The sequence below is a fragment of the Pseudomonas sp. SIMBA_068 genome, from assembly GCF_046534705.1.
Taxonomy (GTDB): domain Bacteria; phylum Pseudomonadota; class Gammaproteobacteria; order Pseudomonadales; family Pseudomonadaceae; genus Aquipseudomonas; species Aquipseudomonas putida.
On sequence record NZ_JAWRYI010000009.1, the window covers coordinates 113,247 to 170,917 of the forward strand.

48 protein-coding genes and 3 pseudogenes (2 of these 51 cut by a window edge) are annotated in these 57,671 nt (G+C 58.8%); 33 read left to right on the forward strand and 18 right to left on the reverse strand.

Annotation, left to right across the window (positions count from 1 at the left end):
• Nucleotides 1-2,582: the 5' portion of an aconitate hydratase AcnA gene (acnA, locus tag SB756_RS20385; protein ID WP_410911607.1), read on the reverse strand. Its footprint begins 46 nt before the window's first position; only the first 2,582 of its 2,628 coding nucleotides appear in the window; the start codon lies at nucleotides 2,580-2,582; its stop codon lies beyond the left edge, outside the window.
• Nucleotides 2,583-2,877: 295 nt separating this feature from the next.
• On the opposite strand from acnA, the gene SB756_RS20390 reads away from it, so the two are divergent.
• The 4 genes from SB756_RS20390 to SB756_RS20405 all read left to right on the forward strand — a co-directional run bounded on the left by SB756_RS20390 (nucleotide 2,878) and on the right by SB756_RS20405 (nucleotide 7,770).
• Nucleotides 2,878-4,197 carry a CitMHS family transporter gene (locus SB756_RS20390; protein ID WP_027609230.1) on the forward strand — a complete coding sequence of 440 codons (1,320 nt, stop codon included), beginning with the start codon at nucleotides 2,878-2,880 and terminating at the stop codon, nucleotides 4,195-4,197.
• Between the two features lie 255 nt (nucleotides 4,198-4,452).
• A complete protein-coding gene (locus SB756_RS20395; RefSeq protein ID WP_155951524.1) occupies nucleotides 4,453-4,620 on the forward strand; it encodes a hypothetical protein in 168 nt (55 codons plus the stop codon).
• Nucleotides 4,621-5,026: 406 nt separating this feature from the next.
• Entirely contained in the window at nucleotides 5,027-5,953 is a 927-nt protein-coding gene (locus SB756_RS20400; RefSeq protein WP_027915682.1) for a GntR family transcriptional regulator, read from the forward strand.
• 1,448 nt (nucleotides 5,954-7,401) lie between these two features.
• On the forward strand, nucleotides 7,402-7,770 hold the full coding sequence (locus tag SB756_RS20405; RefSeq protein ID WP_161774806.1) for a histone-like nucleoid-structuring protein, MvaT/MvaU family: 369 nt from the start codon (nucleotides 7,402-7,404) through the stop codon (nucleotides 7,768-7,770).
• 235 nt (nucleotides 7,771-8,005) lie between these two features.
• Here SB756_RS20405 and SB756_RS20410 read toward each other — a convergent pair whose 3' ends face one another.
• Nucleotides 8,006-8,947 (reverse strand): tyrosine-type recombinase/integrase, encoded by a 942-nt coding sequence (locus SB756_RS20410; protein WP_027915684.1) that lies wholly within the window; start codon nucleotides 8,945-8,947, stop codon nucleotides 8,006-8,008.
• 206 nt (nucleotides 8,948-9,153) lie between these two features.
• Here SB756_RS20410 and SB756_RS20415 point away from each other — a divergent pair, with 206 nt between their 5' ends.
• The 5 genes from SB756_RS20415 to SB756_RS20435 all read left to right on the forward strand — a co-directional run bounded on the left by SB756_RS20415 (nucleotide 9,154) and on the right by SB756_RS20435 (nucleotide 20,590).
• The gene (locus SB756_RS20415; RefSeq protein WP_033693255.1) at nucleotides 9,154-10,146 is read left to right on the forward strand and encodes a DNA-binding protein; all 993 of its coding nucleotides are present in this window, start codon (nucleotides 9,154-9,156) and stop codon (nucleotides 10,144-10,146) included.
• 329 nt (nucleotides 10,147-10,475) lie between these two features.
• Nucleotides 10,476-17,102 (forward strand): DUF3320 domain-containing protein, encoded by a 6,627-nt coding sequence (locus tag SB756_RS20420; protein WP_410911609.1) that lies wholly within the window; start codon nucleotides 10,476-10,478, stop codon nucleotides 17,100-17,102.
• Between the two features lie 532 nt (nucleotides 17,103-17,634).
• The gene (locus tag SB756_RS20425) at nucleotides 17,635-18,639 is read left to right on the forward strand and encodes a hypothetical protein (RefSeq protein WP_027609235.1); all 1,005 of its coding nucleotides are present in this window, start codon (nucleotides 17,635-17,637) and stop codon (nucleotides 18,637-18,639) included.
• Nucleotides 18,640-18,905: 266 nt separating this feature from the next.
• Entirely contained in the window at nucleotides 18,906-19,289 is a 384-nt protein-coding gene (locus SB756_RS20430; protein WP_027609236.1) for a Pycsar system effector family protein, read from the forward strand.
• Nucleotides 19,277-20,590: an adenylate/guanylate cyclase domain-containing protein gene (locus SB756_RS20435; protein WP_027609237.1), complete on the forward strand. Its 1,314-nt coding sequence runs from the start codon at nucleotides 19,277-19,279 to the stop codon at nucleotides 20,588-20,590. Before SB756_RS20430 ends, SB756_RS20435 begins: the two co-directional genes overlap by 13 nt.
• 478 nt (nucleotides 20,591-21,068) lie before the next feature.
• On the opposite strand, the pseudogene SB756_RS20440 reads toward SB756_RS20435, so the two are convergent.
• From SB756_RS20440 to SB756_RS20450, 3 genes and pseudogenes are all read right to left on the reverse strand, one after another.
• Nucleotides 21,069-22,251: pseudogene (locus SB756_RS20440) on the reverse strand (Fic family protein).
• Between the two features lie 78 nt (nucleotides 22,252-22,329).
• Entirely contained in the window at nucleotides 22,330-23,088 is a 759-nt protein-coding gene (locus SB756_RS20445; protein WP_410911611.1) for an SIR2 family NAD-dependent protein deacylase, read from the reverse strand.
• Nucleotides 23,089-23,239: 151 nt separating this feature from the next.
• Nucleotides 23,240-23,701: a hypothetical protein gene (locus SB756_RS20450; protein ID WP_176431015.1), complete on the reverse strand. Its 462-nt coding sequence runs from the start codon at nucleotides 23,699-23,701 to the stop codon at nucleotides 23,240-23,242.
• A 142-nt stretch (nucleotides 23,702-23,843) separates the two neighbouring features.
• On the opposite strand from SB756_RS20450, the gene SB756_RS20455 reads away from it, so the two are divergent.
• A complete protein-coding gene (locus SB756_RS20455) occupies nucleotides 23,844-24,119 on the forward strand; it encodes a helix-turn-helix domain-containing protein (RefSeq protein WP_027609240.1) in 276 nt (91 codons plus the stop codon).
• Between the two features lie 350 nt (nucleotides 24,120-24,469).
• Here SB756_RS20455 and SB756_RS20460 read toward each other — a convergent pair whose 3' ends face one another.
• From SB756_RS20460 to SB756_RS20475, 4 genes are all read right to left on the reverse strand, one after another.
• Nucleotides 24,470-24,910: a hypothetical protein gene (locus tag SB756_RS20460; RefSeq protein WP_033693257.1), complete on the reverse strand. Its 441-nt coding sequence runs from the start codon at nucleotides 24,908-24,910 to the stop codon at nucleotides 24,470-24,472.
• Nucleotides 24,911-25,028: 118 nt separating this feature from the next.
• Nucleotides 25,029-25,340: a hypothetical protein gene (locus SB756_RS20465; RefSeq protein ID WP_027609242.1), complete on the reverse strand. Its 312-nt coding sequence runs from the start codon at nucleotides 25,338-25,340 to the stop codon at nucleotides 25,029-25,031.
• Between the two features lie 73 nt (nucleotides 25,341-25,413).
• Nucleotides 25,414-26,694 carry a tyrosine-type recombinase/integrase gene (locus SB756_RS20470; protein ID WP_027609243.1) on the reverse strand — a complete coding sequence of 427 codons (1,281 nt, stop codon included), beginning with the start codon at nucleotides 26,692-26,694 and terminating at the stop codon, nucleotides 25,414-25,416.
• A 284-nt stretch (nucleotides 26,695-26,978) separates the two neighbouring features.
• The gene (locus SB756_RS20475; RefSeq protein ID WP_410911613.1) at nucleotides 26,979-28,106 is read right to left on the reverse strand and encodes a hypothetical protein; all 1,128 of its coding nucleotides are present in this window, start codon (nucleotides 28,104-28,106) and stop codon (nucleotides 26,979-26,981) included.
• Nucleotides 28,107-28,749: 643 nt separating this feature from the next.
• On the opposite strand from SB756_RS20475, the gene rfaD reads away from it, so the two are divergent.
• A complete protein-coding gene (gene rfaD, locus SB756_RS20480) occupies nucleotides 28,750-29,781 on the forward strand; it encodes an ADP-glyceromanno-heptose 6-epimerase (protein WP_410911773.1) in 1,032 nt (343 codons plus the stop codon).
• Between the two features lie 239 nt (nucleotides 29,782-30,020).
• On the opposite strand, the gene SB756_RS20485 is transcribed toward rfaD, so the two are convergent.
• The gene (locus SB756_RS20485) at nucleotides 30,021-30,908 is read right to left on the reverse strand and encodes a MerR family transcriptional regulator (RefSeq protein ID WP_410911615.1); all 888 of its coding nucleotides are present in this window, start codon (nucleotides 30,906-30,908) and stop codon (nucleotides 30,021-30,023) included.
• Between the two features lie 154 nt (nucleotides 30,909-31,062).
• Here SB756_RS20485 and SB756_RS20490 point away from each other — a divergent pair, with 154 nt between their 5' ends.
• From SB756_RS20490 to SB756_RS20515, 6 genes and pseudogenes are all read left to right on the forward strand, one after another.
• Nucleotides 31,063-31,509 carry a PAS domain S-box protein gene (locus tag SB756_RS20490; RefSeq protein ID WP_197897503.1) on the forward strand — a complete coding sequence of 149 codons (447 nt, stop codon included), beginning with the start codon at nucleotides 31,063-31,065 and terminating at the stop codon, nucleotides 31,507-31,509.
• Nucleotides 31,510-31,759: 250 nt separating this feature from the next.
• Nucleotides 31,760-31,958, forward strand: a pseudogene (locus SB756_RS20495) (short-chain dehydrogenase); the annotation flags it as partial.
• Between the two features lie 6 nt (nucleotides 31,959-31,964).
• The gene (locus SB756_RS20500) at nucleotides 31,965-33,212 is read left to right on the forward strand and encodes an NAD(P)/FAD-dependent oxidoreductase (RefSeq protein WP_410911617.1); all 1,248 of its coding nucleotides are present in this window, start codon (nucleotides 31,965-31,967) and stop codon (nucleotides 33,210-33,212) included.
• A complete protein-coding gene (locus SB756_RS20505; RefSeq protein ID WP_341795572.1) occupies nucleotides 33,209-34,018 on the forward strand; it encodes a DUF1365 domain-containing protein in 810 nt (269 codons plus the stop codon). The genes SB756_RS20500 and SB756_RS20505 overlap by 4 nt, the downstream gene beginning before the upstream one ends.
• Nucleotides 33,993-35,255: a class I SAM-dependent methyltransferase gene (locus tag SB756_RS20510; RefSeq protein ID WP_410911619.1), complete on the forward strand. Its 1,263-nt coding sequence runs from the start codon at nucleotides 33,993-33,995 to the stop codon at nucleotides 35,253-35,255. Before SB756_RS20505 ends, SB756_RS20510 begins: the two co-directional genes overlap by 26 nt.
• A complete protein-coding gene (locus SB756_RS20515) occupies nucleotides 35,255-35,743 on the forward strand; it encodes a DUF2878 domain-containing protein (RefSeq protein ID WP_341795570.1) in 489 nt (162 codons plus the stop codon). Before SB756_RS20510 ends, SB756_RS20515 begins: the two co-directional genes overlap by 1 nt.
• Here the strand turns inward: SB756_RS20515 and SB756_RS20520 are convergent.
• The 6 genes from SB756_RS20520 to SB756_RS20545 form a co-directional block, all read right to left on the reverse strand.
• Complete coding sequence (locus SB756_RS20520; protein ID WP_082421981.1) at nucleotides 35,681-35,863, reverse strand: DUF2256 domain-containing protein; 183 nt, start codon at nucleotides 35,861-35,863, stop codon at nucleotides 35,681-35,683. The genes SB756_RS20515 and SB756_RS20520 overlap by 63 nt on opposite strands.
• The gene (locus SB756_RS20525; protein WP_410911620.1) at nucleotides 35,860-37,386 is read right to left on the reverse strand and encodes a cryptochrome/photolyase family protein; all 1,527 of its coding nucleotides are present in this window, start codon (nucleotides 37,384-37,386) and stop codon (nucleotides 35,860-35,862) included. The genes SB756_RS20520 and SB756_RS20525 overlap by 4 nt, the downstream gene beginning before the upstream one ends.
• An 8-nt stretch (nucleotides 37,387-37,394) precedes the next feature.
• Nucleotides 37,395-37,700, reverse strand: a complete 306-nt coding sequence (locus SB756_RS20530) for a DUF6482 family protein (RefSeq protein ID WP_016499695.1) — start codon at nucleotides 37,698-37,700, stop codon at nucleotides 37,395-37,397.
• A complete protein-coding gene (locus SB756_RS20535; RefSeq protein ID WP_341798883.1) occupies nucleotides 37,697-38,233 on the reverse strand; it encodes a DUF3833 domain-containing protein in 537 nt (178 codons plus the stop codon). Before SB756_RS20535 ends, SB756_RS20530 begins: the two co-directional genes overlap by 4 nt.
• 11 nt (nucleotides 38,234-38,244) lie before the next feature.
• Nucleotides 38,245-38,772: a chalcone isomerase family protein gene (locus tag SB756_RS20540; RefSeq protein WP_410911621.1), complete on the reverse strand. Its 528-nt coding sequence runs from the start codon at nucleotides 38,770-38,772 to the stop codon at nucleotides 38,245-38,247.
• 100 nt (nucleotides 38,773-38,872) lie between these two features.
• Nucleotides 38,873-39,043: a hypothetical protein gene (locus SB756_RS20545; protein ID WP_341798942.1), complete on the reverse strand. Its 171-nt coding sequence runs from the start codon at nucleotides 39,041-39,043 to the stop codon at nucleotides 38,873-38,875.
• A gap of 217 nt (nucleotides 39,044-39,260) precedes the next feature.
• On the opposite strand from SB756_RS20545, the gene chrA reads away from it, so the two are divergent.
• Nucleotides 39,261-40,478: a chromate efflux transporter gene (gene chrA / locus SB756_RS20550; RefSeq protein ID WP_410911623.1), complete on the forward strand. Its 1,218-nt coding sequence runs from the start codon at nucleotides 39,261-39,263 to the stop codon at nucleotides 40,476-40,478.
• A gap of 102 nt (nucleotides 40,479-40,580) precedes the next feature.
• Here the strand turns inward: chrA and paaX are convergent, their stop codons facing one another.
• Both paaX and paaY read right to left on the reverse strand, forming a co-directional pair.
• Entirely contained in the window at nucleotides 40,581-41,504 is a 924-nt protein-coding gene (paaX, locus tag SB756_RS20555; protein WP_410911625.1) for a phenylacetic acid degradation operon negative regulatory protein PaaX, read from the reverse strand.
• A gap of 77 nt (nucleotides 41,505-41,581) precedes the next feature.
• Nucleotides 41,582-42,181, reverse strand: a complete 600-nt coding sequence (gene paaY / locus SB756_RS20560) for a phenylacetic acid degradation protein PaaY (protein WP_016499682.1) — start codon at nucleotides 42,179-42,181, stop codon at nucleotides 41,582-41,584.
• Between the two features lie 353 nt (nucleotides 42,182-42,534).
• Here paaY and paaF point away from each other — a divergent pair, with 353 nt between their 5' ends.
• The 15 genes and pseudogenes from paaF to paaZ form a co-directional block, all read left to right on the forward strand.
• Nucleotides 42,535-43,308 (forward strand): 2,3-dehydroadipyl-CoA hydratase PaaF, encoded by a 774-nt coding sequence (paaF, locus tag SB756_RS20565; RefSeq protein ID WP_410911626.1) that lies wholly within the window; start codon nucleotides 42,535-42,537, stop codon nucleotides 43,306-43,308.
• Between the two features lie 34 nt (nucleotides 43,309-43,342).
• Nucleotides 43,343-44,134 carry a 2-(1,2-epoxy-1,2-dihydrophenyl)acetyl-CoA isomerase PaaG gene (paaG, locus tag SB756_RS20570; protein ID WP_410911628.1) on the forward strand — a complete coding sequence of 264 codons (792 nt, stop codon included), beginning with the start codon at nucleotides 43,343-43,345 and terminating at the stop codon, nucleotides 44,132-44,134.
• A 2-nt stretch (nucleotides 44,135-44,136) separates the two neighbouring features.
• Nucleotides 44,137-45,654, forward strand: coding sequence for a 3-hydroxyacyl-CoA dehydrogenase PaaH (gene paaH / locus SB756_RS20575; protein WP_410911630.1), 1,518 nt, complete (start codon nucleotides 44,137-44,139; stop codon nucleotides 45,652-45,654).
• Nucleotides 45,647-46,087 carry a hydroxyphenylacetyl-CoA thioesterase PaaI gene (paaI, locus tag SB756_RS20580; RefSeq protein WP_264363306.1) on the forward strand — a complete coding sequence of 147 codons (441 nt, stop codon included), beginning with the start codon at nucleotides 45,647-45,649 and terminating at the stop codon, nucleotides 46,085-46,087. Before paaH ends, paaI begins: the two co-directional genes overlap by 8 nt.
• Nucleotides 46,080-47,300 carry a 3-oxoadipyl-CoA thiolase gene (gene pcaF, locus SB756_RS20585; RefSeq protein WP_410911632.1) on the forward strand — a complete coding sequence of 407 codons (1,221 nt, stop codon included), beginning with the start codon at nucleotides 46,080-46,082 and terminating at the stop codon, nucleotides 47,298-47,300. Before paaI ends, pcaF begins: the two co-directional genes overlap by 8 nt.
• Nucleotides 47,301-47,421: 121 nt before the next feature.
• On the forward strand, nucleotides 47,422-48,741 hold the full coding sequence (gene paaK / locus SB756_RS20590; protein WP_410911634.1) for a phenylacetate--CoA ligase PaaK: 1,320 nt from the start codon (nucleotides 47,422-47,424) through the stop codon (nucleotides 48,739-48,741).
• 215 nt (nucleotides 48,742-48,956) lie between these two features.
• Nucleotides 48,957-49,946, forward strand: a complete 990-nt coding sequence (gene paaA / locus SB756_RS20595; RefSeq protein ID WP_049276226.1) for a 1,2-phenylacetyl-CoA epoxidase subunit PaaA — start codon at nucleotides 48,957-48,959, stop codon at nucleotides 49,944-49,946.
• A 25-nt stretch (nucleotides 49,947-49,971) separates the two neighbouring features.
• Nucleotides 49,972-50,253 (forward strand): 1,2-phenylacetyl-CoA epoxidase subunit PaaB, encoded by a 282-nt coding sequence (gene paaB / locus SB756_RS20600; RefSeq protein WP_004374528.1) that lies wholly within the window; start codon nucleotides 49,972-49,974, stop codon nucleotides 50,251-50,253.
• Between the two features lie 8 nt (nucleotides 50,254-50,261).
• Nucleotides 50,262-51,020 carry a 1,2-phenylacetyl-CoA epoxidase subunit PaaC gene (gene paaC / locus SB756_RS20605; protein WP_341795560.1) on the forward strand — a complete coding sequence of 253 codons (759 nt, stop codon included), beginning with the start codon at nucleotides 50,262-50,264 and terminating at the stop codon, nucleotides 51,018-51,020.
• A complete protein-coding gene (gene paaD / locus SB756_RS20610) occupies nucleotides 51,007-51,540 on the forward strand; it encodes a 1,2-phenylacetyl-CoA epoxidase subunit PaaD (RefSeq protein ID WP_132845513.1) in 534 nt (177 codons plus the stop codon). Before paaC ends, paaD begins: the two co-directional genes overlap by 14 nt.
• A 15-nt stretch (nucleotides 51,541-51,555) precedes the next feature.
• Nucleotides 51,556-52,632: a 1,2-phenylacetyl-CoA epoxidase subunit PaaE gene (paaE, locus tag SB756_RS20615; protein ID WP_410911636.1), complete on the forward strand. Its 1,077-nt coding sequence runs from the start codon at nucleotides 51,556-51,558 to the stop codon at nucleotides 52,630-52,632.
• A 102-nt stretch (nucleotides 52,633-52,734) separates the two neighbouring features.
• Entirely contained in the window at nucleotides 52,735-53,043 is a 309-nt protein-coding gene (locus tag SB756_RS20620) for a DUF485 domain-containing protein (RefSeq protein ID WP_016499671.1), read from the forward strand.
• Nucleotides 53,034-54,602: pseudogene (locus tag SB756_RS20625) on the forward strand (cation acetate symporter); the annotation flags it as partial. The gene SB756_RS20620 and the pseudogene SB756_RS20625, both read left to right, overlap by 10 nt.
• Before the next feature lie 39 nt (nucleotides 54,603-54,641).
• Nucleotides 54,642-55,874 (forward strand): OprD family porin, encoded by a 1,233-nt coding sequence (locus SB756_RS20630; protein ID WP_410911637.1) that lies wholly within the window; start codon nucleotides 54,642-54,644, stop codon nucleotides 55,872-55,874.
• 37 nt (nucleotides 55,875-55,911) lie between these two features.
• Nucleotides 55,912-57,671, forward strand: the 5' portion of a protein-coding gene (gene paaZ / locus SB756_RS20635) for a phenylacetic acid degradation bifunctional protein PaaZ (protein ID WP_341795557.1). The gene runs 295 nt beyond the window's last position; only the first 1,760 of its 2,055 coding nucleotides appear in the window; its start codon is at nucleotides 55,912-55,914; its stop codon lies off the right edge, out of view.

Below are 57,671 nucleotides of genomic sequence, written 5' to 3' on the forward strand. Positions count from 1 at the left end.
CTCTCCACCAGCAGCTGCGGCAGCAGGCCGCCGCGGCGGAAGTAGCGCACGTCTTCATGCGTATCCAGGCGGCTGGTGACGGTTACGTTTTCAGTGGTGCCATCTGCACGCTCAATGACGAGTTGCAGCTTGTCGCCAGGCGCGAAGGTGTCGTTTATGCCTTCCACCGAGAACTTCTCGTGACCGGTCAGGCCCAGCGTCTTGCGAGTTACACCTTCTGGGAACTGCAGCGGGAGGATGCCCAGGCCAGCCAGGTTGGTGCGGTGGATGCGCTCGAAGCTCTCGGCCACGACAACGCGCACGCCCAGCAGGCGAGGGCCTTTGGCTGCCCAGTCACGCGACGAACCGCTGCCGTACTCCTTGCCTGCCACTACGATCAGAGGCTGCTTGCGATCGGCGTAGGCTTGGGCGGCTTCGAACACGGTGCTCACGCGGTTTTCCGGCAGCAGCAGCGTCCAAGGGCCTTCGCGGCCGTCACTCATCAGCTCGTTCTTCAGGCGGGGGCTTGCGAAGGTGGCGCGCTGCGCGGCTTCGTGGTTGCCGCGACGAGTGCCGTAGGAGTTGAAGTCATCAACACCAATGCCGTGGCCTTTGAGGTACGAACCGGCGTCGCTGTCCGGCAGGATGGCGCCCGACGGCGAGATGTGGTCGGTAGTAATGTTGTCCGACAGCATCACCAGAACGCGCATGTCTTTCAGGTCGCGTTGAGGGTCGGTAGCAGTCAGCTCATCGCTCCAGTACGGCGGCTTGCGGATGTAAGTGCTGCTCTGGTCCCAGGCGTACTGATCGGTGACGCCGGCGCGCAGGTCAGAGGCGATGACGCCCGCTTCGCGAGGTACCGAGCTGTAGGCCTTGTCGAACAGGTCGGCCGACAGTGCTTTCTTCTCGATCTCGTCCAGCTCTTGATCCGAAGGCCACAGCTCGCTGAGGTAAACCGGCTTGCCTTCGGCGTCGGTGCCGAGCGCATCCACTTGCGGGTCGATGCGGTAGGTGCCAGCGATCGCGTACGCCACGATCAGGGGAGGGGACATGATGAACACTTCACGAGCCAGCGGGTGTACGCGACCTTCGAAGTTGCGGTTACCGGAGGTCGCTGCAACGGTTTCCAGCTTGCGAGTGCGAATTTCGTCCTCGATCTCTTTGCTGAGCAGAGGGCCGGACATGCCGTTGCAGGTCGTGCAGCCGTAACCAACAACGTTGAAGCCCATGTTGTCGAGGTCCACGTTCAGACCTGCACGGTCCAGGTAGTCGGCGACCACCTTGGAGCCGGGTGCGAAGGAAGTCTTGACCCATGGAGCACTACGCAGACCGCGCTTGAGTGCATTGCGGGCGACCAGGGCCGCAGCGATCACGCCACGGGGGTTGGAGGTGTTGGTGCAGCTGGTGATGGCGGCAATCACGACCGAGCCGTTATCCAGGCCGGTAGGGACGTCTTTTGCTGCTTCGCCTTTACCCAGCAGGATGCGCTGGTGAGGTTGTTTCGGGCCGGCAATCGCACGACCAACGGTGCTCAGGTCGAGGGTGACGACACGGTCGTATTCGACCGATTCCAGGCTGTCATGCCACAGACCTTGATGTTTGGCATAAGCCTCGGTCAGCTCGGCAATCTCACCGCCGCGACCGCTGAGTCGCAGGTAGTGCAGGGTGCGATCGTCGATCGCGAACATTGCTGCGGTAGCGCCGAACTCAGGAGCCATGTTGGACAGGGTGCCACGGTCCGCCAAGGACAGGGCGGCAACGCCTGGTCCATGGAATTCCAACACGCTGCCGATTACGCCGGCTTTGCGCAGGCTTTCGGTCAAGGCAAGCGCGATGTCGGTAGCAACGTAGCCCGATGGCGGGACGCCTTCCAGTCGGACGCCGACGATTTCTGGAACCCGCATCATCAGGGCTTTGCCCAGCATTGCGGCTTCTGCCTCGATACCACCAACACCCCAGCCCAGCACGCCGATGCCATTGATCATGGTGGTGTGGCTGTCAGTGCCGACTAGCGTATCTGGGAAGGCCCACAGATCACCTTCGGATTCGCGCGTACCGATGACGGTGGTCAGGCGCTCCAGGTTGATCTGGTGAAGGATGCCGTTACCGGAAGGCACGATCGACAGGTTGTTGAAGGCCTTGTTGCACCAGCCCAGGAAGGCAAAGCGCTCGGCATTGCGCTCGCGCTCGATAGCTTCGTTATCGGCCAATGCGCTGGCATCACCCCAACGCTCTACGTTCAGCGAGTGGTCCACGACGAGGTGAGTAGGGGTGACCGGGTTTACCTGACGTGGATCACCGCCTGCTTTTGCTACTGCGTCACGCAGGCCGGCCAGGTCGACCAAGGCAGGGGTGCCGAGCAGGTCCTGAAGTACTACGCGAGCGGGGCGGAAGGGGATGTCGCTGTTTTTAGAGCGAGTGCAAATTACTTTCAGCGCCTCGTTCGGCTCTGCCTCGGTACGCAGGACGTTCTCAGCGAGGATCCGGAGGCTCATTGGCAGGCGGGCGAAGTCGCCGCCTATCGCTTTTACGGCTTCAGATACGTTGCAGACGCGGTAGTTGCGACCGTTTACGGCCAGGGTTTGGCCAATGTGCTTGCTCATGCCGGGGACCTCACAGGCGTGTTTTTTGTGAGGTGATATTGCGCTTTGTCTAAACTTGAGTCAATTTACTTCCAGCAGAAAAACTTCGGTCGAGCGCCGAATGGTCACCTTGAAGCCTGAAGACCGGCCATTGATCTGCCTGCCAGCCTTTCCCGCACAAAGACAAAAACGAGGAAATTCAAGATGAAATGCAATCAGACCTACCGTAAATCCGTCCGGCCTCAGTCCGCTCCTTCCGCTTCGTACCGCTAAAAGCCTGGCTTCGCGGCACTAATAAAATAAGGAGAGAGCCATGCTGCTGACCGTGCTCGGTTTTTCGATGGTCACCTGTTTCATGTACCTGATCATGACCAAGCGGCTGACTGCCCTGGTCGCCCTGATTGTGGTACCGATCGTGTTTGCCCTGATTGGCGGTTTCTATGCCGGCCTGGGCACGATGATGCTCGACGGCATCAAGACTCTGGCGCCGACTGGCGTCATGCTGACCTTCTCGATTCTTTACTTCGGCATCATGATCGACGCGGGACTGTTCGATTCATTGGTGCGCTGCATCCTGAAGATCGTGAAGGGTGACCCGCTGAAGGTCTTGGTCGGAACCACGATCTTGACCATGCTTGTATCCCTGGATGGCGACAGTTCCACTACTTACATGATCGTGGTCGCCGCATTCCTGCCGCTTTATCAGCGCCTGGGAATGAGCGTTCTGGGCCTGACCTGCGTGGTCAACATCGCAAACGGCATCATGAACATTTCCCCGTGGGGTGGTCCTACTGCCCGTGCTGCGGCTGCGCTGCATGTCGATGCAATGGACATCTTCCTGCCGATGGTGCCGTCGATGCTGCTGGGCTGCGCCTGCTTGCTCTTCATCGCAATTCTGCTGGGTCGACGTGAGCGTGCTCGCCTGGGCGTGGTTGCCGTGGATGATTTCCACAACGGCTCTATCGCGTTGGGTAATGGTTCGCATGAGGAGTGCGATCGCAATCGCCGTCCGCACATGTTCTGGCCCAACCTGTTACTCACTGCAACGATGATTGGCGTGTTGATGGCAGGTATCGTGCCGATTCAAGTGCTGTTCATGGTCTGCTTCGCCATCGCGGTGATGATCAACTACCCACATCTGGAGCAGCAGAAAGAGCGTATCTCCGCTCACGCGGGCAACGTTCTCGCGGTGACTTCGGTCATTTTCGCCGCAGGCATCTTCACCGGCATCCTTTCGGGTACCGGCATGGTCGATGCGATGGCGAAGGGGCTGTTGGCAGTCATTCCTGATGCGTTTGGCCCATACCTGGCGGTGTTCACTGCCTTGGTCAGCATTCCGTTCACCTTCTTCATGTCGAACGATGCCTTCTACTTCGGCATCTTGCCAGTGATCGCCCAGACCGCCGCTACGTACGGAATCTCGCATCTGGAGATCGCCCGGGCATCGGTGGTTGGTCAGCCTGTTCACTTGCTCAGCCCATTGGTGCCTTCGCTATATCTGCTGGTGGCGTTGGCAAAAGTCGACCTGGGTGACCACCAGCGCTTTGCGTTGAAATGGGCGCTCCTGGTGAGCATGGCCATGTTGGTAGGTGGCGTGATGTTCGGAGCATTCCCGGTCTATCACTCAGCTTCGTAAGTTGATGGCTGGCCGTCGGCTCTGCTGGCGGTTGGCTGTTGGCTGGGTTTCTGTTCTTCGGCAAGCCTGAAGACATGCGGTGGCTGTGCAGCCAAGAGAGCAAAACTATCTTGGATTCGCGTTCCGGTGGCGGCAAAAAGGGGGTACTGCAGCCTCTGCGCAAGGCTGCAACGTCTACACCCAGCATCCCCTCCTGACCTGGCTGCCGAGCTACCTTCAGCAAGAGCGGCATCTATTGCTGGAGAAATCGGTCTAGTGACTGCCATCCTGTATGCTGCTGCAGTCGTGCTATACATGGGGCTGGGCAACCTCATCGGCTGGTATCTGACTCGCGGTGGCGGGTTTAACTCAGGCAAGCGCCGTAACGTGATTGCGATCTCGATGCTGATTGATAACTGCATTTTTTCTTGTGCCGTTTGCTGAATCTACTGCATCGCTGGTTTTGATTACGTCGCTCACTTTGGCTGGCATCGCGTCGACTACTTCGCTGAACTTCTCTTTGCTCAAGGACCTGCTGCCAAGTACCGGTGACGTTGTCGGGCAGTTGCGTTCATTGTCGTTGGCGGAAACCTTTTCGGTGTGGCCGCTCCGAGCGCCACTGGGACGCTGTTCAAGCCACGAGTTCGTACAACTGGTCCTCATGATCGCAGGCATCCTCCTGGTGGCTGGTGCGTTTATTGCACTGCTATGACCCGTAAGCCAATGGTCTCGACATCTGTTAACGCCGAACTCCATTTGGAAATGAACCCGCAAAAGGCATAATGTGGGAGCTGTGGGGTTCGTCTGATGGGAGGAGCCCCACAATCCAACGCCCCAACTCGGAAAAGATATGAATTTGACGCCTCTTCAAGCCCGCGTGGCTCGCGATATCGTTGCCTATGTTCGCCAAGAGCAACTGGCTGCGGGGCATCATGTCTCGGAGCTAGGACTGGCTAAGGCTTTGAAGACGTCACGAACTCCTATCAAGATTGCTCTCAACTACCTTGCCGAGCGAGGATTGCTGAGTCAGGACCGCAATCGCGGTTTTTTCCTGGCCAAGCCCTATGATGATCTGGCTGAAATTGCCCAAGATTTGTCGGTCTCCATCGACGACCCGGTCTATCAGCAGATCGCGGTGATGCGACTGAACGGCCAGATTCCTGAGCAGTTTGCTGAAACGGACCTGATGCGTTTATTCAACATTTCACGCTATATGCTGCGAGGGGTTTTGAGCCGCATTCAACAAGAAGGCTGGATTGAGCAGCGTGCCGGCCAAGGCTGGCAATTCCTGCCGATGATCGACTCGGTCGAAGCCTACGAAGAAAGCTATTCCTTCCGAGCGATCATCGAGCCGGCGGGACTGCTTGCCCCAACGTTTATGATCGATACCGAAGCTTTGGCTCGCTGTAAAAAGCAGCAGCAATTCATTGCTGATGGCGGCTACCTGACCATGACTCCGCAGGAACTGTTCGAATCAAATGCTCAGTTTCACGAGACGCTTGCCAGCTTTTCCGGCAACAGATTTCACGTCCAGACGGTTCGTCGTCTCGACCAGCTTCGCCGTCTTGTGGAATACCGTCAGGCTAGCAAGCGCGCTCCTCGGCGAGAGCAGGCGGTTGAGCATCTCGCTATCCTTGCTTGTCTTGAAAAAGGTGATCGGCTTGCAGCAGCTGATCACATGCGTAAGCACCTGGAACAAGCTCGCCGGCATAAAGTTGCAGCTGAGTTATTCGAGGCAGGTGAGCTGCCAATCAAAGTTGCTTTTGAGTCGGATTGAGCTGGCAGTCTGGACCGCTTGTTCTATTCAGTTGTCTTTCCGGTTTAAATTGCGCAGTGCTGGTTTTCATGTTCCAGCGTACGTTCATCCGGTCCATGTTGGTGATGTCTGGTAGAGGTGGTTATAGCGGAGTCGTTTGTTGGCGCCCGCTCAGCGATAATTTCTGGATGTTGCATCAGATAGGCCTCGAACGCACGAGCGATCTTGTAGCTATTGTAAGGGGCCCCTATCCATAAGCCAGCTAAAACAAACAATTGGAGGCCCGTATGCTAGCGATAGATTTACTAGGCCCTTGCTCATCAGCAGGTCCGAGTTGCTGGAGTAGTCAGTTCCGTTGTTTCTGTGCGAATGGATCAGGTTCGCGGTCTAGCGGCATTCGTTTTGGGTAACCATCAATTGGCGGCTAACTGGCTCATCGAACCGGCCCTTGGCTTGGGGGGGGGGCGCCCCCTGCAGTCTTCTTATGGATAACGAAGGGTATCGCCAAGTCTGCGAGTGCCTTGTGAGAATGGATTATGGTGTTTATTGATGCGCTGAGGACGTGAATGTGAGTTCCGGCGTTTGGATAGTAGGGTCCCGCTGCGGTGGCGGAGTGCTATGTAGGTTTGAACGGATGGATGAGGTGCACGAGAAGTGGAAAAAACATGCGATACAGACTCGATTGTTTTGATCGTGGAGCAACATGATTTTCGTCATCCAGTTTTGACTCGTGCGGCCTGACGGCCTTCGCTGAGCGGATTGGGTCGTCCCCATTCGCAGCAGATCTGTGACAGACAGAATCTGATGAGTAACAGTTTAGGGTGGCTGAAGAATTTCCGCTTCCTTTGTCCGGTCTGACCAGAAATATGCACAACGAAGCACATCATAGATGCGCAGGTTCATAGTATTTACTAATAAAAATCTTATCTTCATTAATCATTACTATTAATGGCAGCAATGGTAGTAGCTCACTACCTCTCGTCGCAGGATCGACCATTCTCAATCGAAAGGTCGTTTTATGAACTGGTCAGACCGCTGCGCTTAACGATTTGTATTTCACTTCTGGGTGCAAATAAAGTCAATTCAGCTGCAAATTCAAGCTCACAACGCTATTTACTCGAGGAGTGTGACCTGACCGGTCTAACCTGTTACGCCTGCTCGTGTGGTTGAGGAGCGTGCGAAGCTAGGCCGGGCTGTCGTCCTATCAGTCTGGGTATAGGAAGTTAACCGTCGGTTGAATGTGATGCGCGGGACGATTGAGCGTGTCGAAAAGGCACGTGAATTCTGCAAGCAGAGTAGCCTGCGGTCAGTACAACATCATGAATGTGTCAAGATTTATGCACTCTAGAGAAAACAATCCATGGTAAGTTAAAGTCAACGATGATTTAGAATCAGCGTCAAACTAAAAGACATCGTTAACGAAATGCTTTAGGATGTCCGACTATTTTCATTAAATTTGAGGATCTCATATGTCCCGCCTGGCAGAATTCCGTCAGCTTGAGCAAAAATTGGCCGCCCAGCTGGCCGAGCTGGAAGAAATGAAAAGCTCTTCTGAGCTGCAGAAAGAAATCGAATTTGAGACCAAGCTGCGCGATTTGCTGAGCAAATACGGTTACAGCCTTCGCGACATTATCAACATTCTGGATCCGCAGGCGAACCGTCGTTCAGTCGCTCCTTCAGCTGCAGAAAAGTCCCCGCGCCGCGCCCGTCAGGTGAAGCAGTACAAGAACCCGCACAATGGCGAGATCATCGAAACCAAGGGCGGCAATCACAAGCTGCTTAAGGAATGGAAAGCCGAGTACGGATCCGAGGAAGTGGAAAGCTGGCTGGCTCGCTAGAATCATCTTCCGAACGCAGACAAACCGCCTTCAAGGGCGGTTTTTTTATACATCCCAACCGCTGGCATTGAATCAAATTTCTACGTTTTCAATGGCTACACCCGATTGGACCGGGACGTCATGAGATGTAAGTGAGCTGAGATGGCCATCTGTCTCGATCATGCCTATCCAGAAACTCCAGCCAGCAGCGGTCAACGCAATCCTACCTCTGTTGGCAATCAGAGCGCGCCAGAAATCACCCCTCAAGCTTCCGCACGAGTCCGCCGAATTGCTGGGCGGGCTCCACATAGCGCAGCGCCGACTTCATGTCACTCCAGCCTACGTATTCCATCAAGGTCTTGATGTCCCAGCCTGAACTCGCCGCCCATGTGGCAAAGCCCCGCCGGATGGAGTGAGCGGTAAACGTTTGAGAGGGTAGGCCGCAGCGCTCTAGGGTGCCCCGAAGAAGGGGGATGAGACTGTGGGCAGCGAGAGGTCGATCGCTGATGTTGCCCCAACGATCAATGCCCCGGAATACGCCGCCGCGGGTGAGGCCAGAAGCTTCCAGCCAATTGAGGTATGCCTCCACAGGACATAGCTTGGTCAATGAGGGGGTTTTGTACTCCCTCCCGATATTTTGTCGATCCCCCTTGCTAGTTCCCAAGTAAAACCTTATCCCAACGTAGCGCTCGGCATGTGTGTTCTCGATGGTGAGCCTGGCGAGTTCGTCTCCGCGAAACCCTCTCCAAAAGCCGATCGTCAGCAGGGCGATATCGCGAGTCGCTTTGAGTAGGCTAGACATGTTGCCGGCAGCTCTTGCCTGAACAACCTCCTCCTGGAGATGCGCCACTGCCTTTTCGAGATGCAGCAATGCTAGGGGTGCCGCTTGCTTTTGCTGCACAGGGTGTAATGCCCGAATGCCTTTTAACAATTGCCTGACCTTGGGTGCTTTAGTGGGGTCAGGGAATCCGTTGCTTTGATGCCAGTTGGCTAGGGCAGCCAAGCGCTGCTTGAGGGTACTGAGCGCCAGTTGGTCAGCGTACTCAGCGATATACCGTACCACTGACTCACTGGTAGTGGGCAGATAGCCGCCCCAGGTCACCTCGTAGTGGGCGAGGGCAGCCGCATAGCTCTTCGAGGTGTTCTCTCGAACGCTCGCCTCTAGGTACCTCTCTGCCTTGCTGACCACTTCAACCACGCAATTTTCCCCGCTTCGAGCCATCGGTTGCTCGCTTTTACCATTTGTACGGCATTTCTAACCATTTTACTGCCGCTCAACGGCATGACAAGCCATAAACCTCGATTATGTCTTGCCAAAAACTAAGGAAAACTTTGTATCTAATGGTGTTAAAGTGGCACGTAATTACATGAAACGTAAAACGGTACGAAATCGTAGGGATAGACATGGCTAGAGGCGGCATTAACCTGGTACTGGTGCGCAAGGCTCGCGAGGCTCTGCTGTCGAGAGGGCAGAACCCTAGTATCGACGCGATACGCATCGAACTTGGAAATACCGGCTCAAAGACAACGATTCAGCGTTTTTTGAAGGAGATTGAATCACACGATCCCCGACCCTCGGCTTCGCCTTCGCGCTTAAGTGATGAACTCACGGAGCTGGTGAGCAAGATGCTTGAACGCCTGGTTGAGGAGGGAAACGAAGCCTTGGCGCGTGAGCGAGCCGCTTTTGAGCTGGAACGCAAAGCGCTGAAAGCTGAGAGCAGTACACTTCAAAGCAAGCTTGAGCAGTCGCAATTGGAGATGGCCAAGCTGCAGTCAGCCCTGCAGGCCCAGGGCGAAGAACTCAACATCGTTCAATCCAGCCTTCAAACTGAGATCACTCGAAACGCCCGGATCAGCCAGAGCTGCAGCGACCTTGAGATTCGCGTGCAAGAGAAGGACGCCCAGATCGAATCTTTGGAGGAGAAGCATACGCACGCCAGAGAAGCACTCGAGCACTACCGAATAGCAGTAAAGGAACAGCGCGACCAGGATCTAAACCGTCACGAAACTCAGATCTACCAGATGCAGCAAGAGGTGACAGTCCTCCAGCAGACGCTCATGGTTAAGCAGGAAGAGGCCACTCGACTGATTCGCGATAATGAGCGATTGATCGCCGAAAGCCGCCAGCACGCCAAGGAGGCCAGCCTGCATCGTGACGCTATCGAGCATCTGAGAGGCGACCTGGGTATTGCCAATGCTGCAACTGCTCGCGCGGAAGGGGCCAAAGAGCTGCTGGCTCACCAGCTCGAAACCAAGACCAAAGAGGCGAGCGAGGCACGCTCCAAAAACTTGGAGGTACAGCAGAGAGAAAGGGATTTGGTACAGAAGCTCGCAATCGCAGAAGCTGAGATCAAGGAACTGCGGGCCTCGGACGATACGGATATTGCTCGAGAGTGAACTGGCCATGAAGGGTGAAGAGCTGACGGCCTCCCGCGAGAAGATCGCCACGTTGGTGTTGATGTGGACAAGTATCAAGAGCGAGCTTCGGCAGGCTGAGGCAGAGTTGAGCAAGGTGAGATATCAGCTTCAGGTAAGCGCTACGGCACACTGATAGGCCATTTTGTTCATTGCTGAAACCTTTCAATGGTTAGCGATCGTCTAGGCGCGACCAAAGGCTCATTACGACTGTAACTGGAAGCGCTATCATCTCGCCATTCGCTCAAGAGGGGCCCTCTGGCCGGCCAATTCCGGCACTCCCTTGGGCATAACGACAAGGAAGGTTGCGCATGGACGACATCGTTCAGCCCCTCACGCACCAAGACGAAACCCCTCCTAAAGAAGTGAAGATCCTGGCCACCTTGGTGGCGAAGCTGAACCTTGCCGACTTCCAGAACGCCATTCCCGTGATTCGCGAGCTTCGCATCTCGAACGAGACAGAAGACCGCTTCGTCAATGCGACCCTGACGTTGACCTCGGAACCTGAAGTGTTCAAGGCCAAGGTCTGGCGGATCGATGAGGTTGCGGCAGACAGCTTCCGAATCATTCCAGGGCTTGATTTGGTGTTGGACGGCCCGTTACTTAGCCGCCTGACCGAAGCAGAGCTATCGACTTTTTCTTTCGTGCTCGAGGCCGATGACAAAGAAGCAGAGGGCGGTAGGAAGGAGATTGCCCGTTTCGAGCAGGTCGTAGACCTGCTGCCCCGAAATCAGTGGGGTGGTTTGCGGCATATTCCGGACATGACGGCCGCCTTCGTCCAGCCGAATGATCCGGCTGTCGAGCGTCTGCTGAAGCAGACAGCTGACTTGCTTCGTCAAAGTGAACTGTCCTCGTCACTGGACGGATATGAGGGTGGCGCCAAACGAGCCTGGCAATTGGCGTCTGCAGTGTGGAGCGCCGTTGCACGGATGAAGCTCGACTATGCATTGCCGCCCGCAAGCTTTGAACAGTCTGGTCAAAAGGTGCGCAGCCCCAGCCAGATTGCCGATACCGGCTTGGCTACCTGTATGGATCTGACCCTGCTGTTCTGCGCCGCCTTGGAGCAAATCGGCCTCAACCCGGTAATCGTATTCACCCGTGGACACGCCTTCGCGGGCCTGTGGATGAAGCCTGAAGAGTTCACCACTGCCCTTGTCGATGATGTGACGGCGGTGCGCAAACGGGTGAAGCTGCGGGAGCTGGTTCTATTCGAAACTACGCTCAGTACGCAGAATCTCGTTCCAACTTTCTCCTACGCGGTGGAGAGAGGTGAAAAACAGATTGCCGAAGACGCGGATAGCGAGTTTGAAATGCTGCTCGACATTCGCCGGGCTCGACTGCAGCGGATCAAGCCGCTTGCGAGTGCTGAGGCTCAGATCGCGCGGATTGCTGATGAGATATCGGACGATGCTCCAGCCCTCCTGGTCGAAGACGGAGCGGGTATTCCAGACGAGAGACACGAGGTGGTCGTCGAAGATCTTTCGAAGCTCGACCCAGCCGATCGTCTTGGTCGTTGGCAGCGTAAGCTCCTGGATCTCTCTCTTCGAAACAACCTCCTGAACTTCAAGACGGGCAAGCGGGCGCTGAAGCTAGAGTCCCCAGACCCGGGTGCTCTTGAGGACGTACTGGCCAGTGGTCAGTCGCTGAAGCTGCTCACCCGTCCAGACCTCATGGATGGTGCTGATCCGCGGGAGCTTGCTCTTTACGAGCAACGTGAACATGAGGATGTTCGTCGCCGGCATGCGGAAGACGCCCTCAAGCGTAGAGAGGTGTTCGTTGCCCTGAAATCTAATGAGATGGATGTGCGACTCACTGAGCTTTACCGCGGGGCTCGTACAGCCTTGCAGGAAGGTGGCTCGAACACACTCTTCCTGGCTATCGGTTTCTTGAGCTGGACGCGTGAAGACAGGGAAGGGCAGAAGTACAAGGCGCCTCTGGTTCTGGTTCCCGTCACGCTGGAGCGCAAGAGCGCTCGATCCGGGTTCACCATGGTGCTCCACGATGATGAGCCACGCTTCAACCCGACGCTGATTGAGATGCTCCGGCAAGACTTCGAGTTGGGATTGGGCTCCCTGGAGCATGAGCTGCCGCGGGACGATTCAGGTCTGGACATCGCCGGCATCTGGAACAAAGTTGGTCACGCTATCAAGGACATTCCTGGCTGGGAGCTGAGCGAGGATGTCGTGCTGTCGATGTTCTCGTTTGCCAAGTACCTCATGTGGAAGGATCTGGCCGAGAACGCCGAGCACCTACGGCAGAGCCCAGTGGTTCAGCACCTCCTGGATACGCCGCGCGATTCGTTCGTTTCGGACACCCCGTTCCCAGATGCGCAGTCGCTGGATCGTGATTACGGCCCGACGGATGTTTTCTGTCCGCTGCCTTCTGACTCGTCTCAACTAGCAGCTGTGATGGCGGCAGCCAAGGGCAAAGACTTCGTGCTCATCGGCCCGCCCGGTACCGGCAAGAGCCAAACGATCTCCAACATGATCGCTCAGTCGATTGCCCAAGGGCGTCGAGTGCTGTTTGTCTCGGAGAAGATCGCGGCGCTGGATGTTGTGTACCGTCGACTACGTGAGATTGGCCTAGGCGAGTTCTGTCTTGAGCTTCACTCGAGCAAGGCTCGAAAGACCGACGTCCTTGCCCAGCTGCAATCTGCCTGGGAAGCCAAGGGGCAAGTGGATTCCGCGGCATGGGAGGTTGAAGCGCAGCGCCTTGCCACGCTACGCGATAGCTTGAATATTTACGTCGAGCGCCTGCACCGGCGCCATCGCAACGGTTACACCATCTACGATGCGATTGGCACGGTCACCTCGGGTGGCGATGAAGCTGTTGCGCCGGTTGGCTGGGCTTCACCTGACACGCACGACCAGAAAGCCATGCTTGAGCTTCGTGAATTGGGCGATCGCCTCGAAGTGAACGCGCATGCCGTGGGGTACAGCCAGCTTACTGGCAATGCGTTGGCCACGATTGGTCAGGCGGAATGGTCACCCCATTGGCAACAACAGCTCGTGCAGGCTGCTCGAGATGTGCTGCCTGCCGTGCTGGATGTGCAGCGTGCTGCTGATCGATTCGTAGAGCTAGCCGGGCTCCCAGCTACGGATTACACCCCGACTGCACTGGAGGGGCTGTCAGTCCTTTCCCAGGCACTCCCTGCGGCTGCAGGACAAGATTGGCGATTCGCATTGCGTCCTGATGCTCGTTCGATTTCCCAGCGGTTGAGCGATGGTTGTGCGTGGGTTGAACAGCATCGAGAGATCAACGCCAAGCTATCCGCTCTCTGGCCCTCGCGAGTTATCGCAGATGCAAAGCAGGGTATCGAGTTACTACAGCAACGTCGTACCACTTTTGGTGAGCTCAGCGCAGCCTGGCCAGAGAGTGTCACCGATGAGCTTGCTCAGGCGGTGGCACTGCTTGGCCAAATAGTAGAGCTCAAGCATCAGCTCAGTGCGACCTATGGCGATGTGATTGAGTCGCTCGACATTGATCTGTTGCTGCGTGAGTGGAAGGAAGCAGAGGAGGCGTTCTGGCCAAAATCCTGGTTCGGAAAGCGTCGTATCGCAGGTTTGTTGGCTCCGTCTCAAACCACTTCGGGTGAAGCCGATCACGGTAAAGATCTGGCTACTTGGGCAGAGATCCGCGCCGTGCGCCGCGCAATTGATGAGCTCGAACCCGGGCACGAGTGCGTTGCCGTTTGGCAAGGTTCAAAGTCTGACGCTGAGCAGATCTCGACGTCGATCAAGCTTCAAGAGGCCATTCGGCTCCAGCAAGCTGACTTGGCCTGGATCGATGAGGGGTTCCAGTTGGTCGAGCAGGGCCAGCTGGGAGACGCATTGAAGGAAGAGCTCCGGCGGCTTCGCACGCTGACTCGTCTTGATAGCGATATGGCCGCGCTGTCCGAACTTGGCTCGAGCACTCAACAGCTGTGGTGCGGTGAGGGCACTAACATTGATCACCTTACCGCAGCACTGCGTTTCCAGTCTGAGCGTCGAGATATCGAAGAGCGCGGTCGCCTCGTTGATGATCACTCCGAAGTAGCAGAGGGCCGTTGTGGATCGTTGCTGAAGGGTGACTTCGATCTGCTGAAACAGCGGGCAACGGTTGAGCGTGATTTGGCCGACTTGGCTGACCTGCGGGAGTTGGTGCCTGTCTGGAGCGAGCTGAAGACCAAGCTGGAGATAGCTCGTCAGGCCGTGGTGTTCCAGGGGAAAATAGCGACTGCTGTCGCGAAGCTCGCGCTGAACCCGGAGCAGATTGCTGCTTACAAGGCGCCTCTGCAAACACTGTTGGGCGATGGCAACGCGCTGCTGGAGTCGGAAGGTGCCATCTCACTTGCTGGCGCTGCCCTGCGTGAAAAGCTTGGGCTGCTGGAGGAGCGTTCATCGCACCTGACGTCGATAGGCCACTTCACCGAATCAGGTACTGATGAGACCGCTCACCTGTCATTGAGTGACCTCAAGAAAAGCTGCGAGACCGTAGTTTCTTCTGAGGCGCGACTCAAGGCTTGGTGTTCCTGGAGAAAGGTGCGCGATGAGGCCTTCGCCGTTGGCCTCTCGCCGATTGTTCAGGCCATGGAAAGCGGAGCGATCACCTCCGGGAAAGTCCGTCGCGCCCTTGAGGTGAATTACGCTCGCTGGTGGCTGAATACCACTGTCGACAACGAGGAGGTCATTCGGACGTTCGTCAGCGTCGAGCACGAACAACGCATTCGCGACTTCCGCGCGCTGGATGACAAGTTTACCGAGCTGACGAAGGACTGGCTCCGGGCGCGGCTGTGCGCTGACCTGCCAAGCCAGGACAGCGTGAGTCGCTCCTCTGAGTGGGGCCTGCTGCGGCATGAAATGGGCAAGAAGACTAAGCACATTCCATTACGGGAGCTCATGACTCGAGCACCCGAGGCGCTGACGAAGCTGACACCTTGCTTGCTGATGAGCCCGCTTTCGATCGCTCAGTACCTACCGCCGGCTTCGACCCCGTTTGACATCGTCATTTTCGACGAGGCCTCTCAGATCCCAGTCTGGGATGCGATTGGTGCGATGGCGCGAGGGAAGCAGGTTGTCATGGTGGGCGACCCGAAACAGCTCCCGCCGACCTCGTTCTTCGACCGTGCTGAGTCTACGGCTGATGATGAGGATGTCGAAGCAGATCTGGAGAGCATCCTGGATGAGTGCATCAGCGCAAACCTACCGATGCGAAACCTGAACTGGCACTACCGTAGCCGCCATGAGAGCTTGATCGCCTTCTCGAACCAGCGTTACTACGGCTCGAAGCTTGTGACCTTCCCATCGCCGTTCACAGCTGACAAGGCTGTGCGATTGTGCCCAGTGGCAGGTGTCTACGACAAGGGCGGCTCACGTACCAACCTGATCGAAGCAAGAGCCCTAGTTGCTGACCTCGTCACTCGCCTTCAGTCGCCGTCTTTCCGTGAGAGCCGTCGTACCGTGGGAGTCGTCACGTTCAACGGTGAGCAGCAGAAGCTCATCATGGACATGCTTGATGAGGCATGCCGGAAGGATCCGTCGCTCGATTCGTATTTCGCTGAGTCTGAGCTCGAGCCTGTGTTCGTGAAGAACCTGGAGAGTGTGCAGGGCGATGAGCGAGACATCATCTACTTCTCGACCACCTACGGGAAAGACGCTGCTGGCGCGATGTCTATGAACTTCGGCCCGATGAACCGTCCAGGTGGCGAACGCCGACTCAACGTTGCAATCACGCGTGCTCGCCAAGAATTGGTGCTGTTCTCGACCCTGCGCCCAGAGCACATTGACCTTGCTCGGACGCAAGCCGTCGGGGTGCGCGACCTGAAACACTTCCTCGAGTTCGCCGAGCGTGGGCCGCAGGCGTTGGCAGAGGCTAACTTTGGCAGCGTAGGTGGATTCGACAGCCCGTTCGAAGAGGCGGTCGCAGCTGCTTTGGCCAAGAAGGGCTGGCAGGTTCATACCCAGATTGGTGTCTCCTCCTTCCGAATAGACTTGGGTGTTGTACACCCTGATGCTCCAGGACGATTCCTCGCCGGCGTCGAATGCGACGGTGCTACCTATCACCGAAGTGCGACTGCGCGTGATCGCGACAAACTGCGGGAATTTGTATTGCGGGGACTTGGCTGGGAGATCGTGCGGATCTGGTCGACCGACTGGTGGGTTGATGCCGTAGGGACTGCAGAAAAGGTTCATCAAAAATTGACGGAGCTACTCGCTGAGTCGAGAGCCAAGCAAGCCGTCATTGATGCTGCGCATGAGGCGGAGCGCCTGAAAGTCGATGCTGCTATGGCTGAAGTCATTGAGGTGGTGGATCAGGTGGCTGTTGTAGCTTCGACTTCAGTTGCCGAAGCCAATGATCCGTCTGGCGCAATGCCAGAGTTGAAGTACGCGAGAGCTGCCGCGGCTCAAGCAGCAGAAGATACCGTGATTCCTTATGTGCCAGTGGAGCACCTGGTTTACAAGGAAGCAGACCCTGCCGAGGCTGTGGAAGCGGTTGATCCAGACCGATTCTTCGAACCGAGCTACACAGCTACCTTGGAGCAGATGATTGCCCATGTGGTAGCAGAAGAGGGGCCTGTGCTCGATATGGCGCTTGCACGGCGTATAGCGCGTGCTCATGGCTGGGTTAGAACGGGCTCGCGCATTCGTGATCGCGTCGATCAAATAGCGCGGGCACGATTCCGATCCCATGAAGAGGAGCAGGCAGGAACATTCTTCTGGCCGACTCATCTCGACTCGGATATGAACGTTGTCTTCCGTAGGCCGGGTGATGACGATGCCATTCGCCCACTCGCTGAAATCTGCTTGCCTGAACTACGTGCCTTGGTAGATGAAATGACCAAGCATGGTCACGTAGGAGAGGGGCTGGTTTACGCGGTGGCCAAGGAAGCCGGGGTCGGTAAGCTTGCCCACGCGGGCCGTCAGCGTATCGAAAAAGCGATAAAGCGGATTGCTGAGTGATACTCGAAAGGGGCGCATTACCAGCGCCCCTTTTCGAGTCAGGGTGTAGCACTGGTGCTTCGAATTGCGCTGCTTCTGTGCATACACCAAGGCTAATTTGTAGAGGCAGAACAAGTCAGCAGCGAGATCGTACGCTGATGACCTGCAAGCCGTCATTTGCCGCGCGGTTTACCAGCATCGCTCCGTTTATCGCGGACTTGACCGTCCTTGTTGCGAGACCGTGGTTGTTCACCACCGCCAGGCTTTGGAACGTTCACGTTGGGGTTGAGAGGGCGACGATCTGTCATACGGAATCTCCTTCATCCAGCAATGTGAGATACAAGAGGTTTGCAGTAAATCGTGAGCCGCGCAGAAAGTCATAAACACATCATGTAGTGTTTTTCTTTCTGCGTGACACAACATAATGCGCTTAGCTGGTGTTCGCAAGCGTTTTGGATCCCTTTGAGTGTCAAAATTTTACGCCCGTCCGACGTGCCGACGATTCGATGGCGTATGCTAATGTGCCATCACGCATTCGGTATGGAGCATCGTGATGGGTTGGAAAGGGACTGTAAGATCGCTGCAGGCATCAGCCAGACGAGCTGAGCGCAACGCTCATCGTCGGCAACGTGAGCTCGAGAAGCGGCAAAAAGAGTTCGATAAGATGGAGGCTCTAGAGCAAGCAGCGTACGAGGTAGAGGTCTATGAAAATCACATCGATCTCCTGCTTTCCATGCACAAAGAATGCGCTGAGCCGGTGCAATGGAAGAAGATCCTCTCAACGCCAGAGCCAAGGCAACCCTTGAAGGCCGGATCGCTCGAGCAAGCCGCACATCATGCATCTGCTACTTATCGCCCTAACTTCTGGGCACGGCTTTTCAAGCTTGAGCGTCGGCAGCGCGAAGCGCTTTTGGTGAGAATCGGCGTTGCCGCTGCCGAAGACGAAAGACTGTTTCAGGCAGAGCTTGATGAATGGAAGACTGCACACGACGACTGGGCTGAGGAGCGTGATATTGCTCTGCGTATCCTCGATGGTGACCGCCAAGCGAAGCTTGATGCTATTGAGGCTTTCGAGTCTTTGGAGGAAATCTCACACCTAGGCTCATCTATCCAGATGATCGTCCATGAGGGCGGAGTTCTGGAAGCGAAGCTGGCCATCCACGGTTCACACGTTATCCCTTCCGAAATCAAGTCTCTACTCAAAAGCGGCAAGCTCTCAACCAAAGCGATGCCAGCTGGACGTTTCAATGAGCTCCATCAGGATTACGTCTGCAGCTGTGCTTTGCGTGTGGGAAGAGAGTTGTTGGCCATCCTCCCGGACGACCTAGTGATCGTGACGGCGATGGATAACGTGCTCAACAGTTCGACAGGGCATATGGAGGATCAACCGATTCTCAGCGTCGCATTCTCTCGGATCGCAGTCGATGGCCTGAACCTTGAGGCAATTGATCCGTCAGACGCGATGAAGAACTTTGTGCACAATATGAACTTTAAGAAGGGTACTGGCTTCTCTGCTGTATGTTCCCTGGACTCCGAAAGGTTTGCCGTAAAAGTATAAATACAGGTAACTCCTATCCAGCCATCGCATGGATTAGAAACCACTAATTCTCAGTATTGATTCAGAAGTATCGACAATTTGAATGGGTGCGATTTGTGACAATTTCAGACGACCAAAAAATACGAATTTCGGGAATGTGGGACACACTAAAGAGACATGATGGCTATATATCTACGGTTAATTTTCGCTGTGGACTCATAGCGTCGTTCTCAGCCGCGGTCTTCGGCGGAGTGCTACTAAAAGCCGATGCAATACTGAAGTCTGGAATGGAAAGCAATTATCTGCTTGCTGGCTTGCTGGTGTTGTTAGCGTTTCTTGCTCTCCTGAGCATATATTGGGTTATAAAGACGATTTGGCCCGATTTGTCAACCAATGCCGGTGGGGCGAATAAGCCATCATTGTTTTTCTTCGGTTCGGTGGCCAAGGAATTCAACGCATTGACATATGCCTCGGAAGCGGCAGGTCGATCCATAGAGGAATTTGAAAAAGATCTGGCGATTCAGGTTCACGAGGTCGCTCAAGTAACTTTAAAAAAATTCCAAGTGGTATCGAAGGCGGCCAATTGCGTCAAATGGTGCTTGTTGGTTATGGGGTTGATCGTTCTAGTTGTTGTCATGGACAGTTTAGGAGTTAAATTATGTCTTCGCTGAAAAGTGTCTACAAATCGTTCGATTCAGTTTTCGAACGGTCAATCCCTAAAAGCACGCCTGTGTTCGATTCTGCCTTTGAGTCGTATGGGGCTAGGTCACCACGAGTATTGAATGAGCGTCAGACAATCCTCGCCAAGTCTAATATTGCTGAGGCGGAGTACGGTATTCAAGAAGCGATTAGAGGTTTATTTGGTAAAAAGAGAACGAATGCGCATAGTATAGGTGGTCATCCTGACTTTGATCATCTGGCGGAGTCTGAATCTACGGAGCGGGGGTTTAATGTTTCGCTGTTCATGGATATCAAAGGCTCGACAAAGCTCGGCCTGATATACAGTCCTGAAGAAGTGTTCTTTATCAAAAATAGCATAATTCGGTGTGCTATAGAAACTATCAGGGCTTTCGATGGTCATGTGCACCGAATTATGGGTGACGCAGTTCTGGCATTCTTCCGCTCAGATGGTGAGTCGGCGCGCAACGCGGCCATTGATGCTCTGAATTGCGGGTGCTATTTAGTGGAGTTTATGCGGCAACATGTTGCGCCGAAGCTTCGAGAGAATGATGTAGATGATGTCGGTATTCGCGTTGGTATTGATTATGGTCAGCATGATGATGTGCTATGGGGCATGTATGGCTATCAAGGCTCGTCAGAGGTGACTGCAACATCATTTTTCGTTGACGTTGCGGCAAAGCTTCAGCAGAGCGCACCTCGAAACAGGGTCATGATAGGCGAATCGATTAGGACGCTACTCGACTTGCATGATGAACTGTTAGAGCCCAAATGGGTAAATAACAAAGAGTCAATTGAGCGATACATTCTTCCCAATTATACTGGTAATGACGGGCGACCAGTAAATTACCGGAAGCATGTTTTAGTGCAGAAAAAGTACTTTGATTTACTGCCGAAGCCAGAGTGGAGCGAATCTCCTATCCAAATATCTGCTTTGCTCAAGCCAAGGGCTGATGTTGTGTATGCAGATCCTGAGCACTATCATGCTTGCTCACGTGCCATTCCAAAAGGTGCGGGCATTGAGTTCAAAGCCAGGTTCGTGATTGCAGGGAATCCGGATAATGTGAGAGTGCGATTCCGAGTTAAAAACCACGGCGAAGAGGCTGGCGCGGATAACACCTATCACGAAGACATTGAGGCGAAATTCAATCGAGAGCGACAGGAGTATTGGGCGGGTTATTGGCGGGATGCTATGTATACAGGACTCCACTACATGTCGGTATCGGTGCTAGTGGACGATAGAACGATAATCCCAGAGCAAGATTTTGGCGTTTATATTGGGATGCCAATATAAGCTTTTTAACAAGAGAGCCTAGTTTATGCCGCAGGCAGGATTCGCTGGTCAAGCGCACGCGACGCTTGGGTGATTCGAGGATTGTTCAGGCATGACAGCCCCCAATATTAAGCTCGCAGTAACATCGCACCTGGATCCAGCCCAATGGTGCGTCGGGCTCGGGGCGGGACGCGGCTCAAGTATTTGGAATTTGGTAGAATAGGTGAAAGGCCACCGCCCGCTAGTTTAGTATATCTAGGGAAAGATTTACTCACCAAGCCATTGAGGGAAACTAATGTCTCATCTAGCCGAGACCAATGGGCGGTCTGAAGCGGGCGAGGGCGACCAGGCGCATGGGAGAGGTGCAGAGTTTGCTGGCACCCCGAAGGGGTACAAATGTACTCCTCCCCAGGTTCAGGGCTATTTGTCGATCATATACACCGCTAACGGCTTGGCTTTGAGTTAGCTACTCGATAACCAAAATGCTCGCGGGAGCAAACTACCAGAGAGAGGGGAACAGAAAATCTATCGAGTGCCGCGAAAGCTTCAGGGATACCGACTGACGGCAGTCCAAAGTGATCAACCCCTCTAAACACATCAGGCTTAGTAGGCTGTGCGTGGTAGCCTCATCGAGACCCAGGCGCGCACGGATATCGGCGCGTTGCTGGTCACCCAGGCAGAGAAGCGTTTTGTAGATATCACGGCACTTAATCTGCAGTTCATGCAGGTGCTCGCCCTTACTGGCTGACAGTACGCGGCGGCTCCGCATCTCAAAATAGCCGTCGATCCGATCATTTAGCCTTTCCGGCTCCAGCAGCTTACTGAAGTACTGCAACTGTTCCAGTGCTGTCTCAGTGAAGAATCTAGTCCAGCGCAGCAAACCGCTATCCGAAAGTTCGCCACGGCCGTCTAATCCGCCTTGGCGCTGAGCATCCGCAGCGCGCAGCATCTCGTAATAGGCGGCGATATTGCGAGCGAACCCACGGCTCATGGACCACAAGCCAGACCCACTCAAGCCAGAAGCCTTGAGGTACTGATCTGTGAATAGGCGGCCCGTACGTCCATTGCCGTCCATGAATGGGTGGATCCACATCAGGCGGTGGTGCGAGGCAGCAGCGGCTAAGAGCCGCGATTGCCCATGGATCCAATCTAGACGGTACACGCGCGCAAAGTCGTTTAGGTGCAACTGCATCTGCTGCGAAGTAGGGGGGATGTGTTGGCCAACGCGGACCTCACATTTGCGAAATTCACCAGGGACCATGCGCGCGGAAATCGCTGGCTCGAATGATTGCATTTCCAGCATCCGTTCAGGCACGCCAACATAGAGTTCGCGATGTAAGCGTGCGATTGTGACCTTCGCACACACGGTGACTTTGTTGATTGGCTCATTGACGAGCCGGCGCTGGGCGTCAATGAGCCGTTTAACCTCTTGCAGGCCTTGGTCGCCTTCGATCTCATGAGGACTATCCTCGGCCCTCAGAATGTCGATCGGTGCGCTTGAGTTCCCCTCGATCTTGTTGCTGTAGTACGAATTTACAAGCTGTACCAGGTTCATCATAGGCACGCGTAATGGGACTGGAATCCCGGTGTGAAGAGCCTCGTCGAGCCTTAATGATCTGAATGATTTGTTCCAGCAGTTCCTCCGTGGCCTTGTCTTGGGTGATGTACGGAGTGAATGCCATTGCCACATTGTCCTTTGCACAGCTAGTTACCAAGGCTTAGAACGTTTCAAAGCTTTCTCTTTGCCGGGTAGTGGAGGGTCATGTCAACGCCAGAGTAATCAGCTGTGGCAGTATTTTCTCAGCAGGGCCTATCAGCATGATCTCGTTCGGCCCATTCATGGATACATCTACGTTATTGACGTGTACGACCACTGCACCAGAAGCTATCGCGATATCTGGTAAGTCAGCAGCAGGCCTTACCACACCGGATGTCCCGATAGAAAGCATGACGTCACACTGTCGTGCTGCTCGGCTGGCGGTTTTCCATGCGCCTGGCGGAAGATCTTCACCAAACCACACCACAGCTGGACGCAAGCGGCCGTTGCATCGTCGGCAGCGGGGCGGTTCTATCAATGCGCCTTCCGCTGGAATGCTCGGAAATTCCAGCGATCCCGCGACGAAGCGATGACAGGTGAAACACTTGGGAAGCGTCAGGCTGCCATGGAGATGAAGCACGTCCTGATTGCCCGCCCGCTCGTGCAGGTCATCAACGTTCTGAGTGACCACAGTGACATTCCGACCGCTGCCAGATAACCGGTGGATCGCCTGATGTGCCGCATTGGGCAGAGCTTGCGTGACCTGCTGGCGCCGCCATAGGTACCAGCCCCAAACCAGCGCCGGATTTTCGCGAAATGCCTTCGCGGTTTCTAAGCGTTGAGGGTCTTGGCGCTCCCACAACCCGGTTAGTCGGTCGCGAAAAGTCGGAATGCCGCTGCCGGCAGAAACGCCAGCGCCGGTAAACACCATGATATGTTGCGCATCCCGCAATGCTTCTGCCGCTTTTGCTAAGGTGTCCATGAGCATTCATCATCGTAACGCGTGGTAGGGAAGGCTGCCAGGAGAGCGGCCGCGGGAGGCATCGGATCAGTGAACAGCCAATTCGATGGCCTTGCGCCGAAAAACCCAAGTGTGGAGGCTTCACCGTTCAACGACGGTGTGCGTTCCTGCATCAAAAGTGCGCGTACAACTGCGGTTCGTCAGCAGACTTAGGTGGAGGGGCCGTGCTGGTGATTCGCGCTTTCAGGTTTCGCGCCGAGTACAACGCGTGTGACCGTTTCCGCAGGCGTAAATCGAGATCCCCTAATTTGTAGGTGGCCACCGCAGTCTCGTAAATCACTGCGCTTTGCGAGGACTCAAGTCCACGGTGAATCACTATCTTACGAAGCTCTTCCAGGCTCCAGTGCGGACGTCCGGTGATGGAAGGAGGGCATAGCATTTGTACCTGCGCGATCTCGACGCCCGTTGCCTGAGACAGGAAGACGTTGAGTTCGTAGGCATCTTCAACCACAGCTGCTCGCTCGCTCTCACCGTTGAAAAGCGGCCGCAAGGTTACCCAAAAGCACATCCCTTCAATTTCACAATAGGAACCCGTACGGACAGTACGGGTGTGAGATTCGGACAAATAGATCAAAACGGGCTCCACTGAGCGCTGCATACCCCTAGGCGACCAGTCACCAGGGCTGGAAAGCTCAAATTATCCCACAATGAACACTATAGATTGTAGCCCTATCGTGTTCGATAGCGCTTCATCATTCCTTTTATGAGGAATGATGATGGAAATCCGTGAGTCCCTGGGTGAAGCACTGCGGCGCATGCGCATTCTTCACGGCCTGACGCAGGAAGATTTTGGAGTAGTCAGTAGTAGGACCTACGTCAGCACCCTCGAACGCGGACTCAAGGCGCCAACTATTCAAAAAATTGAAGAGTTGGCCGGCCGCATGGGGGTCCACCCACTCAGCCTCATCGTATCTGCATATCTCATCCAGAATCCGGATGTGGGCATCGACGGGCTCATCAAACAGGTGAAAAAAGAGGCGCTCAAGCCTTGACCGTAGATCCACAGCCTAAAATGAGCGCTATAGTGTTCACGCCGCCCTGAATCGACTACCATCGCTGCTCACTGAAACCCCCTTCGGGGAGCAGCGTAGCTATGCGTAGATGATTCCATGGCTAAGGTGGCCCCTTCTACATCCAAATGCCTATGGCCACCGCCGCTGCTCCCCATTTTTCAATTGGCCTGTACAGGACACCGTGTCGAGAATCGTGGAAGATTCCTGACTAGCACTGCCGAAGACTGCCGGCCAGAAGCCTGGATGGAGGAGGGCGTCGCTAAATAAAGCGGTTTTGTCTCTTGGTTATAGCGAGCGAGCCGCGGCGATGGGCCTAGCTACGAGCACCGCTAGCCATGCAAGACCCCATCTATCTCGTCCTGTGCGGCTTGAACAACCGCGTCGGGGTCGGAGGATATGATGTCCTTCGGCAGCTTACCGCCCAGATACGAATTGGATGATTCGAACCATAACGCCATGCCCCAGCCATTCAGCCTGGTGGCCAGCACAGCGATGACGCGCTGCATTCCCTGGGCCGCATTGGCCAAGGCGCAGGCATCGATGGCAAAACGTGAAAAGTACTCCACGCCCTCGTAGTTGATAGAGAAGATCACACCGTCTAAATACCGGCCAGGAGTGCCGGCGCTGAGTTGCTCAGCTAACGCCGGCAACAGCGCATTTAGCTCAGCCCAGGTCAACCAATCTCCGCTGGCCATGACTCTGGATTGTGCCTTTGACTGGAAAATCGCCTCTCGGCCGGCAATATTCCTCGCCTGTCGAATTTCGCGCATCTGCGAGACCCTCCTTAAGAATCAGGGGGTAGGGGATGTCAGCAACCCGTTCTGAGCTGCCCGCTGAGAGATAGACCACCACCAATTCGGATCCACCGGCTGACTGAGGGTCGACCAGTCAACGGCGGCCGGTGTCCTGGAAGTAGTCGTCCTGGGCAACCAGGCCCAAATTACCGTCCTCAGCCGTCGGTTCATCACTGAACAGCTGTTGAAGGCGACGCTCCTGCTTCACGTACGCCAGGGTCTGGAAAAAGTAGTGCTCGCAGAGGTGTACCTCGAATCGCTGGCCGTCGTGTTCGCTGCCATACCCCCAGCGGGCTTGTAGGGTTCCATACTGGTAACTGCCCGCAGCCAGGCGCGTAGAACTACCGCAGACGTCACACGTGACATCAGTGATGCACTCAATCTCGACCCGCCCGGTAATTTTCACTGTGAATTCCTAGAAAATGGCTTCGTGCCATGTTGGACGGCAGGCTGGCGATCGGCGACCAGGTGATTCGAGTTCAACCGCGGTCACGCATGCCAATGCGCTTAACCGAATGTGCGCGCTCCTGATCATGCGAGTGATAATAGGTGTTCTGGGTTGTACTGAGGTTGCTGTGACGCAAGTCTTCCTGCAGGTCCTTAGGATTGCGCAGCGGCGCGTCAAAGGTGGCGGAGGTGTGACGCAGCCAGTGCGCGGACGCACAGCGCAGACTTTCCATCTCGTGGTTCGCGCGGCCTTCGCTGCGCATCTTCTCTACGGCTTTATCAAACACGGTTTGGAGGAGGGCGCGGATCTGCCGATCAGACAAACCGGCGCGGCCGTTGAGCGTGGTGATCAGCGGCGTAGTTTCTCCTGAATGAGGTAGCTCGGGAAGTCCCAGGAATCGCCGATAACGTTTCAAATAGCGCTCTACGTAGATATCCCGCACGGCAATCTTCGCCGCCTTGTTGCCTTTACCCACCGCGAAGTACCACCAATTGCCTTCATCATCTAAGCGGAAATCACCCATGGTGGGTTTCCAGTTTTTGCGACCGGCGAGATCGGAAACCCGCAGGTACATGGCGAACAGCGTAGCAACAATAAATAATGTTCGCTCATGCCGCTCCGGTTCGGCGTTCGCCATTGCTTCAACGGTATCCAGGACAAAGTCCCACTGCAGCGGCGTAAGTGCCCGCGAAGAAGAAACTTCAAGTTCTTGCGTAGAAAAACGGCTGCCTTTCTTGAGGAGCCGAAACGGATTCGTTTGGGCGAAGCCATCTTCAATCAGAAATTCATAGAAGCGACTGCAGACGGTAAACACCTGGTTCAACGTGCCATTCGCAGCATGATACTCCTGGGTGCTCGGAGTTTCTGCAGCTATTACTTTGCGCGACTTGAGATTAAACGGATGCCATTTGGGGTTGGGGATGTAAGCCTCGCGAGCGTCGAGCGCGTGCGGGTTACTAACAAACCGGCTGCGGGTTACCGGACCCATCCAGTCATCTGGCGGGTTTCGACAGAAGTTCAGATAGTCTTGGGCATCCTGGCGTTTGAGTTGATTCAGCGGTTTGCCTTGGATCAGCAGCGCCCACAGTAGTAAGCGCTCGGTATGACTGCGGTACGAGTTGAACGTCTGGGCGTTGTCGGAAAAGGCGCGCAGGAACGCACGTACCGCGGCGTAGCCGCGGTCAGCCTCCAGTGCGGCGTCACACTCGCCCAGAAAGGCGCCGACGCAGGCCAGCGGTGAGCCGTGCAAACTGAAGTCTTGCTCGATGAAGTTATCGTGGGTTTCGAACAAGGGTTGGGGTGCGCGCGCCATGAAATACCAGCCAGAATTTTGAAGACAATAGACTTCCAGTTATGACAGTAATCGGAAGTCAGAAGCATTTTGGTCAGAATGATCTCAACCTATCGATGGTACCCGCCAGGCCTTAAACACGCAACGTAGCGATGGGCGCTTGGGGCAACGCAACCCTAAACAATCATTGCTTTAATGGTAGGCGACTTATTTCCGGCTTACCACTAAGGCGGAAATTATGAAAATAGCCAGTACTAGGGCATAAAATGCAGTCGATCAACAACCCTGTTGGTTCTTGCAAAAACTCACATATCAAAAATCGTGGTCGAGTCAGCGGAGAATCGGCTGTGCAGGGCATTAAGCGTCTCGTAAGCCAATCTACCGCGCGTCTCGCCAAACCCATAGGTATCAATAGCGCTCATAATGCTAGCCGTACGGATACTGTCCATGCGAGCCCCCGAAATTTGTTTAGTAAATGTTGCATCACAGCCGTCTCTCGCCATCAGATCTGCCGCCGCAAACGAAACCTCTTTCATGATATTACCAATTTGTCTGACGCCTAATCCTGGCCTTCCGCTTACTGTAGTGAAAAGTGCAACATCTGGCATTCTGCCTTGGCTAAGTGGGACATCTCGAGCATTCAGATAGCGTTCAAGGTAGGGGGTAAATTCAGCAGGAGCGCTAATCTTAAAAGATCTGCCGGCATCAAAAACCAAGTAATTCCAAGACGAATCCTTGTGAAAGCTAGAAAGTGTTGGCTGCCAAAACTTATTTCCTGACATAAACCTGACAGGAACCAGAAGATACATTGTCATGGCCAAAATAAACAGGGATCGCTCATGCGCCGAGTCATGCTCACACATGTACTTTGCCGCCCTTAAAAGATATTCCAGATTCTTCCTTTCCAGTCTCCCCACCAGCGACACACCCTTGCCACCAATACTATTGATGAATGAAGCTTCCACTTGCGAAGCGGGGTTAACCTCCAGAAGGGACATGCTCGCTAAATGGTCGAATACTTGGATGCATATCGATCTAATCCCTGTGAGCGCTCTTGGTCCGGACACCTCGCTGGTCGATGCTCTCGAAAAGGGGCGCCACCAATCATTCATTGTCCGTGTTCCATCATCCCCAGAAACAAATCGGCGTAATGGACTAGCTGCTATCCAGCTATCGGGCGGTGAAGCACAAAATCTCAGGAAATCCTTAAAATCCTGCACACGCAAACTAGCAAGCGGTTGTTGTCGTTCGGCCCAGGACCAGAGCAATAACCGCTCAGTGACACCACGGTAATAGGCATAGGTAGAGCTGATCTCGGCCGATTGATCATGCCGAATATAAGCCGCAAGAAACAACCTGAGCGCATCAAATAGAGCAATGGGGTTTTCTTCATGCTTAAATTTTTCAATATACCCACGAATCTGCGGGTGCAACTCGAAGTACCTATCCAAGGGGAGCGTGATTGTGTCTTGATCAGAATATATTGGACGAGGCTCAATCATAACGACCGTTCACATTGCAAGGATGGAATGAAGTATAGCTTAGGCATCGCTTGCGGACATGCGAAGCGGGATTCGCATCTATGAGGTGCAGCAGCACCTAGGATTTATCATTTACGAATCTCACAAGTAATCTCTAAGCTATTGAGTTTTGGGAGTTAAAGGGTTTGGCTACGTGCGGAATTATCATCTATGAGTAACATGATTTTTGGGTCGTTCCACGTCGATTTCGCGCATTTGGAGAGCACGTCAAGGCTGGAGCAGGCATGCCAATACAGCTAAGTCACTGATTTTTCATGCGCATCTATGGATAACAAAATTCGCATCTATGGATGCCGGTCACAGAAGTGGACACCGACGGCTGGTCACACCACAGGAGCATCTGCCCGACATCAGATTTAACATAATATGCATTATCCGAACATTCGTATTTTAGCGCTGCACCGTGGTTGCCCAGATGGTGAGCCTGCTCAAGGCCCTCATGCGTCGAACCCGGTTCATTCGTTGACCCAGGTTAAGGTTGGCTCTCGTTCCCTTGATTAAAATGCGGGCACCGTACCCTCACGGGGAATCTGTCATGACCATCATCGTAACCGGTGCCGCAGGATTCATCGGTAGCAATCTCGTACAGGCGCTCAACCAGCGCAACGAAACCGAGATCATCGCCGTCGACGATCTGACCGATGGCGACAAATTCCGCAACCTGGCCGACAGTGAGATTGCCGACTACCTGGACAAGGACGATTTTCTCGATCGCTTTGCTTGTGGTGAGTTTGGCAGCGTGCGTGCTGTGCTGCACCAGGGTGCGTGTTCAAGCACCGTCGAAGCTGATGGTCGTTTCATGATGGATAACAACTACCGGTTCAGCCGTGAATTGCTGGCGTCTGCGCAGCAGCAACGGGTCCCGCTTTTATATGCGTCATCGGCAGCTGTGTATGGCGCCGGGCAGGATTTTCGCGAACAACGTGAGTGTGAGCGCCCGCTAAACGTCTATGGCTATTCCAAGTTCCTGTTTGATCAACAGGTACGCCGGCAGTTGATGACAGCAAGCAGCCAGGTCGTCGGCTTGCGTTATTTCAACGTCTACGGGCCCCATGAACAGCATAAAGGTGCGATGGCGTCAGTGGCCCTGCACTGCTTCAACCAGTACCAGTCCCATGGAAAAGTCAGCCTGTTCGGCAGCTATGGTGACTATTCCAGCGGTGGCCATCTGCGTGATTTCGTCTCTGTGGATGATGTGGTCAAGGTCAATATGTTCTTCCTTGAGCGCCCACAGCTGAGCGGTATCTTCAATGTCGGCAGTGGTCGCGCCCAGCCGTTCAATGACGTTGCCTTGGCTGTGATCAATCGGCTGCGTGAGCAACAAGACCAATCGCCCTTGTCACTTGAGATTGCCTTGCTTGAGGGGGTGCTTGAGTACAGCGAATTTCCTGATCATTTGCGTGGCAAATACCAGTGCTACACCTGTGCTGACCTGGAGCGCTTACGCGCTGCCGGTTACCAGGCACCCACATTGACCGTCCAGCAAGGCGTGGCGCGCTACTGCGACTGGTTGCAGGGTATCAAAAGCCCGCCGCCTGCTCCGTTCAAACAGACGGCGGAAGCTTGATATTGCTTGCACTAACAAAAAACCAGTGATTATATCTCTGCATTGTTCATTGTTTGGACGATAATTGCTGATAACTACACTAAATAGACATTTAGTGTAGTTATTGACGTGCTGTTCTTCAGGAAGCTTACGAGCCATCTGCCCTACTCTTCACGACCTCAAATTAAACAACCCGCGTTCGGGCTGATTGCCGAAAGTGGCGAGGTTCAGGCATGACGGCAAAGGGACAAGCCCCTCGGTCAAACGTCAAGAGCACCGCGGTGCAAGGCGTTCAGCATGCGCGCGGCGTCGGCGCCCCCCTCGTCCAGCAGGCATAGCGGGATTCCGCTCAGGGCGGGTTGCGAATCGACCAGCCCTTCGCCTATCAGGGCCAGCGGGCACGCGATTTCCATCTGCAACGACCGCAAGCGCTTGGCCAAGCCGGGTCCCACCGGCACCTGGACTTTTATCACCAGTGCCGCAGGCTGCATGGCCGCACACACGATGGGTAGCTCTTCAAGTGGCTGCCCGCAACCGAGCACCTCGATACGCTGTAGCTCACTGCTCAACAGTAGCGCGGCGCACAACACACTGAGTTCGGCTTGCCCCTCGCTACCGGCTAGCAAAACCTGCGGCGCATCGACCTGGTTCACCTGCAGACGCAGCAGCAAGCGGGCGCGCAGGAAAGTGTCGAGAAACAACCACTGGCTGCGCTGGCCTGGCGCGGTGCCTGAAGCCAGGTCATGCCACACTGGCATCAGCACTTCACGCAGCACGGTGGCCTTGGGCAAGAGTGTGAACAACTGACCATGGATCCCCTCCAGTGCCGGCCGATCGAATGCCTTGGTGGCGCGCACAACGGCCGCGCGCCAATCGTCAAAGGCCGAATGCTGCTGGGCAGACGCCTCAGGCTGGGCTGCGAGCAGATCACCGACCTTGCTGACGGACAGGCCGCTTGCTGTCCAGCGCAAGATGTCGCGTATGCGCTGTACATCCCGCGCCGTGTAAAGTCGGTGGCCACCCTCGGTGCGCTGCGGACGTATCAACCCATGCCGCCGCTCCCAGGCACGCAGGGTCACCGGATTGATGCCGGTCAAGCTGACAACATCGCGCATAGGTAGCAAATCGGGTGGGGTAGCGTCAGTCATAACGAGGGGATATCCGAGTGGTAGGCCATTCTAAACCCATATGCACCTTCTGCGGCGAGCCTCCTTGGTCCATCATGCAACAAACAGCGCCGATACCTTCTGCACAGAAGCTACGCTGCGCATATCGCATACAAAACGCCTGTAGGTGGGCCCTATGATCACCGCGAAACTCCTGCAACTGATGGTCGAGCATTCCAACGATGGCATCGTCGTCGCCGAGCAGGAAGGCACTGAAAGCATCCTGATTTACGCCAACCCCGCCTTCGAGCGCCTGACCGGCTATTGCGCCGACGATATCCTCTATCAGGACTGCCGTTTTCTTCAGGGCGAAGATCATGACCAGGCGGGCGTGGCAACCATCCGCGAGGCGATCCGCGAAGGCCGCCCCTGCTGCCAGGTGCTTCGCAACTACCGCAAGGACGGGAGCCTGTTCTGGAATGAGTTGTCCATCACGCCCGTGTACAACGAAGCGGACCAGCTGACGTACTACATCGGCATTCAGCGCGACGTCACCGCGCAGATATGCGCCGAGGAGAAAGTACGCGCGCTGGAGGCTGAAGTGGCTGAATTGCGCCGGCAACTGGGACAGATAGAGCGTTGACAAAAACCTATACAAGATCGGCTTTCTGTATAGATTAATGCTTGGCTTTCAGCTATACCTGTACAACAAACAACTTTTGTACAGGATTTCCTGGGGCCCAGCATGCCAGCGTACCTACAGCAATTCGTCGTGCGCCTCGCCAGGCTCGATGGGGCTAGCATCGACACGCGGGAAAAACTGTACGACGAGCTAAGACCACGGCAAGGCTATCTGCGCTGGACGCTGCAGTTTTGCCACCCACGCCTGGCCCGCGGTCACCCTGGTCAGCCCTGGCTTCGTCGACACGCCACTCATACGTCGCAACTATTTCCCCACGCGGCTGCCCTGCCCCGCCCCTGGAAATCAACTGTCCCGGTCTTTTCACATTGGTGTTGCGCCTGTCAGGGGCGCTACCCGCGCGCCTGCGCTTGGCACTCGGCCAACGCCTCGCCCGTCATGAACAGGAATGATGATCCATGCGTATCGCAATCATCGGCAGTGGCATCGCGGGGCTGACCTGCGCCCACCTGCTGTCACGCAAGCATGAAGTAACGGTTTTCGAAGCCGAGCAATGGATCGGAGGGCACACGCACACGCTCGATGTGGTCTGGAAGGGCCAGCGCCATGCAATAGATACCGGCTTCATCGTTTTCAACGACTGGACCTACCCCAATTTCATACGCTTGCTCGACCAGCTCAAGGTCACCTCGCAACCGACCGAAATGAGTTTTTCCGTGCATGATCCGATCACTGGCCTGGAATACAACGGTCACGATCTGAACACACTGTTTGCCCAACGCCGTAACCTGGTTTCCCCAGGCTTCTGGGGCATGATACGGGATATTCTGCGCTTCAACCGCCAGGCGCTGGCCGACCTGGACAACCAGCGAATCGATGCAGACACCACCCTGGGCGCCTACCTTCAGACACAGCGCTACGGGCAGCGCTTCATCGACCACTACATTGTGCCGATGGGGTCTGCGATCTGGTCGATGTCCCGCGCCGACATGCTCCATTTCCCCCTTGAGTTCTTTGTCCGTTTCTGTCGCAACCACGGCTTGCTGTCGGTCAACCAACGCCCACAGTGGCGGGTCATTGAAGGCGGTTCACGCAGCTATGTCGCGCCGCTGTGCCGACCGTTTGCTGAACGCATACGCCTCAACTGCAAGGTATCCCGGGTCAGCCGCGATGAGGGAGGCGTGACTCTGATGAGCGCGGCCGGCACCGAACGCTTCGACAATGTGGTGTTCGCCTGCCACAGCGACCAGGCTCTGGCGCTGCTGGAAACCCCAACCATGCTGGAGCGCGCTGTACTCAGCGCCATTGGCTACGCCAGCAACGATGTGGTGCTGCACACCGATACCCGCCTGCTGCCACGGCGCAAGAGCGCCTGGGCCAGCTGGAACTACCGCCTGGGCGGCCCAGAGCAAGCTCCCGCCGCGCTGACCTACAACATGAACATCCTGCAAGGAATCCAGGCACCGACAACCTTCTGCGTGAGCCTCAACCAGACCGCGCTGATAGACCCGGCGCAGGTGATCGCGCGCTTCCAGTATGCCCATCCGCAGTACAGCATTGCCGCGTCCGCCGCACAGGCGTGCCAGGCACAACTGCAGGGTCAGCAGCACAGTTACTTCTGTGGCGCTTACTGGGGAAACGGCTTTCATGAGGACGGGGTAGTCAGCGCGCTGAAGGTGGCTGCGCACTTCGGAGAGCAATTGTGAACAGCAGCCTTTGTCTGGGCTGGATCAGTCACCGTCGGCTGACCCCGCGGTGCCATGCTTTCCGTTACCGGATTGGCATGTTCTACGTGGACCTGGACGAACAAGCCTGGCTGATGGGCCTGTCACGCTGGCTGGGGCGCTGGCGCCTCGCACCGCTGTGCTGGCGCGAGACCGACTACCTGCCAGCGCAGACCCGCCACGGCAAAACCCTGGCACAGGCCGCTCGCTTGCTGGTGTGTCAGGCCACTGGGCATATGCCCGAAGGCCCGGTACGGCTGCTCACGCAACTGCGTTGCTGGGGGCTGTCGTTCAATCCGGTGAGCTTCTATTTCTGCCACGACCGCGACGGCTGCCTGACCGCAATCCTGATGGAGGTGCGCAACACCCCGTGGCGTGAGCGTTTTCATTACGTACTGCCGGTGCAAGAAAACCTTGCCAAGCAGTTCACCGTGGCCAAGGCCTTCCATGTTTCACCGTTCATGCCGGTGGACATGGACTATCACCTGCGCTTTTTCCTGAGCGCAGACCATGTACGCATCCACATGCAGAACTGGCGGGACGGCCGCAAGGTGTTCGAGGCCGACCTCGCCCTGCACCGTCAACCACTGGATGGAACCGCACTACGTCGATATGTCATGACCTTCCCATGGATGAGTCTGCGCACTGTCTCGGCCATCTACTGGCAAGCGCTACGCCTGCTACTCAAACGCACCCCCGTGCATGACCACACCACCAGCCAGAATGACCTGGCGCTGGGCCAACCTTGCGAGGACCCTGATGATGTCAAATCCCACACTGAGCGTTAGCAAGTTCGCAGGCCTTGCGCCCTTGCTCGGCGGTCTGGCACGAAGCGCCGTGCTCGCCCAGCTGGGCAAGCTTCGCCACGGCCACCTGCGCCTGCTCTGCCACGGGCAGCAGTGGAGTTTCGGTGATGTCGACAGCCCGTTGCAGGCCGAGGTGGAGATCCTCGATGACGCCTCCTGGAGCCTGATCGCCGGCAATGGTTCGATCGGTGCTGGCGAGGCCTACATCCACGGCTATTGGCGAAGCCCCGACCTGGCGCTGGTGACCCGCCTGTTCGTCGCCAACCTTGAAGTGCTCGACGCGCTCGAGGGTGGCCTGGCTCGTTTCGGCCGCCCTGCCCTGCGCCTTCTGCACCGGCTCAACCGCAACAACAAACGCGGTGCCCGGCGCAATATTCTGGCCCATTACGATTTGGGCAACGCCCTGTTCGAGCGGCTGCTGGACCCCACCATGATGTATTCAGCGGCCCAATTCGAACATGCTGGGCAAACACTGGAGCACGCCCAGTTGCGCAAGCTGGAGCGCATCTGCCAGAAACTTGAACTGCACCCCGACGATCACCTGCTGGAAATTGGCAGCGGCTGGGGCAGCCTGGCAATCCACGCAGCCACCCGTTACGGCTGCAGGGTCACCACCACAACGCTCTCCGATGCCCAGTACAGCCATACCCTGGCGCGTGTTCAAGCCTTGGGGCTTGAGCTGCGCGTGAAGGTGCTGCGCGAAGACTACCGCGACCTGCAAGGCACCTTCGACAAACTGGTTTCGATCGAAATGATCGAGGCAGTCGGCCATCGTTACCTGCCTGCGTATTTCCGCCAATGTGCCTCGCTGCTCAAGCCCGACGGCCTGATGCTGCTGCAGGCGATCACCATCCGCGACCAACGCTATGCCCAGGCGCGGCGCTCTGTCGACTTCATTCAACGTTATATTTTCCCAGGTGGCGCCCTGCCTTCGCTAAGCGTGTTGCTCGACATCGCCAGCCGGCACACCGCACTCAACCTCGTGCACATGGAGGACTTCGGCCAGGACTATGCCCTCACCCTGCAGCACTGGCGTGAAAACCTGCGCCTGGCACGCACAGCACTGACGGACCTGGGCTACGACGACATGTTCCAGCGCCTGTGGGAGTTCTACCTGTGTTACTGCCAGGGCGGTTTCGAGGAGCGCACTATCGGCGTTGCACACCTGCTGTGGGCAGCGCCACTGGCACGGCGCGCCCCATTGCCTGACGGTGCCTGATGCCGGGGCGCTGGCTCGTCGCCAATGCCGTCTGGTTACAGGCAGGCTGGTGGATCTGCGTGCTAGGCGCCGAACGCCCCTGGCTATTGCTGCTGGTGATTGCAGGTGTGGTGGTGCACCTGCGCCTGTGCCCGGATGTTAACGCCGAGGTCAAGGCGCTGTTGCGCGTCACCTTGGCCGGGTGTGTGCTCGATAGCACGCTGGGGGCGCTGGGCGTGTTCGGTTTCGACGCCTGGCCGCTGCCACTGTGGCTGGCGCTGCTGTGGCTGGTGCTGGCCAGCGGCATGCGCCACAGCCTGGCATGGGCCGGCAGGCACTGGCAGCTCGGTGCGCTGCTGGGCGCATTGGGTGGTCCCTTGGCCTACGTAGGCGGCGCAAGGGTTGCACAAGTCGCCCTGCCGTTGGGCACGCTGGAAACCGGCCTGCTACTGATGCCGATCTGGGCCTTGGCCCTGCCCCTGCTCGCGCGCCTCGCGGCGCGGCGCTGACCTGCGGCATCGCTCGGAGCAGTAGCGCACCTGCTCCCAACAGCGTGCCCAGCGCTTGCGCCAGTTGAACGGCCGACCACACACCACGCAGACCTTGCTGGGCAAAAGACTCTTTTTCATAGCGGCTGCTGCGCATCGAGCTGCGCCAACAGCGCCTGGCCACGCTGCCACACGGCCTCGCGCCGGCTAGCCGTCATGCCATCCAGGCTGCGATACACCAGGGTCAAACGCGGGTTCGTCGACAGCAGCGGACGATGGCGGATGAGAAAATGCCAGTACAGGGCATTGAACGGGCAGGCATCGCCCTCCATCACATGATCGACCTTGTAACTGCAAGCCTTGCAATGATCGGACATGCGCTGGATGTATCGACCACTGGCGCAGTACGGCTTGGACCCCAGGTAGCCGCCGTCGGCGTGCATCACCATGCCGAGCGTGTTGGGCAGCTCGACCCAGTCGAAGGCATCCATGTACACCGCCAGGTACCACTCGCAAATCGCGGTGGGCACGATACCGGCCAGCAAGGCGAAGTTGCCGGTCACCATCAGTCGCTGGATATGGTGCGCGTAGCCCAACCGCAGGGTCTGGCCGATGGCTTGCTCCATGCAGCGCATGCGGGTGCGCCCGGTCCAATAGAATTCAGGTAACGCTCGGTCGTTGCCCAGGTGATTGAGCCCGGCATACTCCGGCATGCGCAGCCAGTAGATACCGTGCACATACTCGCGCCAGCCGATCAACTGGCGAATGAAGCCTTCAGCTGCATTAAGCGCCACCCGCCCCTCGCGCCAGGCCTGGTCGACCTCCTCACACAGACATCGCACATCCAGAAGCCCGATGTTGAGCGCCGCACTGATGCGCGCATGGAACAGGTATGGCTCGCCCTCGGCCATCGCGTCCTGGTAGTCGCCGAATGCCGCCAGGCCAAAATCCAGAAAATGCTGCCACAGTTGTTGTGCCTCGGCATGGGTCACGGGGTAGTCAAAGCCGTCGATGTCCCCGTAGTGGTCGCTGAAGCGCCGACGGACCAGGGCGACCACCGCTGCCGTGATCCCGTCCTGCGCGAAATGCGCAGCGAACGGCCCACGTAACTGGCGAGGTAATGGCTTGCGGTTGTCACCATCAAAATTCCAGGCCCCACCTGCCGGGCTGCCGTCGGGCTCCATAAGCAGGCCGGTTCGCTTGCGCATGCCACGGTAGAAGTGCTCCATACGCAGTTGACGACGCTCATGGGCCCAGCGCGCAAAAGCCTCCCGGGAGCACAGAAAACGCGTGTCGCGATGCCACACGAGGGGCAATGCGGCATCACGCAAAGCCTGCTCCAGGCGCCACTCTCCGCACTCGGTCAGGTGAATGTGCGTGGCGCCCAAGGTGTGCTGCCAGCGGTGCAACTCGCCAACGATGCTGCCGCTATTGCCATAAGCATCGAGCTCGACATAATGCACCTGCCAACCCCGCTCACGCAGGGCCTGGGCAAAGTGCCGCATGGCGCTGAATATAAGCACGATCTTGAGCGGATGATGCGGCACGTAGCGGGCTTCACCCTCCACCTCCGCCATCAGAACAGCATCGCGGGCGGGGTCAAGGGCAGCCAGGCTCGCCAGGTCGAACGACAGCTGGTCACCCAGCACAAGGCCCAGGCGCATCGTTCAGGCTACCATTGGCTGGTGAGCGTTACCGGTACGCGCAGCGGCGCAATGGGGCCGTCACGTTGCCCGCACATCTCATCATGCACCACCTGCTGTACCAGCATGCAGGGCACGGTTGGCAGGTCGGCCAACAGCTGCCGTAGCTCGGTAGTGGAGCGCACGCGAACGGGCTGCCCATGGGCATCGCTCAATGTCACAGGGCCGGCGTCGGTCAAGGCACGCAGGAGGTAGAAGCCACCCTCCAGCGACAGCAGTTCAAGTTCCTTTGCTTCGCCGGTCGAGACCAGCTGGGTAAGCGCGATCAGGTTCATGGTGTGCCCTCTGGCAGGCGGCGGAAGAACAGGGTGATCTGGCCGATTTCAACGCCCAGCTTGCTCATGCTTGAACGGTTGATCAGCGTGTCGTCATCCATGAGGTACATCCAGTCGTCCAGGTCTACCTGCCAGTGCCGCCCGTCAACTGGCAGGTCCAACTGGTACCGCCATCGCAGCGCGTTACCCGCCACCTCGCCGCGCGCCTCGCCGATCACGTCCCCAGCGGTACCCCGCCAGCGGCCAGGGCCGTCTGGCACCAGTGTCCAGGTCCGCTGCTGGCGAGTGCCATCGCTGTAGAGAAAATGTTCGTCGAGGATCAGCCGCTCGCCTTCGCGGCGGCTGTCGATACGTACGTGGAAGCGCTTGACCACTTCCCCGGAACGCTTCTGGAACATCCCCCAGGCCTGCACCGGTCGCGAGAAGAATGCAGCCAGGTCCAGTTTCGGTTGCTCCTTGGCATAGTGCTCGACACCGACATTGCCACAGCTGCCCAGAAGCAGGCAGGACACCAGCAACAGCACTTTGTACATGTTCATGTTCCTCAGTCGTTGCCAGCCAGCCCAAGCAGGCGCTGGCGCAGTTGTGTATCCCGGGCTCCGGGGTCGAGCCAGATGGCAAAAAACGCCCTGGCAAAGACCGGGTCGGCGATTTCGCGGCTGAATTTACCGTCGACGTAAAAGCGGCAGCCCTGCCCCGGCAGGTACAAGCCGGTAATGCGCATGCCGGGGCGCACATCCACGAATGCCTCTTCAATCCCGCGGGTCCACGCCGTGCGTTGTTGCGGCGTTATGCTGCCACCGTTGAGGCGGCGCATTTCCTCGAGGCTGGCCTGTACCAAGGTGTCCCTGGACAAGGAACGGTGGTAGAGGAGCTCAAGGGCGAATGGCTGGTTCCAGTCATGAACTTGCCCTGCTGTCCATAATTGCGCTGTATACAGACGCAGACCAAACCAGGTGAACTCACCACTCCCAAGCCGTTGCGCCCCAGGCAGATCCGCCCTCCAGCCCGCCACCGCCGAAAAGGCAGCCAGTAGCAGACAGAGGCAAGCCCAACGACCACGGTGCGCCATACTGACCTCGAGCACGCGTAAATACTGTACAACGATAGCATCTTGTATAGATATTGCGCTAATACTGCATAGATTTTTCATGCGCAGCGCCAGATTTCGCTCACCCCACCATCTGGGTGGTGAAGAGCATGACCGCCCAGGCCACGGCAACCGAGTCTGGGGTTGCGTTGCGCCGAATACGGAAGACAGTCAGCGCCCCCAGAGGCAGGCGTGTGACACAAAGGCCCAGCACCATGGACAAGACGGTAGCAACGGTAGGGAGATCGCTCATGCTGCCTCTTGCTGATCACGACTCTGGACAGCGTAGGTGGCGAACACCAAAATTCGCACAAATGAGTACGGGTAGTCAGGGGGGCTTGGCGCAAGATCTTCAGTCCCTGGGAATACGGGCGCCGCGCGGTCGGCGCAGGATTTACGCGCTACGACAGGCCTCATGGCAGGCTGTCCGAACTAAAAAACCACAGCGTCACTAGCCCAAGGAGCCTGCCTTGTCAGAACACACTCAGTGCGGCGTGAAGCCCAGCGACTCTGCCTGGTCGGTGTTTTTGGTGTTCTTGCGCCTGGGGCTGACGTCTTTCGGTGGCCCCATCGCGCATCTGGGTTACTTTCGTGAAGCATTTGTCGCGCGCCGCCAGTGGCTCAGTGAGCGCAGTTATGCCGAGCTGGTCGCCGTGTGCCAACTGCTTCCCGGCCCCGCCAGCAGCCAGGTCGGCATTGCTCTGGGCCTTTCGCGGGCGGGGTTCGCGGGCGCTGTCGCCGCGTGGGCAGGGTTCACATTGCCATCGGCCATCCTGTTGACGCTGTGTGCTCAGGGCCTGGGTGCATGGGGAGGTGGCGCCCCAAGTGGCCTGTTGCACGGCCTGAAAATCGTCGCAGTTGCCGTGGTGGCCCAGGCGGTGTGGGGCATGGCACGTAGCCTTTGCACCGATGTTGCACGGGTAACCATCGCCCTGTTCGCTGCCTGTACCGCGCTGTTGTTACCCAACGCAATCGGGCAAATAGCCGTGATCTCAGGCTCGGCCATCACAGGCTTGATCCTGCTCAAGCCTCCGGGCTCCCCTGCAGGGGAAGAGCTGCCGTTTTCAGTCAGCCGAAAGGCCGGGCTGGCTGCGCTGGTAGTGTTCTTTGCCTTGTTGATCGGCTTGCCGCTATTGACCCGCATCTGGCCCTCGCAAGCACTGGCAATGGTCAACGCCTTTTATAGCGCAGGCTCACTGGTATTCGGCGGCGGGCATGTCGTTCTACCGTTGCTGGAGTCGGCCACAGTAGCCAATGGCTGGGTCGCAAATGACACCTTTCTGGCAGGTTATGGCCTGGCGCAGGCCATACCGGGCCCACTCTTCACGTTTGCAGCCTTTCTGGGCGCCTCGATGAGCGTGCAGCCATCCGGCTGGGTGGGCGCGACCGTTGGCATTCTCGCCATTTTCACCCCCTCCTTCCTGTTGGTGATCGGTGTGGTTCCCTTCTGGGAAACACTGCGGCGCAGCGCCCGCAGCCAGTCAGCGCTTGCCGGGGTAAACGCCGGCGTGGTCGGACTTCTGCTGGCTGCCTTGTACCAACCGGTGTGGACGAGCGCCATCGCCAAGCCAGCAGACTTGGCATGGGCGCTGATCGCCTTGATGGCCCTGATGTTCTGGAAGTGGCCGGCATGGTTGGTTGTCCTGGGCTGCGGCGTGTTCGGTTGGCTGCTCAGCAGCACCTTCTAGAGGCCGTTGAGACAGTATTGGGCAGCTCACTACAAAGGAAGCGACACGACGGCAGCCAGCCCACCAGTGGCCCTGCAATTGCCCTGGCTGTAGCATTTTTGTTCAGGCCAGCCCGCCAAAGCGCTGGTAGAAACCCTCGTTCACATCCGGCAAAGGCCCGTCGGCCGTCTCCAGCGCCGCATTCAGCCACTCCTCTGCCTTGGCAAACACCAGCCGATACAGGTTACGGCACAACTGCCGCGCAGCTCTTCCCTCCCAATCCCCTGGCAGCAGCTCGTCTGGCAGTTGCGGGTCGCGCAACAGCAGGCGCCGGTACTCGTGAATCAGCAGGGTGCGCGCCAGGAAGCAATCTTGCGCATCGAGCAATTGCTGCTCTTTCAGGCTCTGCCACAGCGGCCTGAACAGCTGGATGAACTCGCTGTACTGCTGCCCCAACTCATCGATACGCCAGCTCTCCCGCACCTGTGCGCGCATGGCCTTGGACGCGAGCACTTCCTGGGTGTGGGTTTCGAAGACGATACTGTCGTCGCTGGCTTCCAGGTCACGCAAGGTTGCGGTCAGATCAGCGCGGTCTGCCCGTGGGCAGCCAAGCAGGTTCGGCGCCATGGCGCCAAACCCCTGCCATTCCAGCTCTTCACGCAAGGCCTTGCGCTTGCCGGCCTCAAGCTGCGACAGCAACACCAGCGTCCAGGCGCCATCCCAGGCCGGCTGGCTCGGGCTGTAGACACGTTTGAAGGCTTTTTCGAAACGGCGGCGGCCAGTGCCCGTCAGGCTGTAGTAACTGCGTCGGCCAACCTTTTCAGCGGTGAGCCAACCCTCTTTGGTGAGGCGAAAGATCGACGTGCGGATCAGTCGTTCGTTGATGCCGATCGGCTCCAGCAGGTTGATCAGGCTACCCAGCCAGACGGTCCCCCCATGGGGCTCGATGGCATCGCCGTACAAGGTGATGATCAGTGAGCTGGCGCGGATTGGCGTCTGCTCCTGAAAGCGAGTGATCAGGTTGTTCAGTGGGGCAAGATTGCTCATGGGCGAACTGTGCGCGGATAAAGCACCGACTATACCTGTGCGGCGGGCCGCCTGACCATTGCGTGACGCTACCAGGCTCATGCCGAAGCCTGGCCTTTGGGTCGGACACCGGTATCTTCCATGCGCGGGCGCCCTGGTTCGGCTTCGGCCAATGGCGGGCATTCGACCATGCTGTTCATGCAGCGCTGCGCCAGGTGCTGATACTCCGCCGTACCGCGCTGCTTCCAGGCCAACTCCTGTTCGCTCAAGGGCCGTTTGACCTGGGCCGGCGACCCCATCACCAGGCTTTGCGCTTCACATGCGAAGCCGGCTTTGACGAACGCCGTCGCCGCGACGATGCAGCGTGGTGCGACATGGGCGCCATCCATCACCACTGCGTTCATGCCGATCAAGGCGTCCTCGCCCACTTTGCAGCCGTGCAGCACAGCGCCATGACCGACATGTCCGTTTCGTTCTACCACCGTGTCGCCACCCGGAAAACCATGCATTACACAGGTGTCCTGCAAGTTGGCGCCCTCTTCCAGCACGATGCGGCCGAAATCACCCCTGAGCGATGCCAAGGGCCCTATGTAGCAACGTGGGCCGACGATGACGTCGCCAATCAGTACTGCGCTTGGGTGCACATAGGCTGTGGGGTGAACCACAGGCGTCAAGCCGTCCAGTCGATAGCAAGGCATGGAAGCTCCAGAAATGATTTGAAATGGCACCCGATCTTGTATCAAAAAATATTTGGTCGTCAATCGGCGTGGTCGTGTATCGCTTTCTATTCGCTAGGCTTTTCCTGCAAAAATGGCAATAAGATCAGCGAATTCGCCATGATCAGCGCCGAATACGTCATTTTCACTGCACGACAGCAACACTATAGTTCGCATAAAGAGATACACGAAACAATTTCCAGTATTGCATTCACGTATCACGTAATGCATATACTGACCCCCACCTGGTCGTGATCCAGCGTCACGCCCCTGCAAACAATTCCAAGAAATGCCGGCCCCACGATGTGCCGTGCGTGCAGCCAGAGGAACCCGACATGCCGCGATATCTCGATGTGCCGGCGCCGGAAAACGGCGTTCAGCTCATTACCCTGCAACGGCCCGAGGCACTGAACGCCCTGTGTACCGAGTTACTGGCAGAGCTGGCCACTGCGCTCGACGCAGCCGCCCGGGATGACCAGATAGGCGCTGTGGTGCTCACCGGCAGCCGCAAGGCGTTCGCCGCAGGCGCTGACATCCGCGAAATGGCCGAGCGCGACCTGGTCGGCATCCTCAACGACCCTCGAGTAGCCCACTGGCAACGTATCGCCGCGTTTGCCAAGCCGCTGATTGCGGCGGTCAACGGCTACGCCCTGGGTGGCGGTTGCGAATTGGTGATGTGTGCCGACATCGTCATCGCCGGTACCGACGCCCGCTTCGGCCAGCCGGAGGTCAACCTCGGCATCATCCCCGGTGCTGGCGGCACACAGCGCCTGTTGCGTGCCGTCGGCAAGCCGCTGGCCATGCAGATGGTGCTGACCGGCGAAGCCATCACCGCCCGTCACGCCCAGCAAGCCGGCCTGGTCAGCGAAATAACCCAGCCCGAATTCACCGTAGAACGCGCCATGCAGATCGCCCGCAACATCGCCGCCAAGGCGCCGCTGGCAGTGCGCCTGGCAAAAGAGGCGCTGCTCAAGGCCGGTGATACCGACCTGGCCAGTGGCCTGCGCTTCGAACGCCATGCATTCACCCTGCTGGCCGGCACCGCCGACCGTGACGAAGGCATTCGGGCCTTTCAGGAAAAGCGCCCGGCGCGCTTCCAAGGCCGCTGATCATTTACCCCTCGACTGACGGAGCGAGTCTGTCATGACTTTCCAGCACATCCTGTTTTCCATCGAGGACGGCGTCGCCTTCCTCTCCTTGAACCGCCCCGAGCAACTGAACAGCTTCAACGCCGCCATGCACCTTGAAGTGCGCGAAGCCCTCAAGCAAGTTCGCCAGAGCAGTGATGCACGGGTGCTGTTGCTGACGGCTGAGGGCCGCGGCTTTTGCGCCGGCCAGGACCTGTCCGACCGTAACGTCGCCCCAGACGCCGAGGTGCCAGACCTGGGCGAATCGATCGACAAGTTCTACAACCCGTTGGTACGCACCCTGCGCGACCTGCCGCTGCCGGTGATCTGTGCGGTAAATGGTGTGGCCGCCGGCGCCGGTGCCAACATCCCACTGGCCTGCGATCTGGTGCTGGCCGCCCGATCGGCCAGCTTCATTCAGGCATTTTGCAAGATCGGCCTGGTGCCGGACTCTGGTGGTACCTGGTTGCTGCCGCGCCTGGTCGGCATGGCGCGGGCTAAAGCACTGGCCATGCTGGGCGAGCGGCTTGGTGCCGAACAGGCCCAGCAATGGGGGCTGATCCACCGCGTGGTGGACGATGCCGCACTGCGCGACGAAGCCCTCACCCTCGCTCGCCAGCTCGCCAGCCAGCCCACCTATGGCCTTGCGCTGATCAAGCGCAGCCTCAATGCCAGTTTCGACAACGGCTTCGATGAACAACTGGAACTCGAGCGCGACCTGCAACGCTTGGCCGGGCGCAGCGAGGACTACCGTGAAGGCGTGAGCGCCTTCATGAACAAGCGCACACCCGCATTCAAGGGGCGCTGAACATGGGCGCACTCGCAAGCACAGTGCAAGTAGCGGTGATCGGTGCCGGTGCCATGGGCGCCGGCATCGCCCAGGTCGCAGCCCAGGCCGGTCACCCGGTAAAGCTTTACGACAACCGCCCGGGGGCTGCCGCCCAGGCAGTGACCGGTATAGAACGGCAACTCGCCCGGCTCGTGGAAAAAGGCAAGCTGCAGGCCGTAGAGCGCGAAATGATCAGCCTTCGGCTATGCCCGGTCGACACGCTCGAAGCATTGGCTGATGCCGGCCTGGTGATCGAAGCCATCGTCGAGAACCTGCAGGTCAAGCAGGCGCTCTTCAGCCAGCTAGAAGCTCTGTGCACGGCTGATTGCATCATGGCCAGCAACACTTCGTCGCTGTCCATTACCAGCCTGGCTGCAGGCCTTGCACGCCCGCAGCAGGTGGTGGGCATGCACTTCTTCAACCCGGCACCGCTGATGGCGCTGGTCGAGGTGGTGTCAGGCCTGGCAACCGAACCGGCAGTGGCCGCGTGTATCTACGACACCGCCCAGGCCTGGGGCAAACAGCCGGTGCACACGCGCTCGACACCGGGCTTTATCGTCAACCGTGTGGCACGGCCTTTCTATGCCGAGAGCCTGCGCCTGCTACAGGAAGGCGCAGCGGACTGCGCCAGCCTTGATGCGCTGCTTCGCGATGCGGGTGGCTTCCGCATGGGGGCCTTCGAGCTTACCGACCTGATCGGCCACGACGTCAACTACGCCGTTACGTGCTCAGTGTTCGATGCGTTCTATGGGGACTTCCGCTTCCAGCCTTCACTAATGCAAAAAGAGCTGGTGGATGCCGGCCGCCTCGGCCGCAAGAGTGGCCAAGGCTTCTATAGCTACGCCGAAGGCGCGCAGCGCCCAGCGCCGGCCGAACTGCACAGCCCCGCCACCGCCGAAGCCTGTGTTATCGAGGGGCATCTGGGTGTGCTGCAGCCACTGGCCGAACGCCTGCGCCGTAACGGCATTGCCGTCACCCAGCGCGCCGGCAGCGGCGTGATCCTGGTCGGTGATGCCACACTGGCACTATCCGATGGCCGCCTCGCCAGCCAGCGCGCCCGTGAAGATGGCCTGCGCAATCTGGTCCTGCTCGATCTCGCGCTGGACTACAACACAGCCTCGCGTATTGCCATCAGCTGGTCGGCCGATACCAGCGAAACCGCTCGCGACCAGGCTGTGGCCCTGCTGCAGCGGGCCGACCTCAAGGTTACTGCGGTCGCCGACCTGCCCGGCCTGGTGGTACTGCGCACCGTGGCAATGCTCGCCAACGAGGCCGCCGATGCAGTGCTGCAGGGCGTCGGCAGCGCCGCCGACATCGACCTGGCCATGCGCGCCGGTGTCAATTACCCCTGCGGCCCGCTGGCCTGGGCGACCAACATCGGTATTGCCCACACCCTGCGCGTGCTCGACAACCTGCAGCGCAGCTATGGCGAGAGCCGCTACCGCCCTTCCCTGTTGTTACGTCGCTGCGAGGCCAAAGGAGGCACCCTGCATGACTGAACTCGAACTGGCACAAGCCTGTGCCGACGCCATGTATGCCCGCGACCCGGCCACCCAGGGCCTGGGCATCAGCCTGCTGGATGCCGGCCCGGGCCGGGCAAGCCTGCGTATGACGGTACGCGCCGACATGATCCAGGGTCACGGCACGTGCCATGGCGGGTTCCTTTTCGCCCTGGCCGACTCGGCGTTTGCTTTTGCCTGTAACAGCTATGACCAGGCCACCGTGGCGCTGGGCTGCAGCATTGACTACCTGGCCCCGGCATTGCGCGATGACGTGCTCACCGCCGACGCCAGCGAGGTCAGCCGCAAAGGCCGCACCGGCCTGTACGACGTGCGCATCCACAACCAGCGCGGTGAGCTGGTGGCGATGTTCCATGGCAAATCCTACAAAGTGCGCGGCACCGTGCTGGCGCAGGAGACGCAAGATGACTGAACACAACCTCGCCGATGCCTTGATCATCGACGCCGTGCGCACCCCCATCGGCCGCTATGCCGGGGCCTTGAGCGGCGTACGTGCCGACGACCTCGCCGCCATCCCGCTGAAGGCCTTGATCCAGCGCCACCCCGAGCTTGACTGGAAAGCGATCGACGACGTGATCCTCGGCTGTGCCAACCAGGCCGGCGAAGACAACCGCAACGTGGCGCACATGGCCAGCCTGCTGGCCGGGCTGCCGATGGAAGTGCCCGGGACCACGATCAACCGACTGTGTGGTTCCGGCCTGGACGCCATCGGCAACGCGGCCCGCGCCCTGCGCTGCGGTGAAGCCGGGCTGATGCTGGCTGGCGGCGTAGAGTCGATGTCGCGTGCACCCTTCGTGATGGGTAAGTCGGAGCAGGCGTTCGGCCGCGCAGCGGAGTTGTTCGACACCACCATCGGTTGGCGCTTCGTCAACCCACTGATGAAGGCTGCCTACGGCACCGATTCGATGCCGGAAACTGCCGAGAACGTGGCTGAACAGTTTGGCATTTCCCGCGTCGATCAGGATGCCTTCGCCCTGCGCAGCCAGCACAAGGCGGCTGCAGCTCAGGCCTGCGGCCGCCTGGCGCAAGAAATCGTACCGGTCGAGATCCCGCAGCGTAAAGGACCGGCCAAACGGGTGGAGCACGACGAGCATCCGCGCGGCGACACGACGCTGGAACAACTGGCCCGCCTCGGCACGCCATTCCGTGAGGGCGGTAGCGTCACCGCCGGCAATGCCTCCGGCGTCAACGACGGCGCCTGTGCACTGCTGCTGGCCAGCAGCGCCGCTGCCCGGCGCCATGGCCTGAAAGCCCGCGGTCGTATCGTCGGCATGGCGGTGGCCGGCGTTGAGCCACGGCTGATGGGCATCGGCCCGGTACCCGCAACCCGGAAGGTGCTTGAGCTTACGGGATTGTCGTTGGCCGACCTGGACGTCATCGAACTCAACGAAGCGTTCGCCGCCCAGGGCTTGGCAGTGTTGCGCGAGCTGGGCCTGGCCGACGACGACCCCCGGGTCAACCGCAACGGCGGAGCCATCGCCCTCGGACATCCACTGGGCATGAGTGGTGCCCGTCTGGTTACAACCGCCCTCCACGAGCTGGAAGTAACCGCCGGGCGCTATGCCCTTTGCACCATGTGCATCGGGGTTGGCCAAGGCATAGCCATGGTCATCGAGCGCCTCTGAGCGGGTCAGACCATCAGCCTGTTACCGAACCGAACGCAGCCGTATATGCTGCGCTCATGACACTCACCGCGTGGCTTGCAACCGCTGGCGCGCGGCGTACAAGAACAATTCGAGTGAAGCCATGAACATGTACCATGATGCCGACCGTGCCCTGTTGGACCCGATGGAAACCGCCAGTGTCGACGCCCTGCGCCAGCACCAGCTGGAGCGCCTGCGCTGGAGCTTGAAGCACGCCTACGACAATGTGCCGCTGTACCGCCAGCGCTTTGCCGAATGCGGCGCCCACCCCGACGACCTCACGTGCCTGGAAGACCTGGCGAAGTTCCCCTTCACCGGCAAGAACGACCTGCGCGACAACTACCCCTACGGGATGTTCGCCGTCCCCCAGGAAGAGGTGGTGCGCCTGCATGCTTCCAGCGGCACCACCGGCAAGCCGACGGTGGTCGGTTACACCCAGAATGACATCAACACCTGGGCCAACGTCGTGGCGCGCTCGATCCGTGCGGCCGGCGGACGCAAGGGCGACAAGGTGCATGTTTCCTACGGCTATGGGCTTTTCACTGGCGGGCTTGGTGCGCACTACGGCGCCGAGCGCCTGGGCTGTACGGTAATCCCGATGTCGGGTGGCCAGACCGAGAAGCAGGTGCAGCTGATCCGCGACTTTCAGCCCGACATCATCATGGTCACACCGTCCTACATGCTCAACCTGGCCGACGAGATTGAGCGCCAGGGCATCGACCCGCATGACCTCAAGCTACGCCTGGGCATTTTCGGTGCCGAACCTTGGACCGATGAACTACGCCGCTCGATCGAGCAGCGCCTGGGCATCAATGCCCTCGACATCTATGGTTTGTCGGAAATCATGGGCCCCGGGGTGGCCATGGAATGCATCGAAACCAAGGACGGCCCGACCATATGGGAAGACCACTTCTACCCCGAAATCATCGACCCGGTCACCGGCGAAGTATTGCCAGACGGTCAGCTGGGCGAACTGGTGTTCACGTCGCTAAGCAAAGAGGCGCTGCCGATGGTGCGCTACCGCACCCGTGACCTCACCCGCCTGCTGCCCGGCACCGCCAGGCCGATGCGGCGGATCGGCAAGATCACCGGGCGCAGTGACGACATGCTGATCATTCGCGGCGTCAATGTGTTCCCGACCCAGATCGAGGAACAGGTATTAAAAATAAAACAACTTTCCGAGATGTATGAGGTTCATTTGTATCGCAACGGCAACCTGGACAGCGTAGAGGTGCATGTTGAGTTGCGTGCGGAGTGCCAGCACCTCGATGAAGGCCAGCGCAAGCTGGTTATCGGGGAGCTGAGCAAACAGATCAAGACCTACATCGGCATCAGCACCCAGGTGCACCTGCAGCCTTGCGGCACGCTCAAGCGTTCCGAGGGCAAGGCGTGCCACGTGTACGACAAACGGTTGGCCAGCTGATTCATTCGGCTGCCTTTTCGGCCCCGGCATAGTCCGGGGCTTTTTTTTGCGTTTTATGCGCGCTTGCAGGTGCCGCGCAACCCCTGTGGGAGCGGGTTTACCCGCGAAGAGGCCGAAAAGCGATACACAAATCTTATCTGATACACCTAATACTGTTTGACGTTATGTTTTGTATCGCTTACAAATGACTCATGCCTTAGCAGGAGTCGCACCACATGTACGCACAGCTAGTGGAAACCGGAGTCAAGCGCGTCAAGTCGCTGGAAGAAATGTCCCCCGAGGAACGCAACTTCCAGGAAAAGATCGACGCCGAAATCAAGATCGAAGCCAAGAACTGGATGCCCGAGGCCTACCGCCAGACCTTGATCCGGCAGATTTCCCAGCACGCCCACTCGGAAATCGTCGGCATGCTGCCCGAAGGTAACTGGGTCACCCGCGCGCCTAGCCTCAAGCGCAAGCTGCAACTGATGGCAAAGATCCAGGACGAGGCCGGCCACGGCCTGTACCTGTACAGCGCCATGGAGACCCTGGGCGCCGACCGCGACGAGGAGATCGCCAAGCTGCACAGCGGCAAGGCGAAGTATTCGAGCATCTTCAACTACCCCACCCTCAGCTGGGCCGACATGGGCGCAGTGGGCTGGCTGGTGGATGGGGCCGCAATCGTCAACCAGGTGGTGCTGCAGCGCACCTCCTATGGCCCCTACTCCCGCGCAATGGTCCGTATCTGCAAGGAAGAGAGCTTTCACCAGCGCCAGGGCTACGAAATCCTCCTGACCATGATGCGTCACGGCACACAGGCCCAGCGCGACATGGTCCAGGACGCGATCAATCGCCTGTGGTGGCCATCGCTGATGATGTTCGGCCCCAGCGACGAACACTCCCCGAACAGCGCACAGTCCATGGCCTGGAAGATCAAGCGCCAGACCAACGATGAACTGCGCCAGCGTTTCATCGACCAGACCGTGCCGCAGCTCGAACTGCTCGGCTGCACCGCCCCCGACCCGGAACTGAAGTGGAACGCCGAGCGCGGTCACTACGACTTCGGCGAAATCCAGTGGGACGAGTTCTACGAAGTGATCAAGGGCAACGGCCCGTGCAACCAGGAACGTGTCGCCACCCGCCGCAAAGCCATCGAGGACGGCGCCTGGGTACGCGAGGCCGCCGTGGCCTACGCGCGCAAGCAACAGAACAAGAACGCCGCCTGAGCGGCGATTGATGCGGAGATCGAAAATGTCTGTCTGGACCCTCTACGAAGTGTTCGTGCGCAGCAAGCACGGCCTTAACCACAAGCATGTCGGCAGCGTGCACGCCGCCGATGCCGCCATGGCCATCGAAAATGCCCGCGAGCTGTACACCCGCCGCAGCGAGGGCGTCAGCCTGTGGGTGGTGCCTTCGGCGCTGATCACCGCCTCCTCCCCCGACGAGAAAGACCCGCTGTTCGCTCCTTCGGACGACAAGGTTTACCGCCATGCCAGCTTCTACGAGCTGCCCGATGAAGTCGGACACATGTGAGGTTGGCCATGCACAACGAAGCCCTGATCCCTTACCTGTTGCTGCTCGGCGACAGTGCCCTGGTCCAAGGCCAGCGCCTCTGCGAATGGTGTGGCCACGCCCCTGCCATCGAAGAAGAGCTGGCCCTGATGAACGTTGGCCTCGACCTGGTCGGCCAGGCGCGCAACTGGCTGGAATACGCAGCCGAAGTGCTTGACGACGGTCGCGACGCCGACGCCCTGGCCTTCCGCCGAGACGAGCGCGCCTACCGCAACCTGCTGCTGGTCGAGCAACCCAACGGTGATTTCGCCGTGACCATGACCAAGCAGTTCCTCTACGACGCCTGGCACTTCGCCGTGCTACAGGGCTTGGTCGGGTCCCGCGACGAGCGTATCGCCGGTATCGCCGCCAAGGCACTCAAGGAAGTCACCTACCACCTGCGCCGTTCCAGCGAGTGGGTACAGCGCATGGGGGGCGGTACAGAAGAAAGCCGCCAACGCATGCTCGCCGCCATTCCGGCACTGTGGCGCTTCACCGTCGAACTGACGGCCGCCAGCGACAACGAGGTGCGGTTGGCCGAAGCGGGTATTGCCGCCGCCCCGGCAACTGTGGGTGCCGCGTGGCTCAAACAGGTGAGCGAGACTTTCGCTTCGGTCGAGCTGCCGCTGCCCAAGGCTGCCAGCCACTTCTACCTGGACAGTCGCAAAGGCCTGCACACCGAGCACCTGGGCCTGCTGCTGGCCGAGATGCAGTTCCTGCCCAGGGCATACCCCGATGCAACCTGGTGAGCTGATTGCCGGCGACCGTGGCGCGCGGCCGCCACGCGGCGACGACCTGGCCCGGGCCTGGGAGGTCCTTGCCCAGGTCATGGACCCGGAAGTGCCTGTGGTCAGCGTGGTCGACCTGGGAATAGTCCGCGACCTCGACTGGCGCGCCGGCCACCTGCACCTGGTGGTCACGCCGACCTACTCCGGCTGCCCGGCCACTGAGGTGATCGAGGGTGATATCCGCCAGGCGCTGGAGCAGGCGGGCTTCCCCGCACCGGATCTTGAGCGCCGGTTGACCCCGGCCTGGAGCACCGACTGGATCAGCGCGCTGGGCCGCGAGCGCCTGCGCCTCTACGGCATCGCTCCGCCGCAAGGCAGCGCCAGCAAGCGCAGCCTGCTAGGAGAAGCACCCCAAGTGTGCTGCCCGCAGTGCGGCAGCGCCCATACCGAATTGCTCAGCCAGTTCGGTTCCACCGCTTGCAAGGCGCTGTACCGCTGCCGCGAGTGCCTGGAGCCGTTCGACTATTTCAAATGCATTTGAGCCGTGGAGAACGCCATGAGCCAGTTTCACAGCCTGACCATCAAGCAAGTGCGCAACGAAACCCGTGATGCGGTTTCGATTGCCTTCGACGTGCCCGAGCACCTGCAGGCGCAGTTCCGCTTTACCCAGGGCCAGTACCTGGTCATGCGCACGCAACTGGACAACGAAGAGGTCCGCCGCTCTTACTCTATCTGCAGCGCCGTGCAGGACGGCGAGCTCCGCGTGGCCGTCAAGCGCGTGCCAGGCGGGCGTTTCTCGGCGTTTGCCAACGAAGTGCTCAAGGCCGGCCAGCAACTGGAGGTGATGCCGCCAGCGGGCAGCTTCTTCGTGCCGCTGGACGCTGCCCGCCAGGGCAATTACCTGGGCGTGGCCGCTGGTAGCGGCATTACCCCAATCCTGTCGATTATTGGCACCACCCTGGACAGTGAGCCGCACAGCCGCTTCACCTTGCTGTACGGCAACCGCTCCAGCTCTGGCGCGCTGTTCCGCGACAAGCTCGAAGACCTGAAAAACCGCTACCTCGACCGGCTGAACCTGATTTTCGTGTTCAGCCGCGAGCAGCAGGATGTCGACCTGTACAACGGTCGCATCGATGCCGACAAGTGCGGCCAGCTGTTCTCCCGTTGGCTGGATGTGCCAGGCCTGGACGCCGCCTTCATCTGCGGCCCCCAGGCGATGACCGAAACCGTACGTGACAGCCTGCAGGCCAATGGCCTGGGCAAGGAGCGCATCCACTTCGAGCTGTTCGCCGCCGCCGGCAGCGAAACCCGCCGCGAAGCCCGTGAGGCCGCGCGCCAGGTGGATTCCGCGCTCAGCCACATCACCGTGATCAGCGACGGCCGCGCCCTCACCTTCGACTTGCCACGCAACACCCAGAACGTGCTGGACGCCGGCAACGCCATCGGTGCCGAGCTGCCCTACTCGTGCAAGGCCGGCGTGTGCTCGACCTGCAAGTGCCGGGTGATCGAGGGCGAAGTGGAAATGGACAGCAACCATGCCTTGGAAGACTACGAAGTGGCAGCCGGGTATGTGCTGTCGTGCCAGACCTACCCGGTGAGCGACACGGTGGTGCTCGATTTCGACCAGCTTTAAGACCGCGCCGCCTGCTTCGCGGGCGCGCCCGCGAAGAGGCCCTTTGCCGCAACACCCGCGTGACCTCAACAAAACAATTACAAAACCAAGAGATCGCTTGCCATGACACCCGAACGCATAGAAAGCATCGCCAACCATCCCGATTTCCAACACCTGGTGCGGCGTAAGCGCCGCCTCAACGGCAGCCTGACCCTGGCCATGCTGGTGATCTACTACGGCTTCGTCCTGTTGGTGGCGTTCTCTCCCAGCACGCTTGGCCAATCCCTTAGCGGCGGTGTGACCACCGTCGGCATGCTGGTGGGGGTGCTAATGGTGCTGCTGTCCTTCGCCCTGACCGGCATCTACGTACACCGCGCCAACAATGTGCTCGACCCGCTCAACGAAAAGGTCAAGCAGGAGTGCGCACAATGAACTGGACCGCCATCTCGATGTTCATGGTGTTCGTCTGCTTCACCCTGCTGGTCACCCGCTGGGCGGCCTTGCGCACCCGCTCGGCCAGCGACTTCTATACCGCCGGTGGGGGCCTGACCGGCATGCAGAACGGCTTGGCGATTGCCGGCGACATGATCAGCGCCGCCTCCTTCCTGGGCATTTCCGCAATGATGTTCATGAACGGCTATGACGGCCTGTTGTATGCCCTGGGCGTGCTGGCCGGCTGGCCGATCATTCTGTTCCTGATTGCCGAACGCCTGCGCAACCTGGGCAAGTACACCTTTGCCGACGTAGTCAGTTATCGCCTGGCACAAACCCCGGTGCGCCTGACTTCGGCGTTCGGCACCCTGGTCGTGGCGCTGATGTACCTGGTGGCGCAGATGGTCGGCGCCGGCAAGCTGATCGAGCTGCTGTTCGGCATCAGCTACCTGTACGCCGTGATGCTGGTCGGTGTACTGATGGTTGCCTATGTCACCTTCGGCGGCATGCTCGCCACCACTTGGGTGCAGATCATCAAGGCGGTGATGCTGCTGTCGGGCACCAGCTTCATGGCCTTCATGGTGCTCAAGCACTTTGGCTTCAGCACCGAGGCCATGTTCGCCAGCGCCGTGGCCGTGCATGCCAAGGGCCAGGCCATCATGGCCCCGGGCGGCCTGCTGTCCAACCCGGTGGATGCCATTTCCCTCGGCTTGGGCATGATGTTCGGCACCGCCGGCCTGCCGCATATCCTGATGCGCTTCTTCACCGTCAGTGATGCCAAGGAAGCACGCAAGAGCGTGTTCTACGCCACTGGTTTCATCGGTTACTTCTACCTGCTGCTGATCGTCATCGGCTTTGGTGCCATCGTGATGGTCGGCACCGAGCCGTCCTACCGCGACGCCACCGGTGCAATCATTGGCGGCGGCAACATGATCGCCGTGCACCTGGCCCAGGCTGTCGGTGGCAACCTGTTCCTTGGCTTCATCTCCGCTGTGGCCTTTGCCACCATCCTGGCCGTGGTCGCCGGCCTGGCGCTGTCCGGCGCATCGGCGGTCTCCCACGACCTGTATGCCTGCGTGATCCGCCAAGGCAAGGCCACCGAGCAGGAGGAAATGCGCGTATCGCGTATTGCCACCCTGCTGATCGGCCTGCTGGCGGTGCTGCTCGGCCTGATGTTCGAGTCGCAGAACATCGCCTTCCTCTCCGGCCTGGTGCTGGCGGTGGCTGCCTCGGTCAACTTCCCGGTACTGCTCCTTTCGATGTTCTGGAAGGGCCTGACCACTCGCGGCGCGGTGTGCGGCAGCATGGCCGGCCTGGCGTCGGCGGTGCTGCTGGTGGTACTGGGCCCGGCAGTGTGGGTCAACGTGCTGCATCACGAGAAAGCGCTGTTCCCGTACAGCAACCCGGCGTTGTTCTCCATGAGCCTGGCATTCCTCAGTGCGTGGGTGTTCTCGGTTACCGACAGCTCCGAACGTGCCAGTGAAGAGCGAGGCCGCTACCTGGCCCAGTTCATCCGCTCCATGACCGGTATCGGCGCTGCCGGCGCCAGCAAGCACTGACCTCAGGGACGAACAACCATGTCGGGTAAAACAACAACAATGAACCGCACTCATTTCATGTCAGCCGCCTGCCTGGCCACTCTTGCGTGGCCAGTGCCGGCGATGGCCGATTTCATCGGCGACAGCCACGCACGGCTGGAGCTGCGCAACCACTACATCAACCGCGACTTTCGCCAGAGCAACGCCCCGCAGGCCAAGGCAGAGGAATGGGGCCAGGGCTTTACCGCCAAGCTGGAGTCCGGCTTCACCGAGGGCCCGGTCGGCTTTGGCGTTGACGCCATGGGCCAGCTGGGTATCAAGCTCGACTCCAGCCGCGACCGCCGCAATACCGGGCTGCTGCCCTTCGGCCCGAACAGCCACGAACCGGTTGATGATTACAGCGAACTGGGCCTGACCGGCAAAATCCGCGTGTCCAAAAGCACCCTGCGCCTGGGCACCTTGCAGCCAATCTTGCCGGTGGTGGTCTACAACGACACCCGCCTGCTCGCGTCCACCTTCCAGGGCGGCCTGCTGACCAGCCAGGATGTCGATGGCCTAACCTTCAACGCCGGCCGCCTGACCAAGGCCAACCTGCGCGACTCCTCGGGCCGCGACGACATCGGCTATGGCGCTGCCAGCAGTGACCACCTGGACTTTGGCGGTGGCAGCTACGCCATCACCCCGCAAACCAGCGTCAGCTACTACTACGCCAAGCTCGAGGACATCTACCGCCAGCAGTTCGTCGGCCTGATCGATACCCGTCCCTTGAGCGAAGGCGTGAGCCTGCGCAGCGACCTGCGCTACTTCGACAGCCGCAACGACGGCGCCGAGCTTGCCGGCAACATCGACAACCGTAACTTCAACGCCATGTTCACCCTCGGCGTGCGGGCGCACAAGTTCACCGCCACCTGGCAACAGATGTCGGGCGACAGTGCCTTCCCGTTCGTCAACGGCGGCGACCCGTTCACCGTCAACCTGGTGACCTACAACACCTTCACCCGCGCCGGGCTGGACTCCTGGCAAGTGCGCTATGACTACGACTTTGTCGCGATGGGCATCCCCGGGCTGAGCTTCATGACCCGCTACACCGACGGCCGCCACGCCGAAACCGCCACGGTCAGCAATGGCCGCGAGCGCGAGCGCGACACCGACATCACCTACGTCATCCAGAGCGGCCCGTTCAAGGACGTCAGCCTGCGCTGGCGCAACGTCACCTTCCGTTCCGGCAATGGCCTGACCAACGCCGTTGACGAAAACCGCCTGATCATCGGCTACACCCTGGCGCTGTGGTAACAGCGCCCCCTTACATTTGAACAGCATGGAGAACAGCATGTCTGCCGCCCCTACCCTGCAAAGCTTCATCGCCGGCCGCTGGCTCGGCCAGCACGGCGCCCAGGCCCTGCGCAGCGCCCTCGACGGCCACGTACTGGCCTACAGCCACGAAGAGCGCCCGGACTTCGCCGAAGCCGTCGACTTCGCGCGTGCTCGCGGCCTGGCCAGCCTGATGGCCATGGACTTCCAGCAACGCGCTGCACGCCTGAAAGCGCTGGCCCTGTACCTGGCCGAACGCAAGGAGCAGCTGTACACCCTGTCGCACCATAGCGGCGCCACCCGTGCCGACAGCTGGATCGACATCGAAGGCGGCAACGCCACGTTGTTCGCCTATGCCGGCATCGGCAGCCGCGAGCTGCCGTCGGGCAACCTGGTACACGAGGGCCCGGCCATCCCGCTGGGCAAGCAAGGTCACTTTGCCGGCAGCCACATCCTGGTGCCGCGCGCAGGGGTGGCGGTGCACATCAACGCCTTCAACTTCCCCATCTGGGGCATGCTGGAAAAGTTCGCCCCGACCTTCCTGGCGGGCATGCCGTGCATCGTCAAGCCGGCAACTTCCACCAGCTACCTGACCGAAGCCGTCGTCCGCCTGATGAACGCCTCCGGCCTGCTGCCAGAGGGCAGCCTGCAATTGGTGATCGGCAGCACCGGCGACCTGCTCGACCGCCTGCAAGGCCAGGACGTGGTGACCTTCACCGGTTCCGCCGATACCGCCGCCAAATTGCGCGTCACGCCGAACCTGATACGTAATTCGGTACCGTTCACCGCCGAAGCCGACTCGCTGAACTGCGCCATCCTCGGCCCGGACGTAACGCCAGACAGCGAAGAGTTCGACCTGTACATCAAGGAGGTGGTGCGTGAAATGACCACCAAGGCCGGGCAGAAGTGCACCGCCATCCGCCGCGCCATCGTGCCGGCCAAGCACATCGACGCCGTTGCCACGCGCTTGCGCGAGCGTTTGAGCAAGGTGGTAGTGGGTGACCCGTCGCTGGAAGGCGTACGCATGGGCGCCCTGGCCTCTCACGACCAGCAGCACGACGTGGCCGAGCGGGTGCGCAGCCTGCTAAAGAGTTGTGATCAGCTGTTCGGCGCCAGCGATGGCTTTGCTCCGCGTGGCGAGGGCGTGGCCGAGGGTGCATTCTTTGCCCCGACCCTGCTGCAGGCCCGCGATCCGCATGCCGAAGGCGGCGCCCACGATATCGAAGCGTTCGGCCCGGTCAGCACGCTGATGGCCTATGACGATCTCGACGAAGCTTTGGCGCTGGCCGCCCGAGGCAAAGGCAGCCTGGTGGCGACACTGGTCACCGCCGACCGCAGCATCGCTGCCAAGGCCATTCCGGTGGCGGCTGCCTGGCATGGCCGCCTGCTGGTACTCGACAGCGAAGCCGCCAAGGAATCCACCGGCCACGGCTCGCCTCTGCCGCAGCTCAAGCATGGCGGCCCGGGCAGGGCCGGTGGCGGCGAAGAGCTGGGTGGCTTGCGCGCGGTCAAGCACTACCTGCAACGCGCCGCCGTACAGGGCTCGCCAAGCATGCTTACGGCAGTCACCGGCGAATACGTACGCGGTGGTGAAGTGATCGAGACTGAAGTGCACCCGTTCCGCCGCTACTTCGAGCAGCTGCGCATCGGTGAATCCCTGCTCACCCATCGCCGCACCGTCACCGAAGCAGACCTGGTCAACTTCGGCTGCCTGTCGGGTGACCACTTCTACATGCACTTCGACGAAATCGCCGCCAAGCAATCGCAGTTCGGTAAACG

Bases quoted from the DNA above. Each gene is read 5' to 3' on its own strand.
- paaF (WP_410911626.1), top strand. From the start codon at position 42,535: ATGCCGCGATATCTCGATGTGCCGGCGCCGGAAAACGGCGTTCAGCTC.
- SB756_RS20630 (WP_410911637.1), top strand. From the start codon at position 54,642: ATGAACCGCACTCATTTCATGTCAGCCGCCTGCCTGGCCACTCTTGCG.
- SB756_RS20490 (WP_197897503.1), top strand. From the start codon at position 31,063: ATGATCACCGCGAAACTCCTGCAACTGATGGTCGAGCATTCCAACGAT.
- SB756_RS20485 (WP_410911615.1), bottom strand. From the start codon at position 30,908: ATGACTGACGCTACCCCACCCGATTTGCTACCTATGCGCGATGTTGTC.
- SB756_RS20620 (WP_016499671.1), top strand. From the start codon at position 52,735: ATGACACCCGAACGCATAGAAAGCATCGCCAACCATCCCGATTTCCAA.
- SB756_RS20515 (WP_341795570.1), top strand. From the start codon at position 35,255: ATGCCGGGGCGCTGGCTCGTCGCCAATGCCGTCTGGTTACAGGCAGGC.
- SB756_RS20400 (WP_027915682.1), top strand. From the start codon at position 5,027: ATGAATTTGACGCCTCTTCAAGCCCGCGTGGCTCGCGATATCGTTGCC.
- pcaF (WP_410911632.1), top strand. From the start codon at position 46,080: ATGACTGAACACAACCTCGCCGATGCCTTGATCATCGACGCCGTGCGC.
- SB756_RS20525 (WP_410911620.1), bottom strand. From the start codon at position 37,386: ATGCGCCTGGGCCTTGTGCTGGGTGACCAGCTGTCGTTCGACCTGGCG.
- paaB (WP_004374528.1), top strand. From the start codon at position 49,972: ATGTCTGTCTGGACCCTCTACGAAGTGTTCGTGCGCAGCAAGCACGGC.
- SB756_RS20500 (WP_410911617.1), top strand. From the start codon at position 31,965: ATGCGTATCGCAATCATCGGCAGTGGCATCGCGGGGCTGACCTGCGCC.
- SB756_RS20415 (WP_033693255.1), top strand. From the start codon at position 9,154: ATGGCTAGAGGCGGCATTAACCTGGTACTGGTGCGCAAGGCTCGCGAG.
- SB756_RS20435 (WP_027609237.1), top strand. From the start codon at position 19,277: ATGTCTTCGCTGAAAAGTGTCTACAAATCGTTCGATTCAGTTTTCGAA.
- paaH (WP_410911630.1), top strand. From the start codon at position 44,137: ATGGGCGCACTCGCAAGCACAGTGCAAGTAGCGGTGATCGGTGCCGGT.
- SB756_RS20545 (WP_341798942.1), bottom strand. From the start codon at position 39,043: ATGAGCGATCTCCCTACCGTTGCTACCGTCTTGTCCATGGTGCTGGGC.
- SB756_RS20535 (WP_341798883.1), bottom strand. From the start codon at position 38,233: ATGTACAAAGTGCTGTTGCTGGTGTCCTGCCTGCTTCTGGGCAGCTGT.
- paaD (WP_132845513.1), top strand. From the start codon at position 51,007: ATGCAACCTGGTGAGCTGATTGCCGGCGACCGTGGCGCGCGGCCGCCA.
- SB756_RS20470 (WP_027609243.1), bottom strand. From the start codon at position 26,694: ATGGCGCGCGCACCCCAACCCTTGTTCGAAACCCACGATAACTTCATC.
- SB756_RS20510 (WP_410911619.1), top strand. From the start codon at position 33,993: ATGTCAAATCCCACACTGAGCGTTAGCAAGTTCGCAGGCCTTGCGCCC.
- paaK (WP_410911634.1), top strand. From the start codon at position 47,422: ATGAACATGTACCATGATGCCGACCGTGCCCTGTTGGACCCGATGGAA.
- SB756_RS20520 (WP_082421981.1), bottom strand. From the start codon at position 35,863: ATGAAAAAGAGTCTTTTGCCCAGCAAGGTCTGCGTGGTGTGTGGTCGG.
- rfaD (WP_410911773.1), top strand. From the start codon at position 28,750: ATGACCATCATCGTAACCGGTGCCGCAGGATTCATCGGTAGCAATCTC.
- paaG (WP_410911628.1), top strand. From the start codon at position 43,343: ATGACTTTCCAGCACATCCTGTTTTCCATCGAGGACGGCGTCGCCTTC.
- SB756_RS20430 (WP_027609236.1), top strand. From the start codon at position 18,906: ATGGAAAGCAATTATCTGCTTGCTGGCTTGCTGGTGTTGTTAGCGTTT.
- paaC (WP_341795560.1), top strand. From the start codon at position 50,262: ATGCACAACGAAGCCCTGATCCCTTACCTGTTGCTGCTCGGCGACAGT.
- SB756_RS20540 (WP_410911621.1), bottom strand. From the start codon at position 38,772: ATGGCGCACCGTGGTCGTTGGGCTTGCCTCTGTCTGCTACTGGCTGCC.
- SB756_RS20420 (WP_410911609.1), top strand. From the start codon at position 10,476: ATGGACGACATCGTTCAGCCCCTCACGCACCAAGACGAAACCCCTCCT.
- paaX (WP_410911625.1), bottom strand. From the start codon at position 41,504: ATGAGCAATCTTGCCCCACTGAACAACCTGATCACTCGCTTTCAGGAG.
- paaA (WP_049276226.1), top strand. From the start codon at position 48,957: ATGTACGCACAGCTAGTGGAAACCGGAGTCAAGCGCGTCAAGTCGCTG.
- SB756_RS20405 (WP_161774806.1), top strand. From the start codon at position 7,402: ATGTCCCGCCTGGCAGAATTCCGTCAGCTTGAGCAAAAATTGGCCGCC.
- paaY (WP_016499682.1), bottom strand. From the start codon at position 42,181: ATGCCTTGCTATCGACTGGACGGCTTGACGCCTGTGGTTCACCCCACA.
- SB756_RS20530 (WP_016499695.1), bottom strand. From the start codon at position 37,700: ATGAACCTGATCGCGCTTACCCAGCTGGTCTCGACCGGCGAAGCAAAG.
- SB756_RS20425 (WP_027609235.1), top strand. From the start codon at position 17,635: ATGGGTTGGAAAGGGACTGTAAGATCGCTGCAGGCATCAGCCAGACGA.
- SB756_RS20445 (WP_410911611.1), bottom strand. From the start codon at position 23,088: ATGGACACCTTAGCAAAAGCGGCAGAAGCATTGCGGGATGCGCAACAT.
- paaI (WP_264363306.1), top strand. From the start codon at position 45,647: ATGACTGAACTCGAACTGGCACAAGCCTGTGCCGACGCCATGTATGCC.
- SB756_RS20460 (WP_033693257.1), bottom strand. From the start codon at position 24,910: ATGCGCGAAATTCGACAGGCGAGGAATATTGCCGGCCGAGAGGCGATT.
- paaE (WP_410911636.1), top strand. From the start codon at position 51,556: ATGAGCCAGTTTCACAGCCTGACCATCAAGCAAGTGCGCAACGAAACC.
- SB756_RS20455 (WP_027609240.1), top strand. From the start codon at position 23,844: ATGGAAATCCGTGAGTCCCTGGGTGAAGCACTGCGGCGCATGCGCATT.